General features: G+C 63.1%; 43 protein-coding genes. 24 read left to right on the top strand and 19 right to left on the bottom strand.

The genetic code is table 11. The annotated features are described in order from the left end of the window. Positions 1-238: 238 nt before the first annotated feature. Together AC0L3L_RS32770 and AC0L3L_RS32765 are read right to left on the bottom strand one after the other, a co-directional pair. On the bottom strand, positions 239-1426 hold the full coding sequence (locus tag AC0L3L_RS32770; RefSeq protein WP_473527358.1) for a Gfo/Idh/MocA family protein: 1188 nt from the start codon (positions 1424-1426) through the stop codon (positions 239-241). Between the two features lie 157 nt (positions 1427-1583). Beyond that, positions 1584-2639, bottom strand: coding sequence for a sugar phosphate isomerase/epimerase family protein (locus AC0L3L_RS32765; protein ID WP_473527359.1), 1056 nt, complete (start codon positions 2637-2639; stop codon positions 1584-1586). Positions 2640-3038: 399 nt separating this feature from the next. Here AC0L3L_RS32765 and AC0L3L_RS32760 point away from each other — a divergent pair, with 399 nt between their 5' ends. The 5 genes from AC0L3L_RS32760 (at position 3039) to AC0L3L_RS32740 (ending at position 7285) form a co-directional block, all read left to right on the top strand. Beyond that, positions 3039-3926, top strand: coding sequence for a sugar phosphate isomerase/epimerase family protein (locus AC0L3L_RS32760; RefSeq protein ID WP_473487825.1), 888 nt, complete (start codon positions 3039-3041; stop codon positions 3924-3926). A 67-nt stretch (positions 3927-3993) separates the two neighbouring features. Beyond that, the gene (locus AC0L3L_RS32755; RefSeq protein ID WP_473487824.1) at positions 3994-5163 is read left to right on the top strand and encodes a mandelate racemase/muconate lactonizing enzyme family protein; all 1170 of its coding nucleotides are present in this window, start codon (positions 3994-3996) and stop codon (positions 5161-5163) included. Between the two features lie 2 nt (positions 5164-5165). Beyond that, positions 5166-5882: a FadR/GntR family transcriptional regulator gene (locus AC0L3L_RS32750; protein ID WP_123151663.1), complete on the top strand. Its 717-nt coding sequence runs from the start codon at positions 5166-5168 to the stop codon at positions 5880-5882. Between the two features lies 1 nt (position 5883). Beyond that, on the top strand, positions 5884-6864 hold the full coding sequence (locus AC0L3L_RS32745) for an NAD(P)-dependent oxidoreductase (RefSeq protein ID WP_473641347.1): 981 nt from the start codon (positions 5884-5886) through the stop codon (positions 6862-6864). A 43-nt stretch (positions 6865-6907) separates the two neighbouring features. Then, positions 6908-7285, top strand: a complete 378-nt coding sequence (locus tag AC0L3L_RS32740) for a hypothetical protein (protein ID WP_473641345.1) — start codon at positions 6908-6910, stop codon at positions 7283-7285. 8 nt (positions 7286-7293) lie between these two features. On the opposite strand, the gene AC0L3L_RS32735 is transcribed toward AC0L3L_RS32740, so the two are convergent. Beyond that, complete coding sequence (locus AC0L3L_RS32735; protein ID WP_473487821.1) at positions 7294-8592, bottom strand: amidase; 1299 nt, start codon at positions 8590-8592, stop codon at positions 7294-7296. 121 nt (positions 8593-8713) lie between these two features. On the opposite strand from AC0L3L_RS32735, the gene AC0L3L_RS32730 reads away from it, so the two are divergent. After that, a complete protein-coding gene (locus tag AC0L3L_RS32730) occupies positions 8714-9061 on the top strand; it encodes a GFA family protein (RefSeq protein WP_123151660.1) in 348 nt (115 codons plus the stop codon). 37 nt (positions 9062-9098) lie between these two features. Here AC0L3L_RS32730 and AC0L3L_RS32725 read toward each other — a convergent pair whose 3' ends face one another. Beyond that, complete coding sequence (locus AC0L3L_RS32725; RefSeq protein WP_123151659.1) at positions 9099-10007, bottom strand: SDR family oxidoreductase; 909 nt, start codon at positions 10005-10007, stop codon at positions 9099-9101. 105 nt (positions 10008-10112) lie between these two features. Here AC0L3L_RS32725 and AC0L3L_RS32720 point away from each other — a divergent pair, with 105 nt between their 5' ends. Next, the gene (locus tag AC0L3L_RS32720) at positions 10113-10685 is read left to right on the top strand and encodes a TetR/AcrR family transcriptional regulator (RefSeq protein ID WP_473641342.1); all 573 of its coding nucleotides are present in this window, start codon (positions 10113-10115) and stop codon (positions 10683-10685) included. Between the two features lie 64 nt (positions 10686-10749). Here AC0L3L_RS32720 and AC0L3L_RS32715 read toward each other — a convergent pair whose 3' ends face one another. Continuing rightward, positions 10750-11961 carry an MFS transporter gene (locus tag AC0L3L_RS32715; RefSeq protein ID WP_473641340.1) on the bottom strand — a complete coding sequence of 404 codons (1212 nt, stop codon included), beginning with the start codon at positions 11959-11961 and terminating at the stop codon, positions 10750-10752. Positions 11962-12053: 92 nt separating this feature from the next. Here AC0L3L_RS32715 and AC0L3L_RS32710 point away from each other — a divergent pair, with 92 nt between their 5' ends. Next, complete coding sequence (locus AC0L3L_RS32710; RefSeq protein WP_473527364.1) at positions 12054-13025, top strand: AraC family transcriptional regulator; 972 nt, start codon at positions 12054-12056, stop codon at positions 13023-13025. A gap of 301 nt (positions 13026-13326) precedes the next feature. Here the strand turns inward: AC0L3L_RS32710 and AC0L3L_RS32705 are convergent, their stop codons facing one another. The 7 genes from AC0L3L_RS32705 to AC0L3L_RS32675 all read right to left on the bottom strand — a co-directional run bounded on the left by AC0L3L_RS32705 (position 13327) and on the right by AC0L3L_RS32675 (position 20046). Beyond that, the gene (locus AC0L3L_RS32705) at positions 13327-14412 is read right to left on the bottom strand and encodes an ABC transporter ATP-binding protein (protein WP_473527365.1); all 1086 of its coding nucleotides are present in this window, start codon (positions 14410-14412) and stop codon (positions 13327-13329) included. Next, positions 14412-15521: an ABC transporter ATP-binding protein gene (locus tag AC0L3L_RS32700; RefSeq protein ID WP_473641338.1), complete on the bottom strand. Its 1110-nt coding sequence runs from the start codon at positions 15519-15521 to the stop codon at positions 14412-14414. The genes AC0L3L_RS32705 and AC0L3L_RS32700 overlap by 1 nt, the downstream gene beginning before the upstream one ends. After that, on the bottom strand, positions 15518-15727 hold the full coding sequence (locus AC0L3L_RS32695) for a hypothetical protein (protein WP_123151654.1): 210 nt from the start codon (positions 15725-15727) through the stop codon (positions 15518-15520). The genes AC0L3L_RS32700 and AC0L3L_RS32695 overlap by 4 nt, the downstream gene beginning before the upstream one ends. Next, entirely contained in the window at positions 15724-16683 is a 960-nt protein-coding gene (locus AC0L3L_RS32690) for a carbohydrate ABC transporter permease (RefSeq protein ID WP_123151653.1), read from the bottom strand. Before AC0L3L_RS32690 ends, AC0L3L_RS32695 begins: the two co-directional genes overlap by 4 nt. A 1-nt stretch (position 16684) precedes the next feature. Then, entirely contained in the window at positions 16685-17590 is a 906-nt protein-coding gene (locus AC0L3L_RS32685; protein ID WP_123151652.1) for a carbohydrate ABC transporter permease, read from the bottom strand. Between the two features lie 95 nt (positions 17591-17685). Beyond that, a complete protein-coding gene (locus AC0L3L_RS32680; RefSeq protein WP_473641336.1) occupies positions 17686-19002 on the bottom strand; it encodes an ABC transporter substrate-binding protein in 1317 nt (438 codons plus the stop codon). 360 nt (positions 19003-19362) lie between these two features. After that, the gene (locus AC0L3L_RS32675) at positions 19363-20046 is read right to left on the bottom strand and encodes a TetR/AcrR family transcriptional regulator (protein WP_473527368.1); all 684 of its coding nucleotides are present in this window, start codon (positions 20044-20046) and stop codon (positions 19363-19365) included. A gap of 112 nt (positions 20047-20158) precedes the next feature. On the opposite strand from AC0L3L_RS32675, the gene AC0L3L_RS32670 reads away from it, so the two are divergent. Genes AC0L3L_RS32670 through AC0L3L_RS32660 form a run of 3 tightly spaced genes read left to right on the top strand, consistent with a single transcriptional unit; the run spans position 20159 to position 22720 of the window. After that, positions 20159-21355, top strand: a complete 1197-nt coding sequence (locus AC0L3L_RS32670) for a Tm-1-like ATP-binding domain-containing protein (protein ID WP_473641334.1) — start codon at positions 20159-20161, stop codon at positions 21353-21355. A gap of 11 nt (positions 21356-21366) precedes the next feature. Next, positions 21367-22296: a phosphoenolpyruvate hydrolase family protein gene (locus AC0L3L_RS32665; protein WP_473641332.1), complete on the top strand. Its 930-nt coding sequence runs from the start codon at positions 21367-21369 to the stop codon at positions 22294-22296. A gap of 4 nt (positions 22297-22300) precedes the next feature. Continuing rightward, positions 22301-22720 (top strand): cupin domain-containing protein, encoded by a 420-nt coding sequence (locus tag AC0L3L_RS32660; RefSeq protein ID WP_473487809.1) that lies wholly within the window; start codon positions 22301-22303, stop codon positions 22718-22720. Between the two features lie 195 nt (positions 22721-22915). Here the strand turns inward: AC0L3L_RS32660 and AC0L3L_RS32655 are convergent, their stop codons facing one another. After that, entirely contained in the window at positions 22916-24103 is a 1188-nt protein-coding gene (locus AC0L3L_RS32655) for a M24 family metallopeptidase (RefSeq protein WP_473641330.1), read from the bottom strand. Positions 24104-24381: 278 nt separating this feature from the next. Here AC0L3L_RS32655 and AC0L3L_RS32650 point away from each other — a divergent pair, with 278 nt between their 5' ends. From AC0L3L_RS32650 to AC0L3L_RS32630, 5 genes are all read left to right on the top strand, one after another. After that, positions 24382-25992: an ABC transporter substrate-binding protein gene (locus tag AC0L3L_RS32650; RefSeq protein ID WP_473641328.1), complete on the top strand. Its 1611-nt coding sequence runs from the start codon at positions 24382-24384 to the stop codon at positions 25990-25992. 90 nt (positions 25993-26082) lie between these two features. After that, the gene (locus AC0L3L_RS32645) at positions 26083-27069 is read left to right on the top strand and encodes an ABC transporter permease (RefSeq protein ID WP_473487806.1); all 987 of its coding nucleotides are present in this window, start codon (positions 26083-26085) and stop codon (positions 27067-27069) included. Further along, positions 27066-27896, top strand: coding sequence for an ABC transporter permease (locus tag AC0L3L_RS32640; protein WP_473487805.1), 831 nt, complete (start codon positions 27066-27068; stop codon positions 27894-27896). Before AC0L3L_RS32645 ends, AC0L3L_RS32640 begins: the two co-directional genes overlap by 4 nt. After that, entirely contained in the window at positions 27893-28720 is an 828-nt protein-coding gene (locus AC0L3L_RS32635) for an ABC transporter ATP-binding protein (RefSeq protein WP_473641326.1), read from the top strand. Before AC0L3L_RS32640 ends, AC0L3L_RS32635 begins: the two co-directional genes overlap by 4 nt. Continuing rightward, positions 28717-29520, top strand: a complete 804-nt coding sequence (locus AC0L3L_RS32630; RefSeq protein WP_473527376.1) for an ABC transporter ATP-binding protein — start codon at positions 28717-28719, stop codon at positions 29518-29520. The genes AC0L3L_RS32635 and AC0L3L_RS32630 overlap by 4 nt, the downstream gene beginning before the upstream one ends. Here the strand turns inward: AC0L3L_RS32630 and ggt are convergent. The 4 genes from ggt to AC0L3L_RS32610 form a co-directional block, all read right to left on the bottom strand. Further along, positions 29514-31100 (bottom strand): gamma-glutamyltransferase, encoded by a 1587-nt coding sequence (ggt, locus tag AC0L3L_RS32625; RefSeq protein ID WP_473641324.1) that lies wholly within the window; start codon positions 31098-31100, stop codon positions 29514-29516. The two genes, AC0L3L_RS32630 and ggt, sit on opposite strands and share 7 nt — an antisense overlap. Before the next feature lie 128 nt (positions 31101-31228). Next, positions 31229-32083 carry a TIGR01459 family HAD-type hydrolase gene (locus tag AC0L3L_RS32620; RefSeq protein ID WP_473641322.1) on the bottom strand — a complete coding sequence of 285 codons (855 nt, stop codon included), beginning with the start codon at positions 32081-32083 and terminating at the stop codon, positions 31229-31231. Continuing rightward, positions 32080-33366 carry an FGGY-family carbohydrate kinase gene (locus tag AC0L3L_RS32615; RefSeq protein ID WP_473641320.1) on the bottom strand — a complete coding sequence of 429 codons (1287 nt, stop codon included), beginning with the start codon at positions 33364-33366 and terminating at the stop codon, positions 32080-32082. The genes AC0L3L_RS32620 and AC0L3L_RS32615 overlap by 4 nt, the downstream gene beginning before the upstream one ends. Position 33367: 1 nt before the next feature. Further along, entirely contained in the window at positions 33368-34411 is a 1044-nt protein-coding gene (locus AC0L3L_RS32610) for a class II aldolase/adducin family protein (protein ID WP_473487799.1), read from the bottom strand. Between the two features lie 201 nt (positions 34412-34612). Between AC0L3L_RS32610 and AC0L3L_RS32605 the strand changes: the two genes are divergently transcribed. The 6 genes from AC0L3L_RS32605 (at position 34613) to AC0L3L_RS32580 (ending at position 41345) form a co-directional block, all read left to right on the top strand. After that, entirely contained in the window at positions 34613-35395 is a 783-nt protein-coding gene (locus AC0L3L_RS32605) for a DeoR/GlpR family DNA-binding transcription regulator (protein ID WP_473487798.1), read from the top strand. Beyond that, a complete protein-coding gene (locus tag AC0L3L_RS32600; protein WP_473487797.1) occupies positions 35392-36771 on the top strand; it encodes an FGGY-family carbohydrate kinase in 1380 nt (459 codons plus the stop codon). Before AC0L3L_RS32605 ends, AC0L3L_RS32600 begins: the two co-directional genes overlap by 4 nt. Continuing rightward, entirely contained in the window at positions 36768-38312 is a 1545-nt protein-coding gene (locus tag AC0L3L_RS32595) for a sugar ABC transporter ATP-binding protein (protein WP_473641318.1), read from the top strand. The genes AC0L3L_RS32600 and AC0L3L_RS32595 overlap by 4 nt, the downstream gene beginning before the upstream one ends. Beyond that, a complete protein-coding gene (locus tag AC0L3L_RS32590) occupies positions 38309-39307 on the top strand; it encodes an ABC transporter permease subunit (RefSeq protein WP_095493261.1) in 999 nt (332 codons plus the stop codon). Before AC0L3L_RS32595 ends, AC0L3L_RS32590 begins: the two co-directional genes overlap by 4 nt. Positions 39308-39385: 78 nt before the next feature. Next, complete coding sequence (locus AC0L3L_RS32585; RefSeq protein WP_123151633.1) at positions 39386-40324, top strand: ABC transporter substrate-binding protein; 939 nt, start codon at positions 39386-39388, stop codon at positions 40322-40324. Between the two features lie 127 nt (positions 40325-40451). Beyond that, entirely contained in the window at positions 40452-41345 is an 894-nt protein-coding gene (locus AC0L3L_RS32580; protein ID WP_473641316.1) for a sugar phosphate isomerase/epimerase family protein, read from the top strand. 43 nt (positions 41346-41388) lie between these two features. Here the strand turns inward: AC0L3L_RS32580 and uxuA are convergent, their stop codons facing one another. After that, positions 41389-42573, bottom strand: a complete 1185-nt coding sequence (gene uxuA, locus AC0L3L_RS32575) for a mannonate dehydratase (protein WP_473641314.1) — start codon at positions 42571-42573, stop codon at positions 41389-41391. A 76-nt stretch (positions 42574-42649) separates the two neighbouring features. Between uxuA and AC0L3L_RS32570 the strand changes: the two genes are divergently transcribed. Both AC0L3L_RS32570 and ftsZ read left to right on the top strand, forming a co-directional pair. After that, a complete protein-coding gene (locus tag AC0L3L_RS32570) occupies positions 42650-43435 on the top strand; it encodes an SDR family NAD(P)-dependent oxidoreductase (protein ID WP_473641312.1) in 786 nt (261 codons plus the stop codon). Positions 43436-43698: 263 nt separating this feature from the next. Further along, positions 43699-44706 (top strand): cell division protein FtsZ, encoded by a 1008-nt coding sequence (ftsZ, locus tag AC0L3L_RS32565; RefSeq protein ID WP_473551957.1) that lies wholly within the window; start codon positions 43699-43701, stop codon positions 44704-44706. 135 nt (positions 44707-44841) lie between these two features. Here ftsZ and AC0L3L_RS32560 read toward each other — a convergent pair whose 3' ends face one another. Beyond that, positions 44842-45129, bottom strand: coding sequence for a DUF6429 family protein (locus tag AC0L3L_RS32560; protein WP_473641349.1), 288 nt, complete (start codon positions 45127-45129; stop codon positions 44842-44844). Positions 45130-45284: the final 155 nt, after the last annotated feature.

Below are 45284 nucleotides of genomic sequence, written 5' to 3'. Positions count from 1 at the left end.
ATTCTCAATGCAAAAGCACGCGATGCGCGCAAAGAGTTCGCTAATGCAACTTGACATCAGAGATAGTCGCTCATCCGTCGCCTTCGGCGACACCTTCTCCCACAAGGGGAGAAGAGGCAGACGCCAGCGCCGGCGATCTCCTCTCCCCTCGGGGAGAGGTCGGATTGCCCCCGAATTGCCCTTGCAATTCGGTTGGCAATCCGGGTGAGGGGGCTCCCCCGTTAACCGGGCGCAGCGATTAAAGTTTCGTCCAGGCTCCATTCTTCTTCGACGACTTCACGCAGGCTTCGATGAAGGCCATGCCTTCGACACCGTCCTGGATGGTCGGGAAGATGACATCCTTAGCCGGCTTGCCGCCTTTGCGGCGCGCTGCGCGGATGGCGCGGGCCGCCTCCTGATAGATGTTGGCGAAACCTTCGAGATAGCCTTCCGGATGGCCTGACGGAACGCGGCTGACGCGCCCAGCGACGGGCAGCGCCCCGGGGCCGTTTCGGGTGATCAACTGCTTCGGCTGGCCGAACGGCGTGTACCAGAGATAGTTCGGGTCGGCCTGCACCCATTCAAGCCCGCCCTTCGAGCCGTAGATACGCAGCTTCAGCCCATTCTCGTGGCCGGGCGCCACCTGGCTCGCCCACAATATGCCCTTGGCCGGATGCGATTTGCCGACCGGCTTGAAGCGCAACATCACGTTGACATTGTCGTCGAGCTGTCGCCCCGGCACGAAGGCGTCGAGATCGGCGGAAAGCGAATCGAGCTCCAATCCACAGACGAAGCGCGCGAGATTGTAGGCGTGCGTGCCGATGTCGCCCAGCGCACCGCCGGCGCCGGCCTGCTTGGGGTCGGAGCGCCAGGCCGCCTGCTTCTGGCCGGTGGCGGCGAGGTCTTCGGTCAGCCAGTCCTGCGGGTATTCCGACTGCACGATACGGATGTCGCCGAGTTGTCCCTTGGCCACCATCTCGCGCGCCTGCCGCACCATCGGATAGGCGGTGTAATTGTGGGTGAGGACAAAGACCTTGCCGGTCTTTTCGACCAATGCCGCCAGCTTCTTCGCTTCCGCCAACGTCGTCGCCAGCGGCTTGTCGCAGATGACGTGGATGCCGGCTTCGAGAAAAGCCTTCGCCGCCGGCACATGCACATTGTTGGGCGTGACGATGGCCACCGCTTCGATACCGTCCGGCCGCTTGGCCTCGGCCTTGGCCATCTCGGCGAACGAGCCGTAACTGCGCGCCGGATCGAGCCCGAGCTCCTCGGCCGACGCTTTCGCACGCGCCGGATCGGACGACAAGGCACCGGCGACCAGCACGAACTCATTGTCCATTCGCGCTGCGATGCGGTGCACGGCGCCGATGAAGGCGCCTTGCCCGCCGCCGACCATGCCGTAGCGGATCGGGCCGCCTCCCGCTTCCGACTTCGATGCGCCGACCATGATTTTCTCCCTCGTGTCTGAAATACCCCTCCCCCTTGAGGGGAGGGTGGCCCGAAAGGCCGGGAGGGGTCGGTTGATGCGGAGCTCTACGCCCTGCGACCCCACCCCGATCCGCTGCGCGGATCGACCCTCCCCTCGAGGGGGAGGGAAAATCGCGCTAGATTCCCATCATGGCGCGCAGCACCTTTTTATCGGTCGCGCTGCCGGCGAAATCGTCGAATGCCTTTTCCGTCACCCTGATGATGTGGTGCTGAATGAAGGGAGCGCCTTCGGCCGCGCCATCCTCGGGGTGCTTCAGGCAGCATTCCCATTCCAGTACCGCCCATGAATCGTAGTCATATTGGGCGAGCTTGGAGAAGATGCCGCCGAAATCCACCTGGCCATCGCCGAGCGAGCGGAAACGCCCGGCCCGGTTCGTCCAGCTCTGATAGCCGGAATAGACGCCTTGCCGGCCGGTCGGATTGAACTCGGCATCCTTGACGTGGAACGCCTTGATCCGCTCGTGATAGATGTCGATGAATTCGAGATAGTCGAGTTGCTGCAGCAGGAAATGCGACGGGTCGTAATTGATGTTGCAGCGCCTGTGGCCGCCCACGGCGTCGAGGAACATCTCGAAGGTCGCGCCGTCGAAGACGTCCTCTCCCGGATGGATCTCGTAGCCGAGATCGACGCCATTGTCCTCATAGACGTCGAGGATCGGCTTCCAGCGCTTTCCCAGTTCGGAAAACGCCTCCTCGATCAACCCCGCCGGCCGTTGCGGCCAAGGATAAAGGTAGGGGAAGGCCAACGCCCCGCAAAACGACACCGACGCCTTGAGCCCGAGATTTTTCGAAGCCTTGGCGCCGAACTTCATCTGTTCGACGGCCCATTGCTGCCTGGCTTTAGGATTGTTGTGCACCGCAGGCGGCGCGAAGCCGTCGAACTGCGCGTCATAGGCCGGATGCACCGCCACCAACTGCCCCTGCAGGTGCGTCGACAGCTCGGTGATCTCAACGCCCGCCTCAGTGCAGATGCCCTTCACTTCGTCGCAATAGGCCTGGGAGGACGCCGCCTTCTCGAGGTCGAACAGCCGGCTGTCCCAGGTCGGGATCTGCACGCCCTTATAGCCCAGCCCGGCCGCCCATCTGGTGATCGACGGCAGCGAGTTGAACGGTGCGGCATCGCCCGCGAATTGCGCCAGAAACAGCCCAGGACCCTTCATTGTCGACGGCATCGGCATCCTCCCTAATTTATCCACGACCAAGCATAGCGCCGATTGAAAGCAGGGCCAGCCTCTTTGGTCTTTTCTCGACAGGCGCTAGTGCGCACCGCCATTCTGGTATTACCAAATATGGTCGTTTGGTCAAGCGCCGCCGCTCGCAACCAGCGCTGCGAAAATTACCGGGCTGCGGGCAAATACGCCAGTTTAATCAAAGAAATAATCATGGGCCGGGGCTGCAGTGCAGGATTTCTTGCCGTCCAGATGAAATTGCTGTAGACCCTCTTTTCATGCCCAATTGGTCGAACCAGTTACGACGAATGCTGGAGTGCCTTGGGGAGGAACCATGCAACGCAATCTGGTGGAGTGCGTCGCAGGCGAATTGTTACAGGCGAATTCTGGGAAGGACAGACCATGCATCTTTCGACGCACAACTGGATGCGGGCGGAACCGTTGGAGACGACGCTCAAACGCATCAAGAAATTCGGCTATGAGTCGATCGAGATTTCCGGCGAGCCCGCGCAATACAAGATCAATGAGACACGTGCCCTCCTGAAGGAGCACGGCATCCGCTGCTGGGGGGCGGTGACGCTGATGCTGGGCGAGCGCAACCTCGCCGCCAAGGACCAGGGCCAGCGCGAGCGCTCGGTGCAGTACGTCAAGGACGTGCTGACGATGGTGAGCGAACTCGACGGCGAGATCATCACGCTGGTTCCCGCCACCGTCGGCAAGGTGGTGCCGGACGGCACCGAGGAAGAAGAATGGAAATGGGTGGTCGACGCCACCAGGGAATGCTTTACCCATGCCAAGAAAGTGGGCGTCAAGATCGCGGTAGAGCCGCTCAACCGCTTCGAGACCTATCTGTTCAACCGCGGCGCCCAGGCAATGGCGCTGGCCGATGCGGTCAGCCCCGAATGCGGTGTCTGCCTTGACGCCTATCACCTCCATATGGAGGAGTTTAACGTCTACGATGCCATCCGGCAGGTCGGAAAGCGCCTGTTCGATTTCCACGTCGCCGACAACAACCGCTTCGCCGCCGGTCTCGGACAGATCGACTGGCCGAAGATCGTCGGCACCCTGAAGGAAGTCGGCTACGACGGCGCGCTGACCAACGAGTTCGTCGCCCCTGTCGACCGCACGCCGGCTGCTCCCTATCCCGACATGGTTGAACGCAACCCGGTCGACATCTCGCCGGAGCAGCTCAAATTCATCCAGGACCACGGTTCCAGCGTGCTCACGGAAAAGTTCTACACCGACCAGATGCGCATCACCGCCGAAACGCTGCTGCCGCTGATCAAGTAGTCGATCTCTGGAAACGAGCCTTTCCGCCCGACGGCGGCCCCTAACGGCGGCAAGGCAGAGGATGAACATGCGCATCAAGACGGTCCAAGCCTGGTGGGTCCGCATACCGATCGAAGCGGCACGGCAGCACCGCAGCGACTTCGGTCAGGTGACGACGTTCGACGCCGCCATCCTGCGCATCGAGACTGACGATGGGTTGGTCGGCTGGGGCGAAGGCAAGAATGCCGCCGGCAGCACCGGCAGCTATGGCGCCCTCGTCCACATGCTGAACCATGAGGTCGGCCCGCAGCTGATCGGCTGCGATCCGGCCGACCTCGGGGTGATCTGGGAGATGCTTTACAATGGCGTGCGCCACGACAGCGCCGCGCAAAACGGCCACGCCATGCCGCAACTGGCGCGGCGCGGCATCAGCGTCGCCGCAATCAGCGCCGTCGACATCGCATTGTGGGATATTCTGGGCAAGTCGCTGGGGGTTCCGGTCTGGCGGCTGCTCGGCGGCCGCAAGCTCGATCGCATGCCGGCCTACGCTTCCGGTGGCTGGGCCCCCACCGAAGCGATCGGCGACCAGTTGAAATCCTATATCGCCAAGGGTGGCTTCAAGGCGCTGAAGATGCGGATCGGCGCGATGGACGGCACCCCGCACAATTCGGCCGCCCGCGTCCGCGCCGCAAGACAGGCGCTCGGCCCTGAACTCGATCTTATGGTCGATGCGCACGGCACCTATACGGTGGCGGAAGCCAAACGCTTCATCCATCTCGCCGGCGATCTCGATCTGGCCTGGTTCGAGGAGCCGGTCATCGCCGACGACAAGCCTGGGATGGCCGAAGTGCGGGCGTCCGGCTCCATCCCGATCGCCACCGGTGAGAGCGAGGCGACGCGCTATGCCTTCCGCGACCTCGCCACGCTCAAAGCGGCCGACATCTTCCAGCCGGATCCTGCCTTCTGCGGCGGCATCAGCGAGGCGATGAAGATCGGCACCATCGCCAGCGCCTTCAATCTGCGCTTCGCGCCGCATCTGTGGGCCGGCGCCCCTTGCTTCTTTGCCGGGCTGCATGTCTGCGCTGCTTCGCCGGCTAGCTTTACCGTCGAATATTCGCTTGGCGCCAACCCGATGATCCACGATCTGATCGAGGAGACTGTCGAAGCAAAGGACGGTATGATAGCGATCCCCGAGAAGCCCGGACTGGGATTCACCCTTTCGGAACGGTTCCTGGAGGCGCACGCGCTACGCGGCTGATCATGAAAGAAAAGAACCTTCTCGCGGAACTCGCCGCCTATCTGTTCTCCCACTCCGACAAGGCGACGGGCCGAACGCCGTCGGAGCGAGAACTGGCGGAGCATTTCGTCGTCAGCCGCGGCCAGATCCGCGAGGCGCTGGCTATCCTCGAAGCCATGCGCATCGTCGAGCGCCGGGCCAAGTCCGGCATCTACATCGACACCAAGCAGGCCAGCGTCGAGGCGATGGCGCTTTTTGCCAGGGCCGGCCTGCCGCTCGATCCGATCCAGATCTACGAGACGGTCGAGTTGCGCAAGATCCACGAGATCAAGGCCGCCGAGCTTGCCTGTTCGCGTGCCACCGAGGAAAATTTCGAGCGGCTGCGCGAAATCCTGAAGGCTTCGGAAGACCGCATTGCGGCGGGCGAGGGTCTCGCCAAGGAAGACCGCGAATTTCACCTTGAAATCGTGCGGGCGACCAAGAACAGCGTTTTTCACAACATATGCAGCGTCTACTACATGATGGGCGAACAACGCCTGCCGATCTATTTCAACGATCCCGAACGCAGCGTGCGCTCGCATGCCGAGCACATCCAGATCTACGAGGCGCTGCTGCGCCGCGACGGCAACCTCGCCCAGGCGCTGATGAGCGCCCATCTGCAAGGTGCGGAAAGCTACTGGAAAGGCCTGATCGAGGGTGGCGGGGCAGAACCTCACAGTCCAGCGCTCGAACAGGTCTGACATGCCTAAAATCTTGACGACACACACGCTTCACCCGCGCGCCTCCGCCATGCTGACTGGGGCCGGTGAACTCGTCGTCGCCTCCGCCCTCGATGCGGACACGCTGGCGACTGAGGCGAGGAATGCCGACATCATCATCGTTCGTGCGCCACTGCCATCGGCGCTTTTCGAACGTGCGACGAAGCTCCGGGCCGCAATCCGCCACGGCGCCGGGCTCGACATGGTTCCCATGGAAGCCGCCACGGCAGCCGGCGTCCTGGTGGCAAACGTGCCGGCGGTCAATGCCCGGTCGGTCGCCGAATACGTGATGTTCGCGGCCCTGGCGCTGCTTCGGCGTTTCCGCGTAGTAGACCGCGACTTGCGGGCGAAGGGCTGGCTGGCCGGTCGCGACCACACCATTCTCGCCAGCGAGCTCGCCGGCAAGACGATCGGCATTATCGGCTTCGGCGCCATCGGACAGGCAGTCGGCCACATTGCGGCGCATGGTTTCGACCTGAACGTGGTGGCGACGACGCGCAGCATGAGGCCTGCGCCGGACAGGGTCGGCTTTCTGTCGATCGACGCACTGGTCGAGCAGAGCGATATCATCGTTCTGTGCTGCCCGCTGACACCGGAGACACGCGGCCTGATCAACCACGAGCGCATCGGTCGAATGAAGCCGCACGTGCTGCTGATCAATATTTCGCGCGGGCCGGTGATCGACGACGACGCGCTGATCGAAGCGCTGCGGAAGGACCGTATCGGCGGTGCCGCGCTCGATGTCTTTGCGACGCAGCCGCTGCCGCCCAATCACGCCTATTTCGGCTTCGACAATGTCATTGTCACGCCGCACATGGCCGGCATCACCGAGCAGTCGATGATGCGCATGGGCGTTGGTTCGGCTGATGAAACCTTGCTGGTGCTGGCCAACAAATTGCCGGTCAATCTGCGCAATCCCGAAGTGGTCGAGCACTACCGGCGACGGTTCCAGGCCGACGTGTAACGCCGTCGCCGTATCGCCCAATTTCTGCACGACGCTGCACCCCATGCTCGTTTTTCGCCGCACGCCGCTGCTTGTTTCGATCTGCGTCCTGCCCTCGGTCGCTGCGACCGAGAGCAGTTATGTCTATTGCGACAACGGCCTGCGGTGCGTGATGGCGCCCTGTCCGTCGAACAGCGCGCTCGATCTTGCGACGGGCAAGATCATCAAGGGCGTGTCGATCGACATCGATGGATTGCCGCAGGAGGACAAGGCGCTCGATCTCTCTGACAAGCTCTACGCCGGCAAGGTCGTCGTTGTCGGCTCCATCGAGACCCGGACCCAGACCCTCGACGGCAAGCGATACACTTTGCCATGGCTGGTCGCGACCGGTATCGAACGCGCGTCCAGGGACAGCGAACGCGGCCACTGTTCGTCGCATTGACGTTCACATCATCCACGGCCAAGCAGTGCCTCGACTTCCGCCGCGATACGCAAGAGACGGTGGTCGTGGCCGTTGCGCGCCACCAGCATCAGCCCGGCAGGGCGCGCCATTCCCGGCATCGGCAGCGAGATCGCACAGAGGTCGAACTGGTTGGCGACCTGCGTGTTGCGCAGCAGAAGGCCTTCCATACGCTCACATAGAACTTCGTCGCTGGTCATCGACACGATTGTCGGTGCGGTGACCGGTGTGGTCGGCAGGGCCAGCACATCGACAGACGCCAGCCGCTCGTCCATGGCCGCGACAAGCGCCGTGCGGCGGCGGATTGCCCTTATATAGGCCGTGGCCGGAACGGCGGCAGCGCGTGACAACGGCTCGCTCACCCGCGGATCCACCGGTGTCGTCGCGCCAGTCGCCAGCCAATCTGCATGGACCTCGGCACCCTCCATTGCCGCGATCGAGGCCCGCCTGGTTACCGCGCGCAAATCGGCAAGGAGGTCATCGATGGACAGATCAGCGAGGCGTGCACCCGCGAGTTCCACCTTGTGAACACATCGGTCGAACGCTACCGCGACCTCTTCTTCCGTATCCTCGAAGAGCACGCCGCGCGGAACACCGATGCGCAGCCCGGCAAGCGAGAGCGGAACAAGTGCCGCGAACTCTTCGCCGGCCATCACCGCGTCGGCTGCGGCACATTCGGCAACGGTGCGCGCGAGCGGGCCAATGGAGTCCAGCGTGGCCGATAGCGGGAAGACGCCATCGCGCGGCACGCGCCGCGCCGTCGGCTTGAAGCCGACGACACCGTTCAGCGATGCCGGAATGCGCACCGAACCGCCGGTGTCGGAACCGATCGAGATCTCGCTCGTGCCTTCGGCAACGGAAACACCGGCGCCGGAGGATGAGCCGCCTGCAATCCGGCTGGCGTCGGTCGCATTGCCGGGCGTGCCGTAATGCGGGTTGACGCCGATCGCGGTGAAGGCGAATTCAGTCATGTTGGTCTTGCCGAAGATGACGGCGCCCGCCTGCCGCAATCGTTGCACGATGACGGCATCCCGCAGCGCCGGCGCCGCGGTGCTGAGCAGCAACGAACCGGCCGTGGTCGGCTCGCCGGCGACATCGAACAGGTCTTTGATCGACAGAATTGTTCCGTCGAGCGGCCCGAGCGTCACGCCGGCTCTGCGCCGACCATCGGCGGCATCGGCTGCTGCCCGTGCGGCCTCCGGATAGAGCTTTACGAATACGCTTTCATTGTCCGCGCGGACGGCGAGACGCGAAAGGACGACTTCGAGGCGGTCGCGGACGGATTGCATTTTCGGTGTCGGACTCCGGACGCCTGCAACGTCTTACAGGCAACGACTGGTGCATGGCCTGCAGAGACATAACCCGGCAAAAGCACATTTGCACCCCTGTCGAACGGAAGGAGGAGACCTGATGCTCTACAAAGGCAGCTGCCACTGCGGCAAGATCGCCTTCGAGGTCGAAGGCGATCTGACCGGAGCCGTGCGGTGCAATTGCTCGATCTGCTCGCGCAAGGGCGCGCTGCTATGGGCGGTGCCGCACGAAGCATTGCAGGTGCTTGCCTGGGGCGACGATCTTGGCAGGTACACTTTCGGCAACCATGTCATCGCCCACCGGTTCTGCCGGACCTGCGGCATTCACCCCTTCGCCGAGGATGTCAGCGAAGGGAGCGAACGAAGCGCCTACGTCAATATCCATTGCATCGACGGATTGGACCTTGCCGCTGTGCCGGTTCTCGACTTCGACGGCCGCGCGGCCTGAAACCGAAACTATTGCCGGCTCCCAGCGTTCGAGCGGTCTAACGGTACCCCGTCACATCGGCTGGTTTGCCGGCGTCCTGAACCTCGGGAACGTAGCGCCACGCGTCGGGCCGCGAGCCGTCGAGATCGGTAAAACCGTAGAGCTGCGCCAGCCCGCCACTCGACAGCGACTGTCCGTTCCAGCGCGAACGATCCGGGTCCGCCGCAAGCGCCGCCACCGCGCGCCCGACAAAGCGCGGCGTCTCCGAGATGACAAAATGCGGCACTTTCGCTGTCGCATCATGCCAGTTGTCCTCCGTAACGCCGAATGCCTCGAGCATCATTTCCGAACGCAACCAGCCGGGTGTCAGCGAAATCGAGGTGGCACCGTGCGGGGCAAGGTCCTGAGCATGGGCCCAGGCCATGCGGGTCACCGACACTTTGGCGAGGTCGTAGAACGGGGAAAGCCGATAGTGGTCTGCATTATACTCGGCTGTGCCGTCGGTGACTTCGACAAGCAGCCCGCCCGGGCGCTCAATCAGAAGCGGCAGCGCGTAATGCGCGGTGATCAGATGCGTGTCGATGCCCAGCCGCAACATGCGCAAACCATTCGTGAGATCATGCTCCCAAACCGGCTTGTTCCATTCAAACAGTTTCTCCCCGCCCCAGATGTCGTTGACCAGCACATCGAGGCGGCCCTGCTCGGTACGTATCCGGTCGACCAGCTTGCGCACGTCTTCCACAACCAGATGATCGACTTGCACAGCGATGCCATGGCCGCCTTGCGCTGAAACAAGCTCCGCCGTTTCCTCGATGGTTTCCGGGCGGGCGTATTCGGACTGATGCATGCGTGTCGTCCGCCCTGTGACATAAACCGTCGCGCCCGCGGCGCCCAGTTCGACCGCAATACCTCTCCCCGCACCGCGCGTTGCACCCGCGACCAAGGCGACTTTTCCCTCAAGCGTCATTGAACTCCCCACGGCTCTGACCAACCAGACTCTGACCAACCAAACGCTGGCTTTCTTCAATGCCATAATATATAAATGATCATTCGGTTATAAATGGATGTCAAGATGCCGCGGCAAAAAACGCAATCCGACGAGCACGTGCTGGAAGCGGCGCACCGGCTGATCCACAAGCATGGCCCGGAGAGCCTCACATTCGAACGGCTGTCCAAGGCTTGCGGACTTTCCGGCTCGACCCTGGTGCAGCGTTTTAAGAACAAGGCCACGCTCAGGCAAAGAACCTTGCTGCAGGCATGGGATAGGCTGGATGAGAATACGATAAAGCTCGCCGATGCGATACAGAGAACCCCTGCTGGCGCGATCGGGTTGTTGGTGGCGCTTTCGCGTGACTATGGCGGCATCGAATCCTATGCCGAGGGCCTGCTCGTCCTGCGTGAAGATCTGCGCGATCCGGTGCTTCGCGCGCGCGGGGCATCGTGGAAGGCATCCCTGTGCAACATCCTCGACTCTTGCTTTGCTTCGGTGGCCAACACGCCGTTGGATATCGGCCTGCTGATGGCATCGCACTGGCAAGGTTCGCTGCTTTGGTGGAGTTTCGACCCGAAAGTCGAAGTTGCATCCTACGTCGAAGACAGTCTGGGCCGTTTCGTCGCGGCAATCGCCACGGCCCGAAAACCATAACCGATTTTCGGGCCATTTCTTGGAGGCAAGAGGCGTCCTACGTTGGGCGCACGTGCGGAATGGCTTAGGTCGCGCTTCTCGGGCCGAGCAAGAACGCCGCCAAGGCCGCCAGCAACGTCGCGATTCCGCAATAGGCGAAAGCACTGGCAACGCCGGCATTGTCGACGAGCAGGCCGCCGAAAACCGCGCCCAGCGCAATGGCCACCTGGAACGTCGCGACCATCAGCCCGCCGGCGCTTTCAGCCTGGTCGGGAGCGGCTCGCACCAGCCAGGTTTGCAGCCCGACGGGCACCGCGCCGAAGGCAAAGCCCCAGGCGGCAACCGCTATCGCCGCAACGACTGGCGAGGCTCCGAGAGTAAGCAGCAACGCGGCTGCCACAGCAATCAGCAGAGGCGCCATGCCAACGGCGGTTTTGAGACTGCGTTCGGCCATGAAGCCACCGGCAAAGTTGCCGAAGAATCCACCGATGCCAAAGGCGAGCAGCACCAGAGAGATCGTCTCGATGTCCAGCGCAGGCACCTTCTCAAGAAACGGGCGGACATAGGTGAAGCCGGCAAAGTGTCCCGAAGCGACCAATAGGACCACCAGAAGCGCAACCCTGATCATCGGGCGCTTCATCACTTCCAGCAAGGTCCGAACACTTGCCACGCCCGCCGGCGGCAGCTTCGGAAGGGTGGCGATCTGCACGAGCAGCGCCAGGGCGCCGACAACCGCCGCGATCATGAAGGCCGTTCGCCATCCCCAGATGTCGCCGACATAGGCGCCGACTGGGGCGGCACAGACCGTCGCCACCGAAACGCCGGTGAGAATGATCGACATGGCGCGCGGCATCAGTCGCATTGGAACAAGCCGCATCGCCATGGCCGCCGACATCGACCAGAAGCCGCCGAGGCTTACTCCGAGCATGATGCGAGCGATCAGAAGAACGGGAAGCGAAGAGGCAAACGCCGCTACCAGGTTCGACAGGATCAGGAGCACTGTCAGTCCCCACATGACCAGCCTGCGGTCCAGCCGTTTAGTGACGATAGCCATGGTCGGAGCGGCTATCGCGCCGACAACGGCCGTCGCTGTCACCGCTTGGCCGGCAGTCCCTTCCGTGACACCGAGGTCCTGCGCCAGCGGCGTCAGCAGACTGGCAGGCAGGAATTCTGCGGTCACCAGCCCAAACACACCGAGCGCAAGGGATACGACCGCCCCCCACGCCGGCTCGGCTCGTTCGTCGGTTTCCGCGGGATCGAGAACGGCGTCCATGACGCCTGTCGCGGGTTCGGTCATGATGGAATCTCCGATCTGGTTGCAGCGCAACATTTGGCTGCAGTGCAACATAGGGAGTGACCGCCTGGAGTTTCCATGCTAGAAACACCATCATGCTTGACTATTCGTCCAAAGTTCCGGTCACCGGTGATCCGCTGACAGACATATTGCGCGGGTTACGGCTCGACGGCGTCGAATACGGCCGCTGTGAAATGCAGGAGCCTTGGGGCCTCCAGTTTCCGGCCCAGACGGCTGCGCGGTTTCATTTCATCGGCCGCAAGGGATGCTGGCTGCTGCAGCCGTCCGGCGAATGGGTGGAGCTCAAGGCGGGCGACGCGGTGCTGCTGCCGCGCGGTGCGGCACACGTCCTGGCGAGCGAGCCCGGCACCGAGGCTTCGCCGATCCAGGGCTATGAGGTCGCCGAGGTCTGCAAGAACGTTTACTGCATGTCCAATGAAGGTTGCCGGCCGGGGACGCTGCTGTTTTTCGGCAGCATGTATTTCAATCTCGACGGCTTGCACCCATTGCTCGGCATGATGCCGGACGTAATGCGCGCGCACGAGTTGGAAGCCTATGAACCCGGCATCCCGCATCTGCTGGAGGCGATGGCGCGCGAAGTGACGATGGAGCGCGTCGGTTCCGGCGGCATCCTGGCCCGGCTCGCCGATGTGCTGGCGGCCACCGTCATCCGCTCGTGGGTCGAGCGCGGCTGCGGCGACTCGTCCGGATGGATCGCGGCGGTGAGAGACCGCGAGATCGGCCGCGTGCTGGCCGCGATCCATCTCGAACCGGACCGCGATTGGACCGTGGAAACGCTCGCCAGGATGATGGGCGCCTCGCGATCGGGTTTCGCCGAGCGCTTCGCGACGGTCGTCGGCGAAACCCCGGCGAGATATGTCACCCAGGTGAGAATGCACCAGGCACGGCAATGGCTGGTCCGCGACCAGCTGAAGATTTCCGTCGTCGCCGCACGCCTGGGCTATGAATCCGACGCGTCCTTCAGCCGGGCGTTCAAGCGCGTCATCGGATCGGCTCCCAGCCATCTCCGCGCCGAGGAACAGGCCGAGGCCCGTCAAGCCGTCTAAACCTGGCCAAAGGCTTCAAGCCGCGAGAGCATTTTGCACCCAAGTGGAATCACTTGGCGTCGCAGAAATGCGGCTAAAACAAATAGATAGAGCGGGATGCCTCGTTCAGTTTGAACGCATCCCGCTCTAGCATCCTTCCCGCCCAGCAGGCGCGCTTAGAGACTGTTTCGAAAGTCGCTCCGGCGAGTCATATGGTGGTGGTTTCGAGAACCGGAGCGGAGCGGACATTTGGGTCCGTGAGCACCGGAAGCACAGAAAACGCCATCAGATGGCCGCCGGAGTAGAGTTTCCAAACAGTCTCTTAGCCTGCGTGACGAAGGCTTATTCCGCTAGCCTTGTCGAACAGCACCACCTTGTCCGGATCCCAGGCAAAGCGCACCGGCTGCTCGATTTCGACATCGGTTCTGGCCGGCACCGTGGCCCGCAGCATGGCGTCGCCGACCCGCAGGGTAAGGATCTTCTCGACGCCATGGTTCTCGACATCGTGGACGCGCGCTTCCACCGGCGCCCCGCCCTCGAGATAGACATCCTCGGGACGAATACCGAAGACGAGCGGGCGACCGTCGGTCGCACCGCTCGTCTTGGCACCCCCCGTAAAAGGCAGCTCGAAATTCAGCGGTGCCATCACCGCGCGGCCGTCGACGAGCTTGCCGTCGATGAGGTTCATCGGCGGCGAGCCGACGAAGCTCGCCACATAGGTGTCGCGCGGATTGTTATAGATCTCATACGGTGTGCCGGTCTGGACGATGCGGCCATGGTTGAGCACGCCAACCTTGTCGCCCATCGACATCGCCTCGATCTGGTCGTGCGTGACGAACAGGAAGGTCTGACCAAGGTTCATTTGGATGTTCTTCAGCTCGGTACGCAGCGCCTCCCGCAGCTTGGCATCGAGCGCCGAAAGGGGCTCATCCATCAGGAATACGCGGGGCTTCCTGACGATGGCGCGACCAATCGAAACGCGCTGCATCTCGCCGCCAGAGAGGCGATCCGTCTTGCGGTCGAGCAGATGCTCGATACGCAAGGTCCTGGCAACGCGGTCGACGCGCGTCTTGATCTCGTCGGGCTCGATGCGGCGGATTTTTGGCTTCAGCGGGAATTCGAGGTTTTCGCGCACCGTGTAGCGCGGATAAAGCGAGTATTGCTGCAGAACCAGTGCCACGTCGCGCTCGGCCGCACCCCAGTCGGCGACATCAGCGCCGTCGATGAATATCTGACCCTCGTCCGGCTTTTCCAGGCCGGCGATCATGCGCAGCGTCGTCGTCTTGCCGGCGCCGGTCTCGCCGAGCAGCACGAAGAACTCGCCGTCGGCAATGTCGAGATTGAGCCCGGTCAATGCGGTGTGATTGCCGAATGTCTTCGAGATGTTCTTGAGCTGGATATGGGCCATCAGAGTCTCACCCCCAGCGAATTGCCGCTTGTCGTGTCGAAGAAGTGCGCCTGCGCCGGGTCGAGCTTGGCGAAGACCTGGACCCCCGGCTTGCCGACGAAACCGGAACGGGTGCGGGCGCGCAACATCTGTGCCCCGACCTTGAGGTCGACGATATCGTAGGAGCCAAGCGGTTCGATGATGTGCGCCTCGACCGGCAGGTAACCGTCCGCCGGCTCGCGCGAGACCATCACGCCTTCGGGGCGGATGCCGAGTGCAAGGCGGTCCTGCCCGACGTTCGCGACGTCGAGTTGGCCGCCCAGTTCGGCCGGGAAAAGGAACCCTTCCGCGGCCCCGTCGAGGGTGACCCTGGCGCCGGAGCCGTTCATCGTCACCGCCGCGTTGGCGACGTTCATCACTGGCGAGCCAACGAATTGCGCGACGAACAAATTGGCCGGGTGCGTATACACTTCCGATGGGCTGCCTACCTGCTGCAGAACGCCCTCATGCATGATGACGATGCGGTCGGCAAGGCTCATCGCCTCGATCTGATCGTGGGTGACGTAGATGGTGGTCGAGCCCTGCTTGATGTGCAGCCGCTTGATCTCCGCGCGCATCTCCTCGCGCAGCTTGGCGTCGAGTGCGCCAATCGGCTCGTCCATCAGCATCGCCTTCGGCCGCCGCACTAGCGCCCGGCCGATCGCCACGCGCTGCATGTCGCCGCCCGACAGCGCCGACGGCTTCTTGCCGAGCAGGTCGGTGATCTGCAGCACTTTGGCGACCGAGCGAACCTCGCCGTCGATCTCCGCCTTGCTCTTGCGCATGGCGCGCAACGGAAAAGCGATGTTCTCGTAGACGCTCATATGCGGATAGAGCGAGAACGATTGGAAGACCATGGCGATGTCGCGGTCGGCAGCCTTGAGATGCTGGACCGGCTTGCCGTCGATGAGGACATCGCCGCCGTCGATCGTCTCCAGCCCGGCGATGGCGCGAAGCGTCGTCGTCTTGCCGCAGCCCGACTGGCCGAGCAGCACGATGAACTCGTTGTCGTCGATCTTGAGATTGAGGTCCTTGATGACCTGAACGGCGCCAAAGAATTTCTGGACGCCACGAAGCTCGATCTGGGTCATGCGTGACCTTCTTTTTCCGGCGCGCCGGTCGCCTGCGGCTTCTGCCTTGGACCGACCCAGCCGGTGATCATGAACGTCAGCAGCCCGACGATGATGATCGTCAGCCCGTAGCGGTGCAGGAAGAAATTCCACGGCTGGCAGAGCGCGATGATGCCGAGCACCATCACGATCTCGGCCGTGCGCTGGATTGTACCATGGCGGATCATTTGCGGATCGCTCCGAAGGACATGCCGCGCAGGAGGTGGTTGCGCAACAGGAAGGTGAAGATGGCGACCGGCAGCAGGAACAGGAAGGTGCCGGCCGCGATGACCGTCCAGTCGGGCAGGCCGGAACCGACCTGGCTCGGAATGAACGGCGGCGCGGTCTGGGCCCGCCGGTTGGTCATGATCAGCGCGAAGGCATATTCGTTCCACGCCGTGATGAAGCAGAACACGGCGGTGGCGGCGATGCCGGTAGCCGCCTCCGGCAGCACGATCTTGAAGAATGCCTCCATGCGCGTATAGCCGTCGACGAGGGCCGCCTCCTCGTACTCCTTCGGAATTTCGTCCATGAACCCCTTCATCAGCCAGACAGAGAAGCTGAGGTTGAAGGCGGTGTAGAGGATGATCAGGCCCCAATGCGTGTCGTTGAGGCCAACCGCCCGGTACATCAGGAACATCGGGATCGCCACCACCACCGGCGGCAGCATGCGCGTCGACAGGATGAAGAAGAGCAGGTCCTGCTCCCCCTTTATCTTGAAGCGCGAGAACCCGTAAGCCGTGAAGGTGCCCATGCCGACGGCGAGGATCGTTGAGGTGATGGCCACGATCAGCGAATTCATGAAGCGGCTCGGATAACCGGACCACTGCACCTCGCCCCTGCCCGAGCGCACCACCTTCTCGCCGCCGTCAAACACCAGCCGCTCCCACCACGGGGCGGCGGCGTATTGTTCCGGCGTCGGCGCTGTGCGCAGTTGCGAGCGCTTGGTGAACAGCTTGACGAAGGGCGAAATCTCCGGCTGGAAGACCACCGTCGGCGGGATGGTGGTGGCGAGGTTGCGCGGCTTGAACGCCGTCGAGGCTATCCAGTAGATCGGCGCCAGGAAGATAATCGTGACGATCAGCACGCCGACGATGGCGAGCTTGTTGAGCGAACGCTCGGTAGAGGTGGTGACGGCGGCCATGCTAGCGCTCCTTCACCTTGTTCAGGTATTTGACGTAAATATTGGTGATCGCCAAGACCATGATCAGCACGATGTAGGCGAGCGCGCAGGAGCGCCCGGTCTGCCATTCCTGGAACGCCATCTTGTAGAGCCGGATCGAGATCACCTCGGTGGTCGGCTGCGTCGACAGTACATAGGCAAGATCAAAGGTTTTGAACGCCTCCATGGTGCGAAAGATGATCGCGATCATCAGGATGGGGGCGACCAGTGGCAGCGTAATGCGGAAGAACGTATAGAACGAGCCGGCGCGGTCGATCGCGGCTGCCTCGTAAAGATGCTTCGGCACCGCCGACAGGCCGGCGAGCGACAGCAGCATGACGAAGGGCGCCCACATCCAAATGTCGGTGATGGCGATCGCGTAGAGAGCCATGTCGGCATTTCCGACCCATTCGAATTTTCCAAGGCCCAGCGCGTAATTGATGATGCCGAAGGACGGGTCGTAGAGCAGTTTCCAGAACAGACCGACGACGGCCATAGACAGCATCATCGGCAAAAGCAGCAGCGTCGTGATCAGCCCCTTGAAGGGAATGTCGCGATTGAGGAGCATCGCCGTGCCGAAGCCGACCACGACCTGCCCGACGACCGAGACGATCACGTATTTTGCCGTGACCGCGAAATTGTTCCAGATGTAGGGATCGTTGAGCAGCTCGCGATAATTCTGCAGTCCGACGAAATTCGCAGCCGCGCTGGTCGATGCACGAAAATCGGTGAAGGAGTAACCGAGCGAATAGATCAACGGAAAAATGTTGAAGATGATCAGGAATAGGATCGTCGGTATGATGAAGAGGTTACGGATCGTGATGTCGCTCATGCCATGGGAGGCGGCGCGCGATTTTGGATCCAACGTCGTTATGACTGTGGTGGCCATGGACCCGTTCTTTCCCAGTCTTCTTCTTGAATTTCGGTTCTTGAAACGGAAACGGAGGGGGCGGGCGGCCGCCCCCTCCGAGATCAAGCCGCGCTTTACTGCACGCGGTCGTACTTCTTGAACGTCGCGTTCCAGTCGGCTGCAAGTGCGTCAAGCGTCTCCTTTGCAGTGCCCTGACCGTTCACGACGTACGGATAGACGCGCTGGTTGAGCTGCTGCAACAGCTCGGCGTATTCCGGCACCGCCCAGAAATCCTTCACCTTGAACATGGTCTCGTAGAAAGCCTTGTTGTAAGGCGTCGCGTTCTGGAACTCGGCGCTCTCCAACACCGCCTTATTGCAAGTGTAGCCGCCGAGCTCGGCCCATTTCTTCTGGGTCTCGTCCTTGATGAACCATTCGAGGAACTTCATCGCCTCTTCCTTATTCTCGGAATAGGAGACTATTGAGATGCCCTGACCGCCGAGCGCGGCGAACTGGTCACCCCCGGGGCCAGCCGGGTTGGCGAAGAAGCCAGTGCCCTTGGCATTCGGGTTCGACGCCTCGTTCACCAAGGCCGGGAAGAAGGCAAAATAATTCATGCTCATCGCCGCCAGGTTCTCGGTGATCGCCTGGTTGTCCTCGGTGAAGAAGGCGTTGGTCCATCCGGGCGGCGTGAAGCCGAAGAGCTTGCGGTAATTCTCAAGCGCCGCGACGTTCTTGTCCGAGTTGATGACCCCGTCCACCTTATAGGTCGCATAATCGCCAAGTTCGCCGCCGTAGGAAAAGATCGCATTCTCGACGCCCATGGCGAGACCGTCATATTGGTTCTGGGTGTAGATTGCGATGCCGTAGCGGTTCTGATCGGGTCGGTTGAAGAACTCCGCGATGTCGGTCATTTCTTTCCAAGTCTTCGGCACGGCAAGGTCATAGCCGTACTTGGCTTTGAACGCCTCCATTTCCTTCGGGTCTTCGAACCAGTCCTTTCGATAGGACCAGCCGACGGCGTCGCCCTCAGTCGGGATCGACCAGTATTTGCCGCTGTTGCCCGGGTATTCGGAATAGAATTTGACGGTCGCCGGGGCCATCGTCTCCAGCACTTTGTTGTTCTTCACGAAGTCCGTCAGATCGACGTAGTGGCCGCCCTCGGAAGCTGCCCCTAACCACTGCGAGTCGCCGACGACCATGTCATAGGCGCTTCCCTTGGCATTGAACTCGGTGAACGCCTTGGTCTGGAAATCTGGCCACGGCGTCGTCTCGACCGTGACCTTCACGCCGCTTTCGGCCTCGTAAAGGTTGACGAGTTCCTGCAAATAGTTCGCCGGATCCCATTCAGCCCAGAATATGGTGAGTTCCTTATCCTGCGCGTAGACGGACGTTCCGCAGGCGAGCACTAAGCCGATACCAGCAAGCATACTGGTCATTGTCTTGCGCATGATGATTTCCTCCCTTGTGCGCATTCTACCGTATCATGCGAGCCGGCGGTGAGGCCGACCCTGGTAGTTCCTCCCGTGATGGCAACATTCCGGTTTTTGAGCCTCCTCGCCCAGCCGGAAAATGGATCGCAGCCCTCACTTTTAATCCGCTATATTGTCCTGATCTGGTATTACCAATTTCGGACGCACGTCAAGCTCTTTCTTGGACGATGCCAGCGCCTCGGACAAGCGGATTCCAGCAACATCTGTCTGTTTTTCTTAAATTTTCCTACTCGTTGATACACAAGGCTCTTGTTCGCGCTACGGCATATCGGCTATTGTCGGTAGTGGGCATCCCCATCTGGTCGAACCAGATCGATGCTATTCCGTAGCTGTCGCCGGCGCGCTTCTATCTCCTCCGGTCATCGATTCCATCACTGCAGCCCGTACCAGGGCGCCGGCTGCCCATTGCGCTACCGACATCATCTTGCGGCTGTCCAGCCCCCATATATCCTTCAGTATGATGAGCACTTCGACGCCGAAGATCAACGACAGGGCCTGTGCCAGGCGCTTGAATTCGCGTGGCGGCAGCCGGTTCTTGAGCGGTGCGATCGCGTCCTTGAGCAGATCCACACGATGGCCGCGCGTGAAGGTCGGCTCGCTGCCCAACGTGCCTGCCTGCCGCCGCGCCCACTGGTCGAGCGACAGCTTCAGCGCCGCCTTGAAGGTCGCCTCGAAGGCCTCGATGCGCGGCATGGCGGTATCGAACAGTTCGGCGACGCGGCGCTCGGGATCGGTCGAGGCCGATTTCCAGGTGAGGATCGGCCCGAGTCCTTCGTCGACCACCGCCTGGACCAGCGCCGTCTGGCTTGGAAAATACCGATAGGCGGTGGCGCGGGAGACTTCCGCCGCTTCGGCGACCTCGCTGACTGAAGGCGTGGCGCCCGCCTGCATCAGCCTTGTCGCCGTCTCCAGCATCAACCGTCTTGTGCGGGCGCGCGGTCCACGTGCGGCCCCAGAACCGGCATCGTCGGAAACCGCCGCTTGTTGACGTGAGACATTCATGTCAATACGATACGCGCGTCTCAAAAAATTGCAATGGCCTTCGCGATGCTGAACGGCCGGGCAAAGAGCGGCAGGCGGCAACACCGAGCGCGCCTAGAACCGGGGAAACGCAATGAAGCGCGTCTATGTGGTGGGCACCGCCGACACCAAGGGTGAGGAACTCGCCTTTCTGGCCGATGCGGTCGCAGCCACCGGTGCTGCTGTCGCCCGCGTCGACGTCGGAACGCGCAATGCGACCGTGCCGGTCGATGTCTCGGCCGAAGAGGTCGCCGGCCATCATCCCGATGGCAGCGGTGCCGTGCTGGGCAGCGACGATCGCGGAACCGCGGTGGCGGCAATGGCCATCGCCTTCACCCGGTTTGTCCAATCGCGCACCGATATATCAGGTGTGATCGGCATCGGCGGTGGTGGCGGCACTTCGATCATCACATCAGGCATGCGCGCGCTGCCGCTCGGCCTGCCCAAGATCATGGTCTCGACGCTCGCCTCGGGCGACACTGCACCTTACGTCGATGTCTCCGACATCGTCATGATGCCGTCGGTGACCGATATGGCCGGCCTGAACCGGCTGTCTCGTGTCGTGCTGCACAATGCCGCGCAGGCGATAGCAGGCATGGCTGCAAAACCGCCGCCGCCACCCGACGGCAGACCGTCGATTGGCCTCACCATGTTCGGCGTCACAACGCCATGCGTGACTTCCATCGCCGAGAAGCTTCGTTCGACCTATGACTGCATGGTCTTCCACGCCACCGGGACAGGCGGCCGCAGCATGGAGAAGCTGGCCGACAGCGGCTTGCTGTCCGGCGTCATCGACATCACGACGACAGAAGTCTGCGACCTCCTGTTTGGCGGCGTTCTGCCGGCGACCGAAGACCGCTTCGGAGCGATCACCCGCACGAAACTGCCCTATGTCGGCTCGGTCGGCGCGCTCGATATGGTGAATTTCTGGGCGCCACCGACCGTTCCACAACGCTATAGCGGGCGGCTGTTTTACGAGCACAATCCGAATGTGACGCTGATGCGCACGACCCCCGACGAAAGCCGCAAGATCGGCGAATGGATCGGTGCAAGACTGAGCCTTTGCGAGGGACCGGTCCGGTTCCTCATTCCCGAAAAGGGCGTCTCGGCGCTTGACATCGAAGGCGGCGCCTTCTTCGACCCTGAAGCCGATGCAGCACTCTTCGAGGCTATCGAACGTACGATCATGCCGGATAACACGCGCCGAGTGACGCGCCTGCCGCTGCACATCAACGACCCCGAATTCGCCAAGGCTGCGGTTGCGGCTTTCCTCGACATCGCCAGACAGTGAGAGCCGAAGCCATGGCCGCGATACCACGCAAGAAGATTCTGGAAAAGTTCCGCAAGATGATTGCCGGCGGCGTACCGATCGTTGGCGGCGGCGCCGGCACCGGCCTTTCGGCCAAGGCCGAGGAGGCCGGCGGGATCGACCTGATCATCATCTACAATTCCGGCCGCTACCGCATGGCCGGGCGCGGCTCGGCCGCCGGCCTGCTCGCCTATGGTAACGCCAACGAGATCGTCAAGGAAATGGCCTATGAGGTGCTGCCGGTGGTGAAGAAGACGCCGGTGCTGGCCGGCGTCAACGGCACCGATCCCTTCGTCATCATGCCGCTGCTGCTAGCCGAGCTGAAGACGATGGGTTTTTCCGGCGTGCAGAACTTTCCGACCATCGGCCTGTTCGACGGCCAGATGCGGCAAAGTTTCGAGGAAACCGGCATGGGCTTTGGGTTCGAGGTCGACATGATCGCCGCAGCACACGAACTCGATCTCCTGACCACGCCCTATGTGTTCAACCCCGATGAAGCGCGCGCCATGACCAAGGCCGGCGCCGACATCGTCGTCGCCCATATGGGGGTGACCACCGGCGGTTCGATTGGCGCGACGTCGGCCAAATCGCTCGACGACTGCGTGACGGAGATCGACGCGATCGCTGAAGCGGCGCGTGTCGTGCGCAAGGATGTCATCCTGCTTTGCCATGGCGGGCCGATCTCGATGCCGGACGATGCCCGCTACATCCTCGAACGCTGCAAGGGCCTGCACGGTTTCTACGGCGCCAGTTCGATGGAGCGGCTGCCGGCAGAAACGGCGATCGCCAGGCAGACTGCGGATTTCAAGGCCGTCATGCTGGAGCATCGGACCCAAAAGTGGGAACCGGCTTTGGGAAAATCCGACGCTAAAACAAAAAGACAAAGCGGCACAAAAACTGTCGCCAAGAAAAGGAAGGGATGAGACGATGACCGACCAGAGCAAGGTATTCGTGTATCCGAAGGATGTCAGCGCCTTCGGCTTCAACTGGGGCAGACTGTCGCTGACGGTGGCTCCCGAAGTGAACGGCGCGACGCGTTTTTCCGGCGGCGTCGTCGACCTGCCGTCCGGCAAGGGCCACACGCGCCACAATCATCCAGGTGCTGAAGAGATCATCTTTGTCATATCAGGCAATGGCGAGCAGATGGTCGAAGACGAGAACGGCAATCCGGTCGTTGAGAAGGTCGGCCCGGGTTGCACCATTTATGTGCCGGAAAGCCGCTTCCATTCGACGCTGAACACCGGCGATGCGCCCATGCAGCTGTTCGTCGTCTATTCGCCGGCCGGGCCGGAACTGGCGCTGCGCGACTTGCCGGATTTCACGCTGCTGCCGCCGGGTGGGAAGTGATCTCTACACTAATCGCATTTGGAGTTGCCCCCTCATCCGGCCGCTTCGCGGCCACCTTCTCCCCGAGGGGAGAAGAGGTAGGCGCCGTCGCTGGCGATCTCCTCTCCCTTCGGGGAGAGGTCGGATTGTCCCGAATTGCCCTTGCAATTCGGTTGGCAATCCGGGTGAGGGGGCAGCGCCTTCATTGCAGGGCTGTCAAACTCCACCCCGGTTCCAGCCCCTGCCCCGGTCGCCGAACATGACGTAGCCAGCGTCGGTGACCGCCACCGTGTCCTCCAGCTTGATGAAGCCGCGCGTCGGGTGAAGCATCGTCGTCTCGACCGAGAGCACCATGTTTTTCTCCAGCGGCTTTTCGGCATAGGTGCCTTCATAGGTCACCGGATGGTTGGTCATCAGGAACGGCGCTTCATGCGTGATCAGCCCCATGCCGTGCGCAAAGAAATCGGTATAGGGCGCGACCTTGGATTTCTTCAGCACGCCTTGCGCGTAGGAAATCATGTCACCACCCAGCGTGCCGGCGCGTACCTTGGAAAAGGCCGCCTTCTGCACCGCCTCGACTTCGGCCAACAGATCCTCGAGTTCGGCATCCGGCTCGCCCAGAATGCCCATGCGACAGAGGTCGCCGATATAGCCGTGATAATTGCCGCCGGAATCGATCGACATCACCTCGCCCTTCTTCCATACCTGCGGCGAGGCGGCGCGGTTGTGACTGGCGCCGAGCGTCAGCAGGCAATATTCGAAATGCGCGCCGCGATTGGTCTCCTCGCGCCGTAACTGCTCGATGATCTCGGTCTTGGTCGTGCCTTCGCGTGCCCAGGCAATGGTTGCCAGCATGGAATCGGTGATCAGTTCAGAGGCGGTGCGCAGCTTCTCCAGCTCAGCTTCCGTCTTGATCGCCCGCATCCGCTCCAGCATATCAGTCGCGTCGATCAGCTTGGCGTCCGGCAACGCCTTGCGGATCAGCGTGTAGGCATCCGACGGCAGGAAAGCCGGCTCGATGCCGATGCGGGCGTTGCCCTTGCCGATTTTCGTCAGGTGCTCAACCGCGAGATTGGCGGCGTCGAGCGTGCCCCAGCAGGAGGCGTGCAAGGTCGGCGTCCAGAATGGGTTGTTCTGGTGCTCGGCGCCCTCCATGCGGTTGCCGATATAGGCGGCGTGGTCCGGCCCACCCTTCTCGTAGACCACGATAGGCAGATAGCGGCTGTGGCCGATCGCATCCATGGCGGCGAAGAAGATGAACTTGTAGCCGCCAAGCAGATATTGCGTGTTGTGCTTGGAGGTGGCGAGCAGAACATCGATACCGGCCTCCTCCATCAGCCGATCGACCCTGGCCTGGTCGAACGGGATGGTGCTGACGGCATTCTTACCCGGAGCGACGTTCATCTTTCTCTCCCTGAATTCCCTGGCCGGCCGCTCGGATCGCCGGCGGTGCCCAGTCTGGTTCTACTAGATAAGTCTGGTCCTACCAGATAAGGTCGGATTGAACCGCTTCCCTGTAACTGGTCCAGCGGACGAAATTTTCAAAGCCACATGAGGATGCGCCAAATCCGTCTCTGGCGAAACCCTCGGCAAGGCTCATAATCATCCTTGCAAGGATGCCGTCCGGCGTCCGAGGGTACTGGGCCACCCGGCCGGGTGGCTGAGAGGGACGGAGTTCGATCATGTCAGATGTCACGATTTCCAGGCGCACCATGCTTGCCGGTTCGGCATTCCTGCTGGCCTCGACGGCGCTGCCGACCATCGGTCTGGCACAGACGCCGAAGAAAGGCGGGCGGCTGGTTGTCGCCGCCGATTCCGAGCCGCGTAACCTCAACCCGGCGATCGTCGCTTCCAACGGTGTGTTCTTTATCTCGAGCAAAATCGTGGAAACGCTGGCCGAGGCGTCCTTCGACGGGAAGGACGGGCTCGACCCGCGCCTGGCGATAGGCTGGGAGGGCGCCGCCGATGGCCTGTCGGTGACGTTCAAATTGCGCGAGGGCGTCAAATGGCACGACGGCAAACCCTTCACCTCCGCCGACGTCGCGTTCTCGGCGCTGCAAATCTGGAAGCCGCTGCAGAATCTCGGCCGCATTGTGTTCAAGGATCTGGAGGCGGTCGACACGCCGGACGAACTGACGGCGGTTTTCAAATTCGCCAAACCGACACCGTTCCAGCTGATCCGCAACGCCTTGCCGGCGCTGAGCAGCGTGGTGCCGAAGCACATCTACGAGACCGGAAAGATCGAAGAGAACCCGGCCAACAACGCACCGATCGGCACTGGCCCGTTCAAATTCGTCGAACACAAGCCAGGCGAATATTACCGGCTGGAGAAGAATGCCGACTATTGGGGCAAGGACAAGCCCTATCTCGATGAAATCATCTACCAGGTGCTGCCCGACCGCACTTCGGCGGCAAGCGCGCTTGAGGCCGAAGAAATCCAGCTCGCCGCCTTTTCCGCCGTGCCGCTGGCCGATCTCGACCGCATATCCAAAGTACCTGGCCTCAAGGTGATCACCAAGGGTTATGAGGGGCTGACCTATCAGCTCGTCGTCGAGATCAACCATCGCCGCAAGGAGCTTGCCGACCTGAAGGTGCGCCAGGCGATCGCCCACGCCATCGACAAGGATTTCGTCGTCAAGACGGTGTTCCTCGGCTACGCCGCGACAGCCACCGGCCCGGTGCCGAAGAACGATCCGCAATTCTATACGGCCGATGTGCCGACCTACGCCTTCGACGTGGCCAAGGCCAACGCCTTGCTCGACGAAGCCGGCTACAGCAAGCGAGACGACGGCAAGCGCTTTTCGCTGAAGCTGCTGCCGGCGCCCTATTTCAACGAAACCAAGCAGTTCGGCGACTATCTGCGCCAGGCGCTGGCCGCCATCGGTATCGACGCCCAGCTGGTCAACAACGACTCGGCCGCGCATATCAAGGCGGTCTACACCGACCACGCCTTCGACCTTGCGGTCGGGCCGCCGGTGTTCCGCGGCGATCCGGCGATCTCGACTACCATCCTGGTGCAGAGCGGCATTCCGGACGGCGTGCCTTTCTCCAACCAGGGCGGCTACAAGAACGACGAACTCGACGCCCTCATCGCCAAGGCGTCCGAGACGCTCGACCCCACCGTGCGGACGGAACTTTACAAGGAGTTTCAAAAAAAGGTCGCAGCCGACCTGCCGCTGATCAATGTCGCCGAATGGAGCTTCATCAGCGTTGTCAGAGACACGGTGGGGAATGTCGCCAACAACCCGCGCTGGGCGGTGTCGAACTGGGCGGACACTTATTTGGAATCGTGACACTATCGCGCGGATGAAAATTCGCAGCGAAATCTGTGTGGGGCGCAGCGCATCTCACGATCGGCACACCGCCAAGCAGCCGGCGCCACCATGACCCGCGCGGTTCTCCTCCTTCGCCGTCGCCTCGTCGGCAGCGTCTTCGTGCTGCTGATTGTCGTGATCGGCACTTTCCTTTTGCTGGAAGCCGCCCCCGGCGACGCGGTCGACGCCTATATCGTCTCGACCGGCGGTGACGCCGGCATGATCGAATTGCTGCGCCATCGTTGGGGCCTCGACCAGTCGGCGTTGACGCGGCTGGCGAACTACCTCTGGGCGCTGCTGCATCTCGACCTCGGCCAGTCGGTCACCTTCTCGCGGCCGATCCGCGACGTCATCCTCGAACGCCTGCCCAATACGTTGCTGTTGATGGGCAGCGCCACCGCGCTCTCCTTCGGGCTCGGCTCGGCACTCGGCATCTATGCCGGCGCCAGGCCCGGCAGTTTTCGCGACCGTTTCCTGTCGATCGGTTCGCTGGCGCTCTATGCGGTACCGGGCTTCTGGCTCGGGTTGGTGCTGATCATCATCTTTGCCGTCGACCTGCGCTGGTTTCCGATCGGCGGCATCGAGAGCATCGCGTCGGGCAAGACCGGCCTCGACCGCGCGGCCGATATCGCCCGCCATCTCATCCTGCCGGTGTCCGCACTCGGCTTCATCTATCTGGCACTCTATCTGCGCATGATGCGCGCCGGCGTGGCCGAAGTCTGGCGGCAGGATTTTGTGCTCGCCGCTCGCGCCAAGGGGCTTTCCCGCCGCCGCATCGTGCTCGCTCACGTCGCCCGCAACGCGCTGTTGCCGTTGGTCACCATGCTCGGCCTGCAATCGGCGCAGATGCTCGGCGGCAGCGTCGTCATCGAAAGCGTCTTTTCGGTGCCCGGCCTTGGCCGGCTGGCGCAGGAGGCGGTGGCGGCGCGCGACACGCCGCTGCTGCTCGGCATCATTCTCGTCAGCGCCGTTCTCGTTATCATCATCAACCTTCTCGTCGATATCGCCTACGCTTTCCTCGATCCGCGCGTCGGCGCCAGCGAGACCAGCGCGTGAGCCCGTTTCGCCGCTTTCTTCGCACGCCGGAAGCGATCGCCGGCGCGATCATTCTGGTAGCGCTGTTCGCCATGGCGCTATCGGCGTCGCTATTCTTTCCCGGCGATCCGCAGGCTATTGCCGGGCCGGCGCTGCTGCCGCCCTTTCAGGACTGGTCGCTGCCGCTCGGCACCGACCGGCTCGGCCGTGATGTGCTGGCCGAGCTTCTCCACGGCGCCCGTACCTCCTTGGCGGTCGGGCTGGCGGCGGCAGCCGCAGCCCTTGCCGTCGGCGCAATAGTGGGCACGCTGGCGGGCTTTGCCGGCGGCCTCGTCGACGAGGTGCTGATGCGCATCACCGACGCCTTCCAGACCGTGCCGAGCTTCCTGCTGGCGCTGGCTTTCGTCAGTGTCGTCGGGCCGTCGCTCGGCGTCGTTGTCGCAGCGATCGCGCTTGGCGCCTGGACGGGGCCGGCGCGTGTTGCCCGCGCCGAAGTGCTGTCGATCCGCGAGCGCGATTTTGTCGCCGGCGCCCGTGTCATCGGCATGCATCCGCTGGAGATCGCCTTTCGCGAAGTGCTGCCCAACGCATTGCCGCTGGTGCTGGCGCTGTCGTCGGTGATCGTCGCCGCCGCGATCCTCACCGAAGCGGCCCTCTCGTTTCTCGGCCTCGGCGACCCCAACCGCGTGACCTGGGGCGGCATGATCGCCGAAGGTCGCGCCGTGCTGCGCACCGCGCCTTTCCTGTCGATCATTCCGGGCGTAGCGCTCGTGCTGACCGTGCTCGGCGTCTATCTCGCCGGTGAAGGCTTCGTCGAGACGGCGGCGGTGAGAAGGAGCCTGTCGTGACGGCGCTGCTTTCGATCCGCGATCTGACGGTGATCTATCGCCGTGACGGCAGCGAGGTGGCGGCGCTGAAACATGTCGGCTTCGATGTCGCCGCCGGCGAACGCTTCGCCATCATCGGCGAGAGCGGTTCGGGCAAGAGCACGCTGGCGCTGGCCATTGCCGGGCTGCTGCCGCAATCCATCAGGATTGAAGGCCGTATCGACTGGTTTTTGCAGTCGCCGCCATCCGAATTCATTACCCGGTCCACCCACACCCCACTCGGTGGCCGCGATATCGGCTTCGTCTTTCAGGACCCGTCGGCCAGCCTCGATCCGGTGATGGCGGTCGGCGAGCAGGTCGCGGAAGTCGCGAATACGCATCTCGGCCTTACTTGGTCGCAATCCTATGCCAAGGCAAAAACCCTGCTTGGACGCGTCCGCCTGCCCGACCCGGAGGCCGCTCTGCGCGCCTATCCCCACCAGCTTTCCGGCGGCCAGAAGCAGCGCGTGGCGATCGCCGCAGCGATCGCGGCCGGTCCGAAACTGCTGATCGCCGACGAGGCGACCAGCGCGCTCGATACAATCGTGCAGGCCGAGATCGTCGCGCTGATCCGGCAATTGGTGGCCGAGGACGGCATGACGCTGCTGTTCGTCAGCCATGACATCGCGCTGGCCGCCGAGCTGGCCGAGCGCATCGCCGTGTTCCGGCACGGCGAGCTGGTCGAGCTCGGTGCGACGGCGCAGATCATCGCTAGCCCGCGCCACGCCTACACAAGAGCGCTGCTCGACGCCCATCTCGGCCTCGATGCCGAACCGCTGCTGCGGCAGGCAGGAGCGACGAGGTGAGCAGTCCATTGCTGGCCGTTTCCGGCCTGACCAAACGATATCGTCGTGGCGACAAGACGATCGCCGCCGTCGATGACATTTCCTTCCACATCGAGCCCGGCGAGACGCTGGCGCTGGCCGGGCCGTCCGGCAGCGGCAAGTCGACGATCGCCAGGCTGGTGCTGCGGCTGATCGAACCGGACGCCGGCCATATCGAGTTCGAGGGCGGCGATTTCCTGTCCCTGAACGGCGCTGCCTTGCGCGCACGGCGCGCGCGTTTGCAAATGGTGTTCCAGGACCCGCTCGCCGCCTTCAACCCGCGCGCCATGGTAGCGCGCGTGCTTGACGATCCTTTGCGCATCCATGGCGTCGCCTCTCGACCGGAGCGCCCGCACCGCATCGCTGCTCTGCTCGAGCGTGTCGGCTTGAGCGCTGATCTCGCCGGCCGCGCCATCCACGAGATCTCGGGCGGCCAGCGCCAGCGCATAGCGATTGCTCGCGCCATCGCCACAATGCCGTCGCTGATCGTGCTCGACGAAGCGGTGTCTGCGCTCGACGTATCGGTGCGCCGACAGATCCTGCAATTGCTGCTCGATCTGCAACGCGAGCAACGGATCGCCTATCTGTTCATTTCGCATGATCTTGGCGTTATTAGCGCCATCGCTCATCGTGTCGTCATTCTCGATGGCGGCCGCGTCGCCGAGAGCGGCAATGCCCGTGCGGTCATCGGTGCCCCGCAGTCGGCGATCGGCAAGGCGCTGGTGGCGGCAGCGCCAAAGCTGAACAGGACCAGCACGCAGGACGCGGCCGATCGTCAGTAACCCAGCGCGCAACCGTCCTTGCGTGGATCGGAGGCGCCGGTAAGCGTACCCTTGTCCCAGTCGATCAGCACCAGCTGGCCGCCGCCATGCGGCTCGGTCGCGATGGACACTTGGTGGCCTCGCTCGCGCAGGCCGGCGATTGCATCGGCCGGAACGCCACGCTCCGCCTCCACCGTATCCTGTCTGTAGAACACGCGTGGCGCATCCAGCGCCTCCTGCGGGTCCATGCCGAAATCGATCATGTTGGTGAGCAGGTGGACATGGCCGAACGGCTGGTAGCCGCCGCCCATCACGCCGAACGGCATGATCGCCCGGCCCTTGGCTGTCACCATGCCTGGCATGATGGTGTGCATCGGGCGTTTTCCCGGGGCGATTCGGTTTGGGTGGTCCGCCGCCAGGCGGAAGCTGCTGCCGCGATTCTGCAGGACGACCCCGCTCTTGGGGCCGACCACCCCGCTGCCGAACGAATAAAAGGTCGAGTTGATGAAGCTGACTGCATTACGATCGCGGTCGACCACCGAGATGTAGACCGTATCGCTCGGCTGAAGCTCCAGGCGTGGCAGATGCGTCATCGCGCGCGCCGGATCGATCTCGGCGCGAAGCTGGTCCGCATGGGATCTGGACAACAACTGCTCTACGGGGACATGGACTTGGTTCTGGTCGCCGATGAAATTGTCGCGGTCCTGATAGGCAAGCCGCCCCGCCTCGATCTCGAGGTGAAAGCGCTCGGCGCCGTTCGGCTCCAGAGAGCCGAGCGAAAAGCCCGACAGCACATTCAGCATGATCAGTGCCGTCAGCCCCTGGTTGTTCGGCGGCATCTGATGGATGTCGTAGCCCCGGTAGGATGTGCCGACCGGCCTGACATAGTCGCCCTTCGTAGCCGCAAAATCCTCGAGCGCATGCAGCCCACCGAGAGCACGCAGACGCGACACCATGTCATCGGCGACCTCGCCTTCATAGAAGCCGGCACGACCGCGGCGCGAGACGATGCGCAAGGTGTCGGCCAGTTGCGGCTGCCGGTGCAGTTCGCCGGCCAGCGGCGCCTTTCCATCCGGCAGAAAAATCCGCGCGGCATGTTCGTCGGCGGCCAGCAAGGCAGCACTTTCAGCCCAGTCGAAGGCCACACGGTCTTGGACGACGTAGCCCTGTTCGGCGTAACGTATGGCGGGTGCGAGCGCGGCGTCGATGCCCTTTCTGCCGTGATCCTCGAGCAGGCGGCACCAGGCGTCGACGGCGCCCGGCACGGTGACTGCGTGCGGACCGGACTCAGGCAGTTCGTCATGCCCCCTGTCCAGATACCACTGCGCCTCTGCTGCTGCAGGTGCGCGGCCGGAGCCGTTGAAGGCCAGAACCTCGCCTTGGCCGTTGGGACAGTAGAGGACGAAACAGTCGCCGCCGATACCGGTCGATTGCGGCTCGACGACCGCCTGCACCGCCGCCGCGCACACGGCTGCATCCATTGCATTGCCGCCAGACCGCAGCATCTCGACCGCCGCCAGCGTCGCCAGAGGGTGCGATGTCGCGGCCATCGCTTCCGTCGCACGAACCGGCGAGCGCCCGGGGAGTTGGAAATCACGCATGCAGTTCAATAGCCTCTGACCAACCAGATGTGAACTGGCAACAGCAGCCAAAGGGCTGCGCCACGAAAAGCAGCACGAACGACGAAACGATCACCATGGCAGCGCTCAACCCTCGGAAGCAGCCCATCTCAATCTGCGAATTTGAAAATATCCGTGGTGTAATCGGGGTAGGCGTCCAGACTGTCGAAAAGGTCGGCCAGGTCAGGGGTGTCCGCCAATATTCCGGACAAGACCAGCGCAGTCGCCACGCCGGCGCCAGTTCCACCAGCGATATCGTGTTCGACACTGTCGCCGACACAGACCACAGTGCTGCGGTCCGGGTTGCCCGCCAGCGCCAGCGCGGCGTCGAAGATCGGGGCGTAGGGCTTGCCGATGCGGGTGACGCTGCCGCCGAAGCTCTCGTAGAGATCCGCAAGCTGACCGGCGCCAAAGCGAGGCCCCACTGCCGTCAGCATGATCTTGTCGGGATTGGTGCAGAAGCACGGCACCTGCCGCATCGCTGCCGGTGCAAATAGTCTGCGATAATGGTCGATGTCGTAGCGATCGCCCTCGCTGGCGGCGATCAGCACCAGCTCGGCATCGTCGCCGTCCCCGGTCAACGTGAAAGGCAGGCCTTCAATCGCCGAGCGGTCGCCTTCGCGGCTGATCAGCAGGCACTTTGTGTTTGGGCGCAGCGTTCCGGATACCGCCATTTCGTGAAAGGACCGCCACGCGATCTCGCCGGAAGAGACAAATTGATCCCAGCTTCCTGGTTGGAAGCCGAGCTTCAGCAACCGGGCCTCATTGGGCCGCGCCCGCCTGCCGGAGTTCGAGACCAGCACGATCGTCCTGCCTGCTCGCTTCAGCGCCGACAATGCCTCCACAGCGCCCGGATAGGGGTTCGTACCATCGTGCAGCACGCCGAACTGATCGAGCAGGAACACCTGATAGCACTCAACCAGCGCCGCGATGCCGTCGAGATGTTCAACCGTTTTCGTGCTCACAAAAGCCCCGCTTCGATTGCGCCCATCAGCGCCAGCCGCGCCGTGCCGGCGGCCGCCTCATCCGAACGCGCCGGCAGAAAACCGACCCCCAGCTTGCGCTGCCGGATCGCGGTCCAGGCGGGATTTGCCGCACCGCCGCCGACACTTCTCACCGAGAGCAGGCGAGGCGCGCCGAGCTCGGCAAGCCGGCGATAGCCGAGCGCCTCGATCTCGGCAATGCCCTCCAACATCGCTTTCAGATAGTCTGCGTCGTCCGCAGGCCGCGGCGTCAGACGTGGCGGCAGAGCAGGGTCGGCGATCGGAAAGCGTTCGCCGACCGCGGGAAGCGGATAATAGTCGAGGCCGGTCTCCGTCATGGGGTCTATGGCCGCACTCAGCTCGATGATACGCCCGAGCGAGAAATGCTGCGCCAGCACCTTGCCCCCCGAATTCGACGCACCACCCGCCAGATAGGCATCTCCCAACCGATGGCTGTAGATGCCGAACTGCGGCGCCGAGATCGGCCGGTCGGAGACGATTTTGAGGGTCAGCGAGGACCCCAGCGCGGTGACGCCGTCGCCAACTGCCGCAGCGCCCGTCGCCAGGAACGACGCGCAGCCATCGGTCGTGCCGGCGGCCACGGCGACGTCGTGCGCCAGGCCGAACAGGTCCGCTGTGCTCGCGGTGAGCGTTCCCGTGACATCGCCCGGCCTGACGACATCAGGCAGGAGTTCCATGCGCATGCCGGTCGCCGCGATCCAGTCCGGCCAGCGGCGGGCCTCGACGTCGTAGCCGGTTTTCAGGGCATTGTTCTCGTCGCTGGTGTCGAAGCGGCCAGAGAACTGTGCCGCGATCCAGTCGGCCTGATGCAGCACCGCGGCAACGCCAGACAGGCGCTGGTATGACAGCGCCTTGGCGAGACCTGACGTCGCCCCACGTGCTGCGCTCGCGGCCGGCGCCTCGCGCGCGATCACCGCCAGAATGGCGTCGTCGTCGACCTTGTCGTTGTACATCAACGGCTCGGCCAGCGGCCGCCCGGCGCCGTCGACCGGCAGCAGCGTGCCCGAAGTGCCGTCGACGGCGATCGACCGGACCGCCGCACGATCGATGCCCGAAAGCAGTTCCGCCAGCGCCGCGCCCACCGCTAACCACCACACTGAGGGGTCGCGGGCGTTCTGGCCAAATCTGTCGAGTGGAACGGCGGAACGCGCGGCAATCGAAAAATCCGGGCGCATGGCGACGGCGCGGGCGCCTGATGTGCCGATGTCGATGCCGATCGAAAGGGGGCCAATTGAACGCGCCATGTCAGCCGCCAGCTGCATTGAGTTTCTGGCGATACTGCTCGGCGTCCCAGTTGATCAGTTCGTCGTTCTCGGCGGCGGTCAGATAATTCAGCTTCGCCGCGACGTCGACCCGCGCCGTCACGTCGGCAAGGCAGCGTTGCATGGCATCGGCGCCGGGACTGGCGTCGCCGCGCATCAGCACGCCAAGCCCGGGAAACAGGATCGCCACCGGTGCCGTGCCGCACCGTTCGATGACGCGCAGAACGTCCTCGCCAGGCCGCGCCACGACCGAACCCTTGCCGAGAAAGATGACGTGATCGGGATAGAGGCTGCCCCCCGACGCCATGCGGCAGCTTTCAGGATCGATCGCGACGGCATGCGCTTCGACATCCGCCGGCAACCTGTAACCGGTGCGTCCGATGAGCGCCGTCAATGCCGCGATGTCTGGCTCCGCCACCTCGCGTGGCGGCCGCGCCAGCAGCCCCGTGACGCGGCGCAGCAGCGCCTCGGCGCCGGCCACGGTCTCGGCTGCGACCACCAGGCCGTGATTGGCAAGGATCAGCACATCGACCCCAGGCCGAAGGCGCTCGGCAATGCCCTGGGCGAGCGGCAGGCCCGGCCGGAGATAACGGACATACGCCCATTCGAGGCCATCCAGGCGCTTGGCGATTTGAGCCTCGCAGTCGGCCTGCACGGCAAGCGAAATGGTGTCGACGCAGTGGACATGCAGAACGACGCGCTGCGGCATCAGCGCGTGAACCGTGGTCTCGATCGAGGGTCGCAGCTTGCGGATGTTGAGCGCCTGGATGGCGAACGCCTGTGGCTGATCGGCGGCCGGGTCGCGCTGTTCGACAGCCCTGAGCAGCGGGGGGATCGCCACGGGAACCATGATGTCTTCGGCGAGCGCATTCTTCAGCCAGGTACCCGAAGCCTTGATCCAGAGCGTGTCTCCGGCTTTCAGCGAAGTGTTGCCGCCCGCGGCCTGGGTCAAATGCGGGTCGCGCCCGATGCTGGCCGAAAGCGACCGCAAAGCGGCCAGTTCCTGCGCATCCGCATTGATTGCCATCGAAACTCCTTTCAACAAACCGGCCGCGTAGCCACGGCTTTGGATCCCCGTAGCTGGGATAACGAATGACGTTGGTATCGCAGATGCGAGTAAGTTACGTCAATGGTGATCTTATCCCATCAAATCTAGCTTGCAATCTGATCCGCGTTGAGTAAGTTTCACCAATTGCCGTGGCAAAATGGCATTTCGGGAGGGTATCCGTTGAGCGACTCCGGCCGCCAGCGTCAGATCGTAGACTTGTTGCGGGATCGCCCCTTCGCCTCGGTGCGCGAGCTGCAGGAGCGGCTCGGCGTGTCGGCTGCGACGGTGCGGCGCGACATCGACAAGATCGACGAGGCCGGCGAAGCACGGAAGGTCTACGGCGGCATCTCGGCGCTCGATGGCGCTTCGCAGGCGGGTGTCGCCTTTGCCAGGCCTTACGACGAGAACCGCGATCTCGCGGTCGAAGCCAAGCGGCAGATCGCCGCTCTCGCTGCGACCATGGTGCGCGATGGCGACGCCGTCATCGTGCATGGCGGTTCGACCTGTTTCCATCTCGGCGCCAAACTCGCCGACCGCAACATCCGGCTCTACACCAATTCGATGCCGCTCATCGCCTATTTGAGCGACCACGGCCATTGTAGCCTAACCGTTGCCGGGGGTGAACTTCATCGCGAGCCTGGCATCATTCATTCGCTCACCCAGACGGTGCCTTTCTACGCATCGAAGTTCTTTCTTGGCGCGCAAGGCATCAGCCCGGAGGGCGTGCTGGAATCGCATCCGCTGCTGGTCCGCTCCATCGTCGAACTCAGCCTATGCGCCGACCAGATCGTGGTGCTGGCCGACAGCCGCAAACTGTCGATCCACGCGCGCAACGTCGCGCTGCCCTTGTCGCGCATCGGCACGCTGGTGACCGACGACGGTCTTTCCGATGCCGACGCACGCATGCTCGAAAACGCCGGCGTCATGGTGCGGATCGCCTCTGCCTCGGGAGCCGTCCAGTGAAGGTGGCCGTCCTCGACTTCGGCAAGACCAACTCGAAGCTGTTCGTCTTCGGTCAGGACGGGCAGATTCTGGGTGAGCGCCGGACCCAGCCGAACTGGACGCGCGAAGGCGGCTTCAGCGTGCTCGACGAAGCAGCGCTTCACGATTGGGCGGCTCGCGCCGTCGGCGAAGCGGTCGACAATCATGGTGTGGAAGGATTGATGGTTTCGGGCCATGGCTGCACCTTTGCCTTGGTCGACGATGCGGCGCTGACGCATCCGATCCTCGACTACGAGCAGGAGCCACCGGCCGAGATTGCCGCGCAGATCGATCGCCGCATTCCGGATTTCGCCGAGACCTTCTCGCCGCGCCTGCCGCTCGGCTTCAACTATGGTCGCCACATGCTGTGGCTGAAGACGGTGCAACCAGGCGTGTTCGCCGCCGCCAAATCGATCCTCGGTTATCCCCAATACTGGAGCTGGCGCTTTGGTGGCCGGGCGGTGTCGGAGGTGTCCTATCTCGGCTGCCACTCGCATCTGTGGGCGCCGCGCAAGCGCGATTTCTCCTCGCTGGTTGACGCCGAAGGATGGCGCGGCCAGATGCCCGCCTTCGAACGTGCCGGCGCGGTGATCGGCGAGCATCGCTTTGGCGGGGCGACACGGCCGATCGCCATTCACAACGGTGTCCATGACAGCAATGCGGCGCTCCATGCCTATCGCCGGCAGGAGCTTGGCCCGGTCACCGTCGTCTCGACCGGCACCTGGGTCGTCGTGCTCAATCCGGACTGCCCGCTCGACGCGCTCGATCGCGATCGCGACATGCTGGTCAATGTCGATGTCGACGGTGGCCCGGTGCCGACCATCCGCTTCATGGGCGGCCGTGAATTCGCGACGATCAGCGCCGGCTGGCAGGGGGCAATCGACCGCTCCACAGTACAGCAGGTGATCGACGCCGGCATCATGGCGCTACCGAGCTTCGCGCCAGGTGGGCCGATGCCTGGCCATCCCGGCGAACTGGTCGGGCGCACACCCACAGCGGAGGAACGCGCGGCCGTGGCGCTGCTCTACGTCGCGCTGATGGTCGATCTGTGTCTCGACCTGATCCATTCGAACAACACCATAATCGTCGATGGCGGGCTGAACAGCGGCGGCCTGCTCGCCAGCCTGCTGGCGCAGCTGCGTCCCGGCCAAGCGTTCATGCAAGGCGCCACGCTGGAGGGCAGCGCCACTGGAGCGGCGGCTCTCGCCTTCGAGAGTGTTGGACGCGAATTTGCCGCCGAGGCGCCGGAGCCTGTTCGTGCTTCAAGCCTCACCGGGCTTGCCTTCTATCGCGACAGCTGGCGCGGCCTTTCCGCCGACCGAGGCATCGTTGGTGCAGCAGCGGGAGGCACGCGATGACCGCCGCCGCCCGAATCGAAACAGTGCGCCAGCCGGTGCTGGAGATGCGGCACATCTCCAAGACGTTCGGCCCGATCCGCGCCTTGCAGGATGTGTCACTGACCGTCCACGCCGGCGAACTGCACGCGCTGATGGGCGAAAACGGCGCCGGCAAGTCGACGCTGATGAAGGTGCTGTCCGGCGCCTATCGGCCAGATCCCGGCGGCGAGATTCTGATCGACGGCATACCAGTCGCCACCGGCGACCCGATCAAGGCACGCGCCAACGGCATTGCCGTCATTTATCAGGAGCTGTCGCTGGCGCCCAACCTGACGGTCGCGCAGAACATCTTCCTCGGCAACGAGCCGAGACGGTTCGGCATCGTCGACCGCGACCAGTGCAACCGGCGCGCCAAGGAAATCGTCGCGCGGCTCGGCGTTTCCTTCCCGGCGCGCGCCTCGGTCTCCAGCCTGTCGCTTGGCGAACGCCAGATGGTCGAAATCGCCCGCGCGCTGTCGACCAGCGCGCGCATCATCGTCATGGACGAGCCGACGACCTCGCTGACCTCGCGCGAGACTGACAGGCTGTTCGAGGTGATTGCGACGCTGAAGTCGCAGGGCATCGCCATCATCTACATCAGCCACCGCATGGAAGAGGTCTACCAGCTTGCCGACCGCGTCAGCGTGCTCCGCGACAGCGGCTATGTCGGCACGCTCGATCGCGCCGATCTGAACGCCTCGCGCCTCGTTTCGATGATGGTCGGCCGCGACCTGTCCGCCTTCTACAAAAAGGATCACCGCCCGCCGGACAGCAACCGAGCGATCGCATTGTCGGTGCGCGACATGTCGGATGGCAATCTCCTGAAGGACTGTTCCTTCGACCTGCACAAGGGCGAAGTGCTGGCGCTGGCCGGCCTTGTCGGTTCGGGCCGCACCGAGCTCGCACGGCTGATCTTCGGCGCCGACAGGCACACGTCAGGCACGTTGGAACTCGACGGCAAGCCGATAGCCATCGGCTCGCCGCGCGAGGCGCTGGACGCCGGCATTGCCTATCTTACCGAAGACCGGAAGGAACTCGGCCTGTTCCTCGACATGTCGATTTCCGACAATATCAGCATGGGCGTGCTCGCCAGGGATGCGCAGGCCGGAGGCTTGCGCGACTTCGCGACGGCCGAAAAGCGCGCCGCCAAGGCCGTTTCCGACCTCTCCATCCGCACCAGGTCGGTGCAGGCCAATGCCGGCTCGCTGTCGGGCGGCAACCAGCAGAAGGTGCTGCTCGCCCGCCTGCTCGAAACCGAACCGCGGGTCCTCATCCTCGACGAACCGACCCGCGGCGTCGATGTCGGGGCGAAGTCGGAAATCTACCGGCTGATCGACGATCTCGCCAAGAAGGGCATCGCCATCCTGATGATCTCCAGCGAACTGCCGGAGGTGATCGGCGTCGCCGACCGCGTGCTGGTGATGCGCGACGGCACTATCGCTGGCGAGGTGACGGCATCCGAAGGCCAGCCGCTCAGTCAGGAGGCAATCATGGAACTTGCAACGGGAGCGGCCAAGGGATGACCGACAAGGCAACCGAGATGAGCGCGGGGGACCAGGCCGTCGGCAGAAGCCGGCGGCTGCGCACCGCCTTCGCCGCCCTTGGCATGCTGCCGGTTCTGATCCTTTTGGCGGCCGGCTTCCAGATCATGAACCCGCGCTTCCTCACCGAGACCAACCTGTTGATCGTCACGCAGCAGTCGTCGATCAACATCGTCCTTGCGGCCGGCATGACCTTCGTCATCCTGACCGGAGGCATCGACCTGTCCGTCGGCTCCATCCTTGCCGCATCGGCGATGGTGGCGGTGATGGTGTCGCTGGTGCCGGAGTGGGGCATGCTCGGCGTGCCGGCGGCCATTCTGGTCGGCCTCGGCTTCGGCGTCATCAACGGGCTGCTCGTCGCCTATATCAAGCTGCCGCCCTTCATCGTTACGCTGGGTTCGCTGACCGCCGTGCGCGGCGTCGCCCGCCTGCTCGGCCAGGACACCACGGTGTTCAACTCGGACCTGCCGTTCGACTTCATCGGCAACGGTTCGCTGTTCGGCATTCCCTGGCTGGTCATCATTGCTCTGTCGGTCGTGGTGCTGTCCTGGCTGGTGCTCAAACGCACCGTGCTCGGCACCTGGATCTATGCCGTCGGCGGCAATGCCGAGGCCGCCCGCCTCACCGGCATCAAGGTGCCGCTGGTGCTGCTCTTCGTCTATGGCGTTTCAGGCCTTCTGGCCGGTCTTGGCGGCGCCATGTCGGCGGCCCGGCTCTATGCCGCCAACGGGCTGCAGCTTGGGCAGTCCTACGAACTCGACGCCATTGCCGCGGTCATTCTCGGCGGCACCAGCTTCGTCGGCGGCGTCGGCTCGATCTGGGGCACGCTGATCGGCGGCCTGATCATAGCGGTGCTCTCCAACGGGCTCATCCTGGCCGGTGTTTCCGACATCTGGCAGTACATCATCAAGGGATTGGTCATCATCGTGGCGGTCGCCCTCGACCGCTACAGGCTCCAGGCAGGAGCAAGAACGTGATTGACCTTAGTCGCCGGCGTCAACGACCCGGTTTCATGTAACGCACCGTGAGAGGCGCGGGGCATCAGGAGGAAAACAATGAAGACCATCGCTAAACTGCTCTGCGGCGTTGCCCTCGCGGCCGTCGCCATCGCACCGGCTTCGGCCAAGGATCTGAACAAGGTCGGCATATCGGTCGGCCTGCTCGGCAACCCGTTCTTCGTCGCCACCATCAAGGGCATCGAAGACGCGGCCAGAAAGATCAATCCCAATGTCGAGGTGACGTCGGTGTCGGCCGACTACGACCTCAACAAGCAGGTCTCGCAGGTCGACTCCTTCATCGCGGCCGGCGTCGACGTGATCATGCTCAACGCCGTCGATGCTAAGGCCATCGCACCAGCGGTTAAGAAGGCGCAAGCGGCGGGCATCGTTGTTGCCGCGTTCGACGTCTCGGCGCCAGGCGCCGACGTCACCGTGATGACCAACAACGTCAAGGCCGGCGAAGCGGCCTGCCAGTACCTCGTCGACCAAACCGGCGGCAAGGGTGACTATGTCATCCTGAACGGCCCTGCATCGTCGTCGATCCTGGAGCGGGTCAAGGGCTGCAAGGACGTGCTAGCGAAGCACCCGGACATCAAGATCCTCTCCGACGACCAGAATGCCGAAGGCTCGCGCGACGGCGGTCTGAAGGTCTTCCAGTCGCTGCTGACCCGCTTCGACAAGATCGACGCGGTGTTCGCCATCAATGATCCGACGGCGATCGGCGCCCAGCTTGCGGCCAAGCAGCTCAACCGCTCGGAGTTCATCTTCACCGCGGTCGACGGCGCGCCGGACATCGAGAAGGAGCTCTCTTCCGGCACCTCGATGATCAAGGCCTCGGCCTCGCAGGATCCCTATGTGATGGCTGGCCAGTCGCTGCAGATGGCAGCCGAAGTGCTTGCCGGCAAAAAGCCGGCCGAGGCGACGGTGCTGCTCGACCCGCAGCTGATCACGGCCGAGAACCTGAAGGACTACAAGGGCTGGACGGCGGCCCGCTAGCTTAGAGCCTCCCAAGGCTGGTGCGGCCGGGACGACCGGTCGCACCGTTTTTTTGTTTGAGCATCGGATTTTCCCAAAACCGGTTTCCACTTTTGGGTCCGATGCTCTCGACCAGCAGGAGACGATCATGTCGCGCATTGGAATCCATTCTTTTGTCTGGTCGGCGAGCTCGGTGCAAGGCGACCTCGAGCGGACGCTGGCCAACACCAAAGAGGCCGGCTTCGACCTGATCGAATTCTCCTATCTCGACCCTGCCAATGTCGATATTGGCGGACTGGCCAGGCGCATCGCCGAGCTCGATCTCGGCGTGGCGATCAGCATCGGACTACCGGCCGACGGCGACATTTCAAGCGCCGACAAGACGATTGCCGCGCATGGCGTCGAAATCCTGAAACGCACGATCGCGCTCACCCGCGATCTCGGCGGCCAGAAGGTCGCCGGCATCCTCAGCACCAGCCATGGATTGCAGGCGCAGGCGCCGACACGCGATCAATGGAACCGCAGCGCCGGAACGCTTGCCAAGGTCGCGGAGACCGCCAAAGCCGCCGGCGTTACGCTCAACCTCGAGATCGTCAACCGCTTCGAGAGCAATCTGCTCAACACCGCCGCGCAAGGGCTGGCGTTCATCGAGGACACCGGTTCCGACAACATCTTCCTGCATCTCGACACTTTCCACATGAACATCGAGGAGGCCGATATCGGGCTGGCCATCCGCCATGCGGCTGACAAGATCGGCTATGTCCATATCGGCGAGAGCCATCGCGGCTTCCTCGGCACCGGCAACATCGACTTTGCCGCGATCTTCGATGCGTTGACCGCAATCGGCTATAGCGACGACCTCAGTTTCGAATCCTTCTCGTCCGAGATCGTCGACGAGAACCTGTCGAAGAAAACCGCCATCTGGCGCAATCTGTGGACCGACAATATGGAACTGGCCCGGCATGCGCGCCGCTTCATCGCCATCGGGTTGGAGACGGCACGGCGCAAGGCCGAGCTTGTTTCATCAAGTCATCGACCTTAGCACCAGCCGATGTTGATCGCCCGGGCCTTCCTGTTTGCGATCCTCAGGCCAGCTCAAAACGTTCCACAGCGCGCATGATGCCACGCAGTTCGGCGAGGCCTTTCAGGCGGCCGATCAACGAGTAGCCGGGGTTGATCCTGGTCTTGCCGATATCGTCGGCAAGCAGATGGCCATGATCGGGTCGCATGGGAATCCGCCAATCGGCGCGACCTTCCCTACGGCGACGTGTCTCTTCCTGCATCAAAGCGAGGATGACATGCGCCATGTCGGTGCCGCCCTCCAGGTGCTCGGCTTCATAGAAGGAGCCGTCATCCTCGATGGTTACATTGCGCAGATGGACGAAATGGATCCGGTCGGCGAATTCCTTGACCATGCCGACAATGTCGTTGTCGGCGCGCGTACCATAGGAGCCGGTGCAGAATGTCAGGCCGTTCGCCGGGCTGTCGACGGCGTTGAGGATGAAACGCGCGTCCTCGGCAGTCGAAACGATCCGTGGCAAGCCATAGAGCGAGAATGGCGGGTCGTCGGGATGGATGCACATGCGCACTCCCTCCTGCTCGACCACCGGAATGATCTCGCGCAAAAACCAGGCAAGATTGTCGCGCAACTCCTTCGGCCCGATCGAGTCATATTCCGCCAATGCCTCGCGAAAACTATCACGGTCGTAGCTGCGCTCGGTCGCCGGCAGGCCGGCAATGAGATTGCGCTCGATCCTGTCGATCTGCTCGTCGCTCAGTTCCTTCAGTCGCGATTCCGCTTCGGCGACACGTGCCGCGCTGTAGCTGGCTTCGGCATTCCTGCGCTTCAGGACGAAAATGTCGTATGCGGCAAAATCGATCGCATCGAAACGCAGGGCATAGCCCGTCGTTGGAAGCCGATAGGCAAGGTCGGTGCGGGTCCAGTCGACCACCGGCATGAAATTGTAGCAGATGGTTTTTATGCCGGCCTTCGCCAGCGCGCGGATGGTATCTTGGTACCAACCAACGTAATGCTGCCTTTCCGCCGAGCCGATCTTGATCGAATTGTGGACGGGAATGCTCTCCACGACAGACCAAGTCAGCCCTTCGGCCTCGATGATCCGCTGGCGCTCCAGGATGTCCGTCAAAGGCCAGGCGCGGCCGTCGTAGATATTATGCAGGGCGGACACGACGCCCGTGGCTCCGGCCTGCTTGACATGATCGAGCGTCACCGGGTCGTCAGGGCCATACCAGCGCCAGCATTGTTCCATCGAGGCTTTCCCTTTGCGATAAAACAGAACCGTATTGTTGGGCCACAATGGAAGTCAAATTAAAGGAGTTTGCGCAATGAAGGATTTCGACGGCAAGATCGCTCTGGTGACGGGGACGACCGGGATCGGCCTGGCGACCGCCAGACGTCTTGCGGCGGGCGGCGCGGCGATAATCGCCTGCGGCATCGATCGCGCGGCAAACGCGGCGATGACAGCGGGACTGGACAGCTCCGGCGCCGGGGCGCTGGTCATGGCCGTCGACGTCTCCGTGCCGGATCAGGTTCGCGACGCGGTCGCGGCCGGTGTCGACCGGTTCGGCGGCCTCGATATCATTGTCAATTCCGCGGCGGTCCATCCATATGGAACCGCTGTTAGCACCGATTTCGACACCTGGAACCGGGCGATGTCCGTAAATGTCGGCTCGATCTACATGACCGCGCATTTCGGCATCCCGGAAATGATCAGGCGAGGCGGCGGCGCCATCGTCAACGTGGCTTCGGTGCAAGGTTTCGCCTGCCAGCAGAACGTCGCCGCCTATGCCACGACCAAGGGCGCCATCCACACATTGACGCGCGCTCTGGCGCTCGACCACGCGCGCTCTGGCATTCGCGTCAATTCCGTCAGCCCGGGCTCGATCCGCACCCCTATCTTGGAAAAGGCGGCGCGCGGCGAGAACGGCACCGATGCCGATGTCGAGGCCGCCTACAGGCGCTTCGGCGAAGCCCACCCCATCGGGCGCATCGGCGAGCCGGAGGAAGTGGCGGAACTCATCGCCTTTCTGTGTTCGTCAAAAGCCGGGTTCTGCACCGGCGCGGACTACAGGATCGATGGCGGCCTGACTGCCGGCATCGGCGTGAAGTAGATCGGGAAAATCGGTCTCGGCTTTACGGGAGACGTTGTCATCGGACGATATTCGGGCAGCCGCCACACGTAGCACCGACGGCGAACCAATAGCGCATAACATGCGCGAGCGCGAATAGTGCACTTGCAGCCGGTTCAACCGTCTGATTCCCTTGGTCACGCTCGGCTGTCCTGATTCGCGCACTGTCCAAAGTCTTTGCAGTGCGCCGGGAACAAGCCTTCCACCGACCGCTGCGCTTGCGCATTCAAGGGGAGAGACGGCAAATGAACACTGCAACGAGGCCGGCAATCTCGGAGATGAGGCCCAAAATATCCGTCATCGGGGTTGGCGGCGGTGGCGGCAACGCCATTAACAACATGATCGCCGAAGGCTTGCAGGGCACCGAATTTATCGTTGCCAACACCGATGCCCAGGCGCTCACCATGTCGAAGGCAACGCGGCTGATCCAATTGGGAGCGCACGTCACGGAGGGCCTTGGTGCAGGATCCCTGCCCGAGGTCGGCCATGCCGCGGCCGTGGAATCGATCGACGAAATCATGGACCATCTTGCGGGAACGCATATGTGCTTCGTGACCGCGGGCATGGGAGGCGGAACTGGAACCGGTGCAGCACCGGTCATAGCGCAGGCCGCGCGCAACGCGGGAATACTGACCGTGGCCGTCGTCACCAAGCCGTTCGTCTTCGAAGGAAACCGCCGAATGCATGCCGCCAATGAGGGCATCGAGCGGCTGCGCGAAAGCGCCGATACCGTCATCGTCATACCGAACCAGAACCTTTTCAGGATCGCCGATGCCAAGACGACCTTCGCGGACGCTTTCGCCATGGCGGACCGCGTTCTCTACGCCGGCGTCGGCTGCATCACCGATCTAATCGTCAAGGAAGGCCTGATCAATCTCGACTTCGCCGATGTGAAGTCGGTGATGCGCGATATGGGTCGCGCGATGATGGGGACCGGCGAAGCCACCGGGGAGGACCGCGCCAGGAAGGCAGCCGAAGCGGCGATCGCAAACCCGCTTCTCGACGAAGCGTCCATGATGGGCGCCAAGGGCGTCCTTGTCTCGATATCGGGCGGCACTGACATGACGCTGTTCGAGGTCGACGAAGCCGCCACCCGCATACGCGAGGAGGTCGACGCCGATGCCGACATCATCGTCGGCGCCATTTTCGACAAGGCGCTCGCAGGAAAATTCAGGGTGTCGGTCGTTGCGACGGGATTGCGGCGGGGGCTTGAGATTCCGCTGACGGTGGGGTTGGAAAACCGTATCAACTGAACCGGGCCGCATGGGCGGCGCCGGCGGTAGGATTCGACTTGAACATCCGCCGCTCTGGAGAGACGCCGCCAGACGGTGATCGGGCGGGCCGCTTGCCCAAACCGCAATTGTTGCGGGATGAGCCTGCGGTTTAAGTCATATATTTCGTCTGCGCGACTCTCGCCGGAATTGGAACGCCAGCTCAGCGCTCATGGCGCCGGCCGCGTGAAAAAGGGTGCGGAACAGCTCCTCAGCACGCCGCGGGCCTTCATCTGTCAGAACCACCGACTTCGCTTTGTTTGCTGGATTGGCGATCAGCCCCTTCTGGTGCAAGCGATCCAGAGCATCCCAATCCATTCCCTTCCAGGCGCGCCTCTCTTCATGCAGCGTTAGCCAAAGCAGCCCCAGAACGGCATTGTCGATCTTGTCGGTGTCCATCTCCATGCCAAGCAGTTTGACACCGGAAAACGGCCCCTGCCGAGACCCACATCGTAGGATAACTTGACGAGGATCAAAACCGGTCGCCAGGCCGCAAACGCAAAACGGCCCGCACTGAGGCGGGCCGTTTTGTGTATTTGGTTGCGGGGACAGGATTTGAA

The organism is Mesorhizobium sp. WSM4849 (assembly GCF_055811385.1).
This window is presented reverse-complemented; position numbering and strand designations above follow the sequence as displayed.

Bases quoted from the DNA above. Each gene is read 5' to 3' on its own strand.
- AC0L3L_RS32770 (WP_473527358.1), bottom strand. From the start codon at position 1,426: ATGGTCGGCGCATCGAAGTCGGAAGCGGGAGGCGGCCCGATCCGCTAC.
- AC0L3L_RS32765 (WP_473527359.1), bottom strand. From the start codon at position 2,639: ATGCCGTCGACAATGAAGGGTCCTGGGCTGTTTCTGGCGCAATTCGCG.
- AC0L3L_RS32760 (WP_473487825.1), top strand. From the start codon at position 3,039: ATGCATCTTTCGACGCACAACTGGATGCGGGCGGAACCGTTGGAGACG.
- AC0L3L_RS32755 (WP_473487824.1), top strand. From the start codon at position 3,994: ATGCGCATCAAGACGGTCCAAGCCTGGTGGGTCCGCATACCGATCGAA.
- AC0L3L_RS32750 (WP_123151663.1), top strand. From the start codon at position 5,166: ATGAAAGAAAAGAACCTTCTCGCGGAACTCGCCGCCTATCTGTTCTCC.
- AC0L3L_RS32745 (WP_473641347.1), top strand. From the start codon at position 5,884: ATGCCTAAAATCTTGACGACACACACGCTTCACCCGCGCGCCTCCGCC.
- AC0L3L_RS32740 (WP_473641345.1), top strand. From the start codon at position 6,908: ATGCTCGTTTTTCGCCGCACGCCGCTGCTTGTTTCGATCTGCGTCCTG.
- AC0L3L_RS32735 (WP_473487821.1), bottom strand. From the start codon at position 8,592: ATGCAATCCGTCCGCGACCGCCTCGAAGTCGTCCTTTCGCGTCTCGCC.
- AC0L3L_RS32730 (WP_123151660.1), top strand. From the start codon at position 8,714: ATGCTCTACAAAGGCAGCTGCCACTGCGGCAAGATCGCCTTCGAGGTC.
- AC0L3L_RS32725 (WP_123151659.1), bottom strand. From the start codon at position 10,007: ATGACGCTTGAGGGAAAAGTCGCCTTGGTCGCGGGTGCAACGCGCGGT.
- AC0L3L_RS32720 (WP_473641342.1), top strand. From the start codon at position 10,113: ATGCCGCGGCAAAAAACGCAATCCGACGAGCACGTGCTGGAAGCGGCG.
- AC0L3L_RS32715 (WP_473641340.1), bottom strand. From the start codon at position 11,961: ATGACCGAACCCGCGACAGGCGTCATGGACGCCGTTCTCGATCCCGCG.
- AC0L3L_RS32710 (WP_473527364.1), top strand. From the start codon at position 12,054: ATGCTTGACTATTCGTCCAAAGTTCCGGTCACCGGTGATCCGCTGACA.
- AC0L3L_RS32705 (WP_473527365.1), bottom strand. From the start codon at position 14,412: ATGGCCCATATCCAGCTCAAGAACATCTCGAAGACATTCGGCAATCAC.
- AC0L3L_RS32700 (WP_473641338.1), bottom strand. From the start codon at position 15,521: ATGACCCAGATCGAGCTTCGTGGCGTCCAGAAATTCTTTGGCGCCGTT.
- AC0L3L_RS32695 (WP_123151654.1), bottom strand. From the start codon at position 15,727: ATGATCCGCCATGGTACAATCCAGCGCACGGCCGAGATCGTGATGGTG.
- AC0L3L_RS32690 (WP_123151653.1), bottom strand. From the start codon at position 16,683: ATGGCCGCCGTCACCACCTCTACCGAGCGTTCGCTCAACAAGCTCGCC.
- AC0L3L_RS32685 (WP_123151652.1), bottom strand. From the start codon at position 17,590: ATGGCCACCACAGTCATAACGACGTTGGATCCAAAATCGCGCGCCGCC.
- AC0L3L_RS32680 (WP_473641336.1), bottom strand. From the start codon at position 19,002: ATGCGCAAGACAATGACCAGTATGCTTGCTGGTATCGGCTTAGTGCTC.
- AC0L3L_RS32675 (WP_473527368.1), bottom strand. From the start codon at position 20,046: ATGAATGTCTCACGTCAACAAGCGGCGGTTTCCGACGATGCCGGTTCT.
- AC0L3L_RS32670 (WP_473641334.1), top strand. From the start codon at position 20,159: ATGAAGCGCGTCTATGTGGTGGGCACCGCCGACACCAAGGGTGAGGAA.
- AC0L3L_RS32665 (WP_473641332.1), top strand. From the start codon at position 21,367: ATGGCCGCGATACCACGCAAGAAGATTCTGGAAAAGTTCCGCAAGATG.
- AC0L3L_RS32660 (WP_473487809.1), top strand. From the start codon at position 22,301: ATGACCGACCAGAGCAAGGTATTCGTGTATCCGAAGGATGTCAGCGCC.
- AC0L3L_RS32655 (WP_473641330.1), bottom strand. From the start codon at position 24,103: ATGAACGTCGCTCCGGGTAAGAATGCCGTCAGCACCATCCCGTTCGAC.
- AC0L3L_RS32650 (WP_473641328.1), top strand. From the start codon at position 24,382: ATGTCAGATGTCACGATTTCCAGGCGCACCATGCTTGCCGGTTCGGCA.
- AC0L3L_RS32645 (WP_473487806.1), top strand. From the start codon at position 26,083: ATGACCCGCGCGGTTCTCCTCCTTCGCCGTCGCCTCGTCGGCAGCGTC.
- ggt (WP_473641324.1), bottom strand. From the start codon at position 31,100: ATGCGTGATTTCCAACTCCCCGGGCGCTCGCCGGTTCGTGCGACGGAA.
- AC0L3L_RS32615 (WP_473641320.1), bottom strand. From the start codon at position 33,366: ATGGCGCGTTCAATTGGCCCCCTTTCGATCGGCATCGACATCGGCACA.
- AC0L3L_RS32610 (WP_473487799.1), bottom strand. From the start codon at position 34,411: ATGGCAATCAATGCGGATGCGCAGGAACTGGCCGCTTTGCGGTCGCTT.
- AC0L3L_RS32595 (WP_473641318.1), top strand. From the start codon at position 36,768: ATGACCGCCGCCGCCCGAATCGAAACAGTGCGCCAGCCGGTGCTGGAG.
- AC0L3L_RS32590 (WP_095493261.1), top strand. From the start codon at position 38,309: ATGACCGACAAGGCAACCGAGATGAGCGCGGGGGACCAGGCCGTCGGC.
- AC0L3L_RS32585 (WP_123151633.1), top strand. From the start codon at position 39,386: ATGAAGACCATCGCTAAACTGCTCTGCGGCGTTGCCCTCGCGGCCGTC.
- AC0L3L_RS32580 (WP_473641316.1), top strand. From the start codon at position 40,452: ATGTCGCGCATTGGAATCCATTCTTTTGTCTGGTCGGCGAGCTCGGTG.
- uxuA (WP_473641314.1), bottom strand. From the start codon at position 42,573: ATGGAACAATGCTGGCGCTGGTATGGCCCTGACGACCCGGTGACGCTC.
- AC0L3L_RS32570 (WP_473641312.1), top strand. From the start codon at position 42,650: ATGAAGGATTTCGACGGCAAGATCGCTCTGGTGACGGGGACGACCGGG.
- ftsZ (WP_473551957.1), top strand. From the start codon at position 43,699: ATGAACACTGCAACGAGGCCGGCAATCTCGGAGATGAGGCCCAAAATA.
- AC0L3L_RS32560 (WP_473641349.1), bottom strand. From the start codon at position 45,129: ATGGAGATGGACACCGACAAGATCGACAATGCCGTTCTGGGGCTGCTT.